This is a genomic window from Amycolatopsis sp. TNS106, from assembly GCF_019330265.1.
GTDB classification, from domain to species: Bacteria; Actinomycetota; Actinomycetes; order Mycobacteriales; family Pseudonocardiaceae; genus Amycolatopsis; species Amycolatopsis lurida.
This window is the reverse complement of the sequence record NZ_CP024972.1, coordinates 8,373,059-8,429,668: the sequence shown is the minus strand read 5'-3', so window position 1 is coordinate 8,429,668 and position 56,610 is coordinate 8,373,059. Positions and strand designations below refer to the sequence as shown.

56 protein-coding genes and 1 riboswitch (1 of these 57 running past the window's edge) are annotated in these 56,610 nt (G+C 68.7%); of the genes, 24 read left to right on the top strand and 32 right to left on the bottom strand.

The window, feature by feature from the left end; translation table 11 throughout:
- Window positions 1–996, bottom strand: partial view of a transglycosylase domain-containing protein gene (locus CVV72_RS39140; protein WP_219149610.1) — the 5' portion only. 945 nt of this gene lie to the left of the window's left edge; only the first 996 of its 1,941 coding nucleotides appear in the window; its start codon is at window positions 994–996; the stop codon falls past the left edge of the window.
- Window positions 997–1,096: 100 nt separating this feature from the next.
- Between CVV72_RS39140 and CVV72_RS39135 the strand changes: the two genes are divergently transcribed.
- Both CVV72_RS39135 and CVV72_RS39130 read left to right on the top strand, forming a co-directional pair.
- Entirely contained in the window at window positions 1,097–1,426 is a 330-nt protein-coding gene (locus tag CVV72_RS39135) for a helix-turn-helix transcriptional regulator (protein ID WP_219149608.1), read from the top strand.
- 4 nt (window positions 1,427–1,430) lie between these two features.
- Window positions 1,431–3,107: a SulP family inorganic anion transporter gene (locus CVV72_RS39130; RefSeq protein ID WP_219149606.1), complete on the top strand. Its 1,677-nt coding sequence runs from the start codon at window positions 1,431–1,433 to the stop codon at window positions 3,105–3,107.
- Here CVV72_RS39130 and CVV72_RS39125 read toward each other — a convergent pair.
- The 12 genes from CVV72_RS39125 to CVV72_RS39070 all read right to left on the bottom strand — a co-directional run bounded on the left by CVV72_RS39125 (window position 3,081) and on the right by CVV72_RS39070 (window position 17,069).
- The gene (locus CVV72_RS39125) at window positions 3,081–3,803 is read right to left on the bottom strand and encodes a FadR/GntR family transcriptional regulator (protein WP_034323422.1); all 723 of its coding nucleotides are present in this window, start codon (window positions 3,801–3,803) and stop codon (window positions 3,081–3,083) included. The two genes, CVV72_RS39130 and CVV72_RS39125, sit on opposite strands and share 27 nt — an antisense overlap.
- A gap of 90 nt (window positions 3,804–3,893) precedes the next feature.
- Window positions 3,894–5,285, bottom strand: a complete 1,392-nt coding sequence (locus CVV72_RS39120) for an L-serine ammonia-lyase (protein ID WP_219149604.1) — start codon at window positions 5,283–5,285, stop codon at window positions 3,894–3,896.
- A gap of 16 nt (window positions 5,286–5,301) precedes the next feature.
- Window positions 5,302–6,303 carry a lipoyl synthase gene (lipA, locus tag CVV72_RS39115; RefSeq protein WP_219149602.1) on the bottom strand — a complete coding sequence of 334 codons (1,002 nt, stop codon included), beginning with the start codon at window positions 6,301–6,303 and terminating at the stop codon, window positions 5,302–5,304.
- On the bottom strand, window positions 6,300–7,568 hold the full coding sequence (glyA, locus tag CVV72_RS39110) for a serine hydroxymethyltransferase (RefSeq protein ID WP_034323427.1): 1,269 nt from the start codon (window positions 7,566–7,568) through the stop codon (window positions 6,300–6,302). Before glyA ends, lipA begins: the two co-directional genes overlap by 4 nt.
- Window position 7,569: 1 nt before the next feature.
- The gene (gene gcvH, locus CVV72_RS39105) at window positions 7,570–7,947 is read right to left on the bottom strand and encodes a glycine cleavage system protein GcvH (protein WP_219149600.1); all 378 of its coding nucleotides are present in this window, start codon (window positions 7,945–7,947) and stop codon (window positions 7,570–7,572) included.
- Between the two features lie 17 nt (window positions 7,948–7,964).
- Complete coding sequence (gcvT, locus tag CVV72_RS39100) at window positions 7,965–9,056, bottom strand: glycine cleavage system aminomethyltransferase GcvT (protein ID WP_034323432.1); 1,092 nt, start codon at window positions 9,054–9,056, stop codon at window positions 7,965–7,967.
- Window positions 9,057–9,064: 8 nt separating this feature from the next.
- Window positions 9,065–11,905, bottom strand: coding sequence for an aminomethyl-transferring glycine dehydrogenase (gcvP, locus tag CVV72_RS39095; protein ID WP_219149597.1), 2,841 nt, complete (start codon window positions 11,903–11,905; stop codon window positions 9,065–9,067).
- Between the two features lie 142 nt (window positions 11,906–12,047).
- Window positions 12,048–12,141, bottom strand: a riboswitch (glycine riboswitch).
- A gap of 123 nt (window positions 12,142–12,264) precedes the next feature.
- A complete protein-coding gene (locus tag CVV72_RS39090; protein WP_219149595.1) occupies window positions 12,265–12,639 on the bottom strand; it encodes a hypothetical protein in 375 nt (124 codons plus the stop codon).
- Between the two features lie 243 nt (window positions 12,640–12,882).
- Window positions 12,883–13,650: a 3-oxoacyl-ACP reductase gene (locus CVV72_RS39085; RefSeq protein ID WP_125786634.1), complete on the bottom strand. Its 768-nt coding sequence runs from the start codon at window positions 13,648–13,650 to the stop codon at window positions 12,883–12,885.
- Window positions 13,650–15,014, bottom strand: a complete 1,365-nt coding sequence (locus CVV72_RS39080) for an aldehyde dehydrogenase (protein WP_219149593.1) — start codon at window positions 15,012–15,014, stop codon at window positions 13,650–13,652. Before CVV72_RS39080 ends, CVV72_RS39085 begins: the two co-directional genes overlap by 1 nt.
- Window positions 15,011–15,724, bottom strand: a complete 714-nt coding sequence (locus tag CVV72_RS39075) for a gamma-glutamyl-gamma-aminobutyrate hydrolase family protein (RefSeq protein ID WP_219149591.1) — start codon at window positions 15,722–15,724, stop codon at window positions 15,011–15,013. The genes CVV72_RS39080 and CVV72_RS39075 overlap by 4 nt, the downstream gene beginning before the upstream one ends.
- Window positions 15,705–17,069 (bottom strand): glutamine synthetase family protein, encoded by a 1,365-nt coding sequence (locus CVV72_RS39070; protein WP_219149589.1) that lies wholly within the window; start codon window positions 17,067–17,069, stop codon window positions 15,705–15,707. The genes CVV72_RS39075 and CVV72_RS39070 overlap by 20 nt, the downstream gene beginning before the upstream one ends.
- A gap of 227 nt (window positions 17,070–17,296) precedes the next feature.
- On the opposite strand from CVV72_RS39070, the gene CVV72_RS39065 reads away from it, so the two are divergent.
- The gene (locus CVV72_RS39065) at window positions 17,297–17,821 is read left to right on the top strand and encodes a general stress protein (protein WP_034323444.1); all 525 of its coding nucleotides are present in this window, start codon (window positions 17,297–17,299) and stop codon (window positions 17,819–17,821) included.
- Window positions 17,822–17,874: 53 nt separating this feature from the next.
- Here the strand turns inward: CVV72_RS39065 and aspS are convergent, their stop codons facing one another.
- The 3 genes from aspS to CVV72_RS39050 form a co-directional block, all read right to left on the bottom strand.
- Window positions 17,875–19,128, bottom strand: coding sequence for an aspartate--tRNA(Asn) ligase (gene aspS, locus CVV72_RS39060; protein ID WP_219149587.1), 1,254 nt, complete (start codon window positions 19,126–19,128; stop codon window positions 17,875–17,877).
- 467 nt (window positions 19,129–19,595) lie between these two features.
- Window positions 19,596–20,822, bottom strand: a complete 1,227-nt coding sequence (locus CVV72_RS39055; RefSeq protein ID WP_219149585.1) for a DUF1700 domain-containing protein — start codon at window positions 20,820–20,822, stop codon at window positions 19,596–19,598.
- The gene (locus tag CVV72_RS39050) at window positions 20,819–21,142 is read right to left on the bottom strand and encodes a PadR family transcriptional regulator (RefSeq protein ID WP_034323457.1); all 324 of its coding nucleotides are present in this window, start codon (window positions 21,140–21,142) and stop codon (window positions 20,819–20,821) included. The genes CVV72_RS39055 and CVV72_RS39050 overlap by 4 nt, the downstream gene beginning before the upstream one ends.
- A 164-nt stretch (window positions 21,143–21,306) precedes the next feature.
- On the opposite strand from CVV72_RS39050, the gene CVV72_RS39045 reads away from it, so the two are divergent.
- The 4 genes from CVV72_RS39045 to CVV72_RS39030 are packed head-to-tail and all read left to right on the top strand — an operon-like array spanning window position 21,307 to window position 23,629.
- Entirely contained in the window at window positions 21,307–21,684 is a 378-nt protein-coding gene (locus CVV72_RS39045) for a GntR family transcriptional regulator (protein ID WP_034323460.1), read from the top strand.
- Window positions 21,681–22,568: an ABC transporter ATP-binding protein gene (locus CVV72_RS39040; protein ID WP_219149581.1), complete on the top strand. Its 888-nt coding sequence runs from the start codon at window positions 21,681–21,683 to the stop codon at window positions 22,566–22,568. Before CVV72_RS39045 ends, CVV72_RS39040 begins: the two co-directional genes overlap by 4 nt.
- The gene (locus CVV72_RS39035) at window positions 22,565–23,254 is read left to right on the top strand and encodes an ABC transporter permease (protein ID WP_219149579.1); all 690 of its coding nucleotides are present in this window, start codon (window positions 22,565–22,567) and stop codon (window positions 23,252–23,254) included. Before CVV72_RS39040 ends, CVV72_RS39035 begins: the two co-directional genes overlap by 4 nt.
- A gap of 27 nt (window positions 23,255–23,281) precedes the next feature.
- On the top strand, window positions 23,282–23,629 hold the full coding sequence (locus tag CVV72_RS39030; protein ID WP_219149577.1) for a DoxX family protein: 348 nt from the start codon (window positions 23,282–23,284) through the stop codon (window positions 23,627–23,629).
- 63 nt (window positions 23,630–23,692) lie between these two features.
- Here the strand turns inward: CVV72_RS39030 and CVV72_RS39025 are convergent, their stop codons facing one another.
- The 13 genes from CVV72_RS39025 to rsmD all read right to left on the bottom strand — a co-directional run bounded on the left by CVV72_RS39025 (window position 23,693) and on the right by rsmD (window position 32,783).
- Window positions 23,693–24,883 (bottom strand): MAB_1171c family putative transporter, encoded by a 1,191-nt coding sequence (locus CVV72_RS39025; protein ID WP_219149575.1) that lies wholly within the window; start codon window positions 24,881–24,883, stop codon window positions 23,693–23,695.
- Entirely contained in the window at window positions 24,880–25,443 is a 564-nt protein-coding gene (locus tag CVV72_RS39020; RefSeq protein WP_219149573.1) for a hypothetical protein, read from the bottom strand. The genes CVV72_RS39025 and CVV72_RS39020 overlap by 4 nt, the downstream gene beginning before the upstream one ends.
- Window positions 25,444–25,884 carry a helix-turn-helix domain-containing protein gene (locus tag CVV72_RS39015; RefSeq protein WP_034323476.1) on the bottom strand — a complete coding sequence of 147 codons (441 nt, stop codon included), beginning with the start codon at window positions 25,882–25,884 and terminating at the stop codon, window positions 25,444–25,446.
- 67 nt (window positions 25,885–25,951) lie between these two features.
- A complete protein-coding gene (gene mutM, locus CVV72_RS39010) occupies window positions 25,952–26,812 on the bottom strand; it encodes a bifunctional DNA-formamidopyrimidine glycosylase/DNA-(apurinic or apyrimidinic site) lyase (protein WP_219149571.1) in 861 nt (286 codons plus the stop codon).
- A gap of 134 nt (window positions 26,813–26,946) precedes the next feature.
- Window positions 26,947–27,693, bottom strand: coding sequence for a ribonuclease III (rnc, locus tag CVV72_RS39005; RefSeq protein ID WP_219149569.1), 747 nt, complete (start codon window positions 27,691–27,693; stop codon window positions 26,947–26,949).
- A gap of 15 nt (window positions 27,694–27,708) precedes the next feature.
- The gene (gene rpmF, locus CVV72_RS39000) at window positions 27,709–27,891 is read right to left on the bottom strand and encodes a 50S ribosomal protein L32 (RefSeq protein WP_005160412.1); all 183 of its coding nucleotides are present in this window, start codon (window positions 27,889–27,891) and stop codon (window positions 27,709–27,711) included.
- A gap of 72 nt (window positions 27,892–27,963) precedes the next feature.
- On the bottom strand, window positions 27,964–28,581 hold the full coding sequence (locus CVV72_RS38995) for a DUF177 domain-containing protein (protein WP_219149567.1): 618 nt from the start codon (window positions 28,579–28,581) through the stop codon (window positions 27,964–27,966).
- A gap of 86 nt (window positions 28,582–28,667) precedes the next feature.
- Window positions 28,668–29,393 (bottom strand): DivIVA domain-containing protein, encoded by a 726-nt coding sequence (locus CVV72_RS38990; RefSeq protein ID WP_034323487.1) that lies wholly within the window; start codon window positions 29,391–29,393, stop codon window positions 28,668–28,670.
- Between the two features lie 124 nt (window positions 29,394–29,517).
- The gene (locus CVV72_RS38985) at window positions 29,518–30,306 is read right to left on the bottom strand and encodes a hypothetical protein (RefSeq protein ID WP_219149565.1); all 789 of its coding nucleotides are present in this window, start codon (window positions 30,304–30,306) and stop codon (window positions 29,518–29,520) included.
- Window positions 30,306–30,821, bottom strand: coding sequence for a SigE family RNA polymerase sigma factor (locus CVV72_RS38980; RefSeq protein ID WP_219149563.1), 516 nt, complete (start codon window positions 30,819–30,821; stop codon window positions 30,306–30,308). The genes CVV72_RS38985 and CVV72_RS38980 overlap by 1 nt, the downstream gene beginning before the upstream one ends.
- Before the next feature lie 67 nt (window positions 30,822–30,888).
- Window positions 30,889–31,593: a ribonuclease domain-containing protein gene (locus tag CVV72_RS38975; protein WP_219149561.1), complete on the bottom strand. Its 705-nt coding sequence runs from the start codon at window positions 31,591–31,593 to the stop codon at window positions 30,889–30,891.
- A 99-nt stretch (window positions 31,594–31,692) separates the two neighbouring features.
- Window positions 31,693–32,175 carry a pantetheine-phosphate adenylyltransferase gene (gene coaD, locus CVV72_RS38970; RefSeq protein WP_126733550.1) on the bottom strand — a complete coding sequence of 161 codons (483 nt, stop codon included), beginning with the start codon at window positions 32,173–32,175 and terminating at the stop codon, window positions 31,693–31,695.
- A gap of 53 nt (window positions 32,176–32,228) precedes the next feature.
- Complete coding sequence (gene rsmD, locus CVV72_RS38965) at window positions 32,229–32,783, bottom strand: 16S rRNA (guanine(966)-N(2))-methyltransferase RsmD (RefSeq protein ID WP_034323500.1); 555 nt, start codon at window positions 32,781–32,783, stop codon at window positions 32,229–32,231.
- A gap of 122 nt (window positions 32,784–32,905) precedes the next feature.
- Here rsmD and CVV72_RS38960 point away from each other — a divergent pair, with 122 nt between their 5' ends.
- Window positions 32,906–35,020: an AAA family ATPase gene (locus tag CVV72_RS38960; protein ID WP_219149559.1), complete on the top strand. Its 2,115-nt coding sequence runs from the start codon at window positions 32,906–32,908 to the stop codon at window positions 35,018–35,020.
- A 376-nt stretch (window positions 35,021–35,396) separates the two neighbouring features.
- Here CVV72_RS38960 and CVV72_RS38955 read toward each other — a convergent pair whose 3' ends face one another.
- Window positions 35,397–39,191 (bottom strand): hypothetical protein, encoded by a 3,795-nt coding sequence (locus CVV72_RS38955; protein WP_219154405.1) that lies wholly within the window; start codon window positions 39,189–39,191, stop codon window positions 35,397–35,399.
- A gap of 185 nt (window positions 39,192–39,376) precedes the next feature.
- Between CVV72_RS38955 and CVV72_RS38950 the strand changes: the two genes are divergently transcribed.
- From CVV72_RS38950 to CVV72_RS38895, 12 genes are all read left to right on the top strand, one after another.
- Window positions 39,377–40,372, top strand: a complete 996-nt coding sequence (locus CVV72_RS38950; protein WP_219154403.1) for an LLM class flavin-dependent oxidoreductase — start codon at window positions 39,377–39,379, stop codon at window positions 40,370–40,372.
- A 386-nt stretch (window positions 40,373–40,758) separates the two neighbouring features.
- Window positions 40,759–41,553: an ABC transporter permease gene (locus CVV72_RS38945; protein ID WP_034320454.1), complete on the top strand. Its 795-nt coding sequence runs from the start codon at window positions 40,759–40,761 to the stop codon at window positions 41,551–41,553.
- Window positions 41,553–42,416, top strand: coding sequence for an ABC transporter permease (locus tag CVV72_RS38940; protein ID WP_034320451.1), 864 nt, complete (start codon window positions 41,553–41,555; stop codon window positions 42,414–42,416). Before CVV72_RS38945 ends, CVV72_RS38940 begins: the two co-directional genes overlap by 1 nt.
- Window positions 42,413–43,678: an MCE family protein gene (locus CVV72_RS38935; protein ID WP_219149557.1), complete on the top strand. Its 1,266-nt coding sequence runs from the start codon at window positions 42,413–42,415 to the stop codon at window positions 43,676–43,678. Before CVV72_RS38940 ends, CVV72_RS38935 begins: the two co-directional genes overlap by 4 nt.
- Window positions 43,675–44,682 (top strand): MCE family protein, encoded by a 1,008-nt coding sequence (locus tag CVV72_RS38930; protein ID WP_219149555.1) that lies wholly within the window; start codon window positions 43,675–43,677, stop codon window positions 44,680–44,682. The genes CVV72_RS38935 and CVV72_RS38930 overlap by 4 nt, the downstream gene beginning before the upstream one ends.
- Window positions 44,679–45,668 carry an MCE family protein gene (locus CVV72_RS38925; RefSeq protein ID WP_219149553.1) on the top strand — a complete coding sequence of 330 codons (990 nt, stop codon included), beginning with the start codon at window positions 44,679–44,681 and terminating at the stop codon, window positions 45,666–45,668. The genes CVV72_RS38930 and CVV72_RS38925 overlap by 4 nt, the downstream gene beginning before the upstream one ends.
- On the top strand, window positions 45,665–46,657 hold the full coding sequence (locus CVV72_RS38920; RefSeq protein WP_219149551.1) for an MCE family protein: 993 nt from the start codon (window positions 45,665–45,667) through the stop codon (window positions 46,655–46,657). Before CVV72_RS38925 ends, CVV72_RS38920 begins: the two co-directional genes overlap by 4 nt.
- Window positions 46,657–47,712 (top strand): MCE family protein, encoded by a 1,056-nt coding sequence (locus tag CVV72_RS38915; RefSeq protein ID WP_219149549.1) that lies wholly within the window; start codon window positions 46,657–46,659, stop codon window positions 47,710–47,712. Before CVV72_RS38920 ends, CVV72_RS38915 begins: the two co-directional genes overlap by 1 nt.
- Window positions 47,712–48,905 carry an MCE family protein gene (locus CVV72_RS38910; protein ID WP_219149547.1) on the top strand — a complete coding sequence of 398 codons (1,194 nt, stop codon included), beginning with the start codon at window positions 47,712–47,714 and terminating at the stop codon, window positions 48,903–48,905. Before CVV72_RS38915 ends, CVV72_RS38910 begins: the two co-directional genes overlap by 1 nt.
- Window positions 48,890–49,393, top strand: coding sequence for a hypothetical protein (locus CVV72_RS38905; RefSeq protein ID WP_126733560.1), 504 nt, complete (start codon window positions 48,890–48,892; stop codon window positions 49,391–49,393). Before CVV72_RS38910 ends, CVV72_RS38905 begins: the two co-directional genes overlap by 16 nt.
- Window positions 49,390–49,956, top strand: coding sequence for a hypothetical protein (locus CVV72_RS38900; protein WP_219149545.1), 567 nt, complete (start codon window positions 49,390–49,392; stop codon window positions 49,954–49,956). Before CVV72_RS38905 ends, CVV72_RS38900 begins: the two co-directional genes overlap by 4 nt.
- 49 nt (window positions 49,957–50,005) lie before the next feature.
- On the top strand, window positions 50,006–50,665 hold the full coding sequence (locus CVV72_RS38895; protein WP_126733562.1) for a hypothetical protein: 660 nt from the start codon (window positions 50,006–50,008) through the stop codon (window positions 50,663–50,665).
- Window positions 50,666–50,718: 53 nt separating this feature from the next.
- Here CVV72_RS38895 and CVV72_RS38890 read toward each other — a convergent pair whose 3' ends face one another.
- Window positions 50,719–51,633, bottom strand: coding sequence for a hypothetical protein (locus CVV72_RS38890; protein WP_219154401.1), 915 nt, complete (start codon window positions 51,631–51,633; stop codon window positions 50,719–50,721).
- 366 nt (window positions 51,634–51,999) lie between these two features.
- Here CVV72_RS38890 and CVV72_RS38885 point away from each other — a divergent pair, with 366 nt between their 5' ends.
- The 4 genes from CVV72_RS38885 to CVV72_RS38870 all read left to right on the top strand — a co-directional run bounded on the left by CVV72_RS38885 (window position 52,000) and on the right by CVV72_RS38870 (window position 55,285).
- On the top strand, window positions 52,000–52,605 hold the full coding sequence (locus tag CVV72_RS38885; RefSeq protein ID WP_255632400.1) for a DUF6801 domain-containing protein: 606 nt from the start codon (window positions 52,000–52,002) through the stop codon (window positions 52,603–52,605).
- A gap of 70 nt (window positions 52,606–52,675) precedes the next feature.
- Window positions 52,676–53,296, top strand: a complete 621-nt coding sequence (locus tag CVV72_RS38880) for a DUF6801 domain-containing protein (protein ID WP_219149543.1) — start codon at window positions 52,676–52,678, stop codon at window positions 53,294–53,296.
- 31 nt (window positions 53,297–53,327) lie between these two features.
- Entirely contained in the window at window positions 53,328–54,704 is a 1,377-nt protein-coding gene (locus CVV72_RS38875; RefSeq protein ID WP_219149541.1) for a DUF6801 domain-containing protein, read from the top strand.
- A 68-nt stretch (window positions 54,705–54,772) separates the two neighbouring features.
- Window positions 54,773–55,285 carry a hypothetical protein gene (locus CVV72_RS38870; protein ID WP_219149540.1) on the top strand — a complete coding sequence of 171 codons (513 nt, stop codon included), beginning with the start codon at window positions 54,773–54,775 and terminating at the stop codon, window positions 55,283–55,285.
- Between the two features lie 23 nt (window positions 55,286–55,308).
- Here CVV72_RS38870 and CVV72_RS38865 read toward each other — a convergent pair whose 3' ends face one another.
- Window positions 55,309–56,580, bottom strand: a complete 1,272-nt coding sequence (locus tag CVV72_RS38865; RefSeq protein WP_219149538.1) for a CdaR family transcriptional regulator — start codon at window positions 56,578–56,580, stop codon at window positions 55,309–55,311.
- Between the last annotated feature and the right edge of the window lie 30 nt (window positions 56,581–56,610).

Here is a 56,610-nt window from a genome sequence, read left to right as displayed (position 1 = left end):
CAACCGCTCCTTGACCGTCTTCTCGGCTTCGGCCTGCGCTCGCGGATCGATGGTCGTCTCGACCTTCATCGCGCCGCCGCGGAGCCGGTCGAGCGGGTAGCCGACCTGTTCCAGTTCCGCGAGGACCTGCTGTTTGACGTGGTACTGCTCGTAGGTCACGCGACCGGCCCGGGTCTCCGACGGCGCCTGGATCGCGTCCTCCGGATAGGTCATGGCGACCGCCTCGGCCTGACTGACGTAGCCGCGCGTGACCAGCTTGTTCACCACGTAGGACCAGCGCTTCATCGCGTGCTCGTGGCTGGAGGCGTACGGGTCGTGCACCGACGGCGACTGGATCATGCCGGCGAGGAACGCCGCCTCGCTCCAGGTCATCGAGTCGTCGAGCTTGCGGCCGAAGTAGGCGTTCATCGCCGACGCCGGGCCGTAGGTGCCGCGGCCGAACGAGATGATGTTGACGTAGCTCGCGAAGATCTCCTTCTTGGTCTGCTGCTGGGTGATCTTCGTGGCGAGCACCAGCTCGGAGAACTTGCGGGTGAGGGTGGCGTCCTCGTTGCCGGTGGATTTCTTGATGTACTGCTGGGTGATCCCCGAACCGCCGCCGACGCCGGTCACCAGCGCGCGGCCGAGTCCGGTGAGGTCGAAACCCTCGTTGTCCCAGAAGGTCGGGTCCTCGGTCGCGACGATCGCGTCGCGCAGTTTCGCGGGGACGGCGTCGTACGGCACGAACAGCCGATCGCCGCCGGGCGGGACCACCTTGAGCAGTTCGGAACCGTCGGCGTTCTGCAGGACGACGGTCTTGTCGAGGTCGGCGAGCACCTCTTGCGGGCTGCGGACGTCGAGCAGGACGTACGCGAGCCCGAACGCGACGACGGGGATGCCGATCAGCAGGCCGAGCGTCCAAGCGGCGATCCTGCGCCACCTGCGCTTCTTCCCTTTCGGTTCGGGAACGGCCGTGGTCTCCGACTCGGGTGCGACTGCCTCATCCGGGTTCTCCACGCCAGGTTAGACGCCCGAACGAGTGAAAAGGTTGTGGGAAAGTCACCGGATCGTGCGCGATTCACAACTTGAAGAATTCTTCATTTGATAATGTAGCCAGGTGCCCGTCCCCCTGTACCAGGCCAAAGCGGAGTTCTTCCGCATGCTGGGTCACCCGGTCCGGATCCGTGTGCTCGAACTACTCGCCGAGGGCCCGAAGGCCGTCCGCGAACTCCTCGCCGAGATCGAGGTCGAACCGTCCAACCTCTCGCAGCAGCTTGCCGTCCTGCGCCGGTCGGGAATCGTCACCTCGGCGCGAGAGGGGTCGACGGTCGTGTACGCCCTTGCCGGCGGGGACGTCGTCGAGCTCCTGCGGGCCGCCAGGCGCATCCTCACCGAGTTACTGACCGACCAGAACACCCTCCTGGCCCAGCTACGCGACGCGGAGTGACGTCATGGCAGGGCTGAGGCTTTCGGAATTGCGCTCGCTCCTGCCCGGGCGCGAAGACCTGCGCACGCTCAAACGCGCTCCACGGCACGATCTCATGGCGGGCCTCACGGTCGCGATCGTCGCGCTCCCGCTGGCGCTCGGTTTCGGCATCTCCTCCGGGCTCGGAGCCGAAGCCGGGCTCGTCACCGCGATCGTCGCCGGTGCGCTGGCCGCGGTCTTCGGCGGCTCCAACCTCCAGGTGTCCGGGCCGACCGGGGCGATGACCGTGGTGCTGGTGCCGATCATGGCCACGCACGGAGCGGGCGGCGTGCTGACGGTGGGCCTGCTCGCCGGTTTGCTGCTGCTCCTGCTCGCGGCCGCCCGCGCCGGCCGGTACATGCGCTATGTGCCGACGCCGGTGGTCGAAGGGTTCACGCTGGGCATAGCAGGCGTGATCGCGTTGCAGCAGGTCCCCGCCGCGCTCGGCGTCGCCACCCCCGAAGGCGAGAAGGTGGCCGTCGTCGCGGCGAAGGCGGTGGCCGATTTCGCCGGGCATCCCGCCTGGCCCTCGATCGCGATCGCCGCCGGGGTCGCCGCCCTGATGCTGCTCGGCGCGAAGTGGCGGCCGTCGATCCCGTTCTCGCTGGTCGCGGTGGCCATCGCAACCCTCGTGAGTCATTTCGCGCAGCTGCCGGTCGCTCGCATCGGCGCCCTGCCCAACGGCCTTCCCGCCCCTTCGCTGGACTTCCTGGATCTGTCGACCTTGGGCGCACTGGCGCCCTCCGCCGTCGCGGTCGCGGCACTTGCCGCGCTGGAAAGCCTCCTTTCGGCCACGGTCGCGGACGCGATGAGCGTCAACGAGAGGCACGACCCGGACCGGGAACTCTTCGGGCAAGGCCTCGCGAACCTCGTCACCCCGCTGTTCGGCGGTGTGCCCGCCACGGCGGCGATCGCGCGCACCGCGGTCAACGTCCGCGCGGGCGCGAAGTCCCGGCTGGCCTCGTTCACCCACGCGATGGTGCTGGCGGTGATCGTCTTCGCGGCCGCACCGCTGGTCGCCACGATCCCGATCGCGGCACTCGCCGGGGTGCTGCTGGCCACGGCCGTCCGCATGGTCGAGGCGGGCTCGGTCCGCGCGCTGCTGCGCTCCACCCGGCGTGACGCGCTGGTGCTCGTGCTCACCGCGGCCGCGACCCTGATCCTGGACCTGGTCACGGCGGTCATCCTCGGCCTCGTCATGGCGGGCGCGCTCGCGCTGCGGGCGATCGCGAAGGCGGCCCGCGTCGAGGAGGTACCGCTCGACCACGCCGATCACGCGGCCGAGGAACGGGCGCTGCTGGACGAGCACATTGTCGCGTTCCGGCTCGACGGCCCGCTGGTCTTCGCCGCGGCCCACCAGTTCCTGCTGGAGCTGTCCGAGGTGGCCGATGTGCGGGTGGTCATCCTTCGGCTGTCGCGGGTGTCGGCCATCGACGCCACCGGCGCCCTCGTCCTGAGGGACGCCATCGAACGTCTCGAACATCGCGGGATCACAGTCCTGGTGTCGGGGATCAGACCCGGCCACGAAAAGGTGCTCGACGAGCTCGGCGTCGCAGACCGGCTTCGCGCCGAGGGACGGGTCTTCCCGGATACGCCCCACGCCATCGACTTCGCGCACGCCCTGCTGACGTCATCCTCAAGCGAGAAACGCGCGAAGCAGTGAAGCCGTCCCTTCGACGTGCTCCGCCATCGCCCTGCGGGCCGCCTCGGCGTCTCCGGCGAGGATCGCGTCGACGATGGCCTCGTGCTGGGCGTTGGAGTGCTCCAGATTCGGTTCGAGCAGCGGGATCATGTCGAGCAGCTGGTTGACCCGCATCCGCGCGTCGGCCATCGCCGTGGTCAGCGAGCCGGACGCGGTGACCTCGGCGATCGCCAGGTGCAGCCGCGAGTCCTTGCGCCGGTAGTCGCCGACGTCGGCCGCGGCCGCCTCGGCGAGCGTGCTGGTCAGATGCTGCCGGTCGGCCGGGCTGAGCGAACGGGACGCCGCCATCTCGGCGGCGCCGGTCTCCAGGACGTGCCGCAGGCCGAGCGCGTCCTCCAGGGCGGCGTTGTCGACCTTCCGCCCCTCGGCGGCGGGCGGATCGGGCAGGACGTCGTTGACGAACGTGCCGCCGTACCGCCCACGCCGAGACTCGACGTAGCCCGCGTCGGACAGCGCGCGGATGGCCTCGCGCAGCGTCACCCGGCTGACCCCGAGCCGCTCGGCGAGCTCACGCTCCGAGGGCAGCCGCTCCCCCGCGCCCACCACGCCCAGCTTGATCGTCTGGAGCAGCCTTTCGACGGTCTCTTCGAAGGCGTTGCCCGCGCGCACCGGGCGGAACAGCGCGTCACCCGCGTTCGCGACCGTGCTCGACTCCACCCTTCGAGTTTAGGTGGCCCGCAATTCGGCACCGGGTTGCGGTGGTTGCGCACGCATCCATCGCAAGGAGGTGACGAATTGCGGGACGGGTCAGCATTCGATGACGTTCACGGCGAGGCCGCCGCGCGCGGTCTCCTTGTACTTCACGCTCATGTCGGCGCCGGTCTCGCGCATCGTCTTGATCGCCTTGTCCAGCGTCACGACGTGCGAACCGTCGCCGCGCATGGCCATCCGCGCGGCGTGGATCGCCTTCGACGCGCCGACGGCGTTGCGCTCGATGCACGGGATCTGGACCAGCCCGCCGACCGGATCGCAGGTCAGCCCCAGGTGGTGCTCGACGCCGATCTCGGCGGCGTTCTCCACCTGCGCGGGCGAGCCGCCGAGGACCTCGGTGAGCCCGGCGGCGGCCATGGCGCTGGCCGAACCGACCTCGCCCTGACAGCCGACCTCGGCGCCCGAAATCGAGCCCGTCTGCTTGAGGATCGAGCCGATCGCGCCCGCGGTGAGCATGAACGTCACGATGCCGTCGTCCGACGAGCCCCGGATGAACCGCTGGTAGTAGTGCAGAACGGCCGGGATGATCCCCGCCGCGCCGTTGGTCGGCGCGGTCACGACACGACCGCCCGCGGCGTTCTCCTCGTTGACCGCCAGCGCGTACAGGCTCACCCAGTCCATCGCGTACAGCGGATCGCCGACGCCGTCCTCGGCGAGCAGCTTCTCGTGCAACGCCTTCGCGCGGCGCGGCACCTTCAGCCCGCCCGGCAGGACGCCCTCGTGCTCGCACCCGTTGCGCACGCACTCCACCATGACCTGCCAGATCTCCAGCAGGCCCTCGCGGACCTCCTCGCGCGTGCGCCACGAAAGCTCGTTGCGCAGCATGATCTCGCTGATCGGCAGCCCGGTGTTCTCGCAGTGGGCCAGCAGATCCGCACCGGTGCGGAACGGGAACTCCAGTTTCGTCGAGTCCTCGACGACGACGGTGTCGGTCACATCGGACTCGTCTCGCACACTGTGCCCATTTACAACGAAGCCGCCGCCAACGGAGTAGTAGGTCCGCTCGCGCAGCACCTTCCCGTCGGCGTCGAACGCGCGGAAGATCATCCCGTTCGGATGCGCCGGCAACGACTTCCGCCGGTGCATGGTCAGGTCAGTGTCCTCGGTGAACACGATCTCGTGCTCACCACGCACCTTCAACCGGCAGGATTCGCGGATCTCCGCGATCTTGCCGGGCACCGTGTCGGTGTCGATCTCCTCCGGACGCTCCCCCGACAGCCCGAGCAGCACGGCCTTGTCGCTGCCGTGCCCGAACCCGGTCGCGCCCAGCGAACCGAAAAGCTCGCTCTGGACACGCGCCGTGGCCGTCAGGTCGCCGTCGGCGGCCAGACCGTCCACAAAGGTCAGTGCGGCGCGCATCGGGCCCACCGTATGGGAGCTGGAGGGGCCGATGCCGATCGAAAACAGGTCGAAGACGCTGATCGCCATTGATCTGCCCTCCTTCCTATCTGGCCAGCAGTGAGCTGGCTTCTTGGGCCGCGGGCCCTTCGGCGGCGAGATGGGCCAAGTTCTCCGACAGCGCTTCGCCGCGGTGAGCCTTCGTCTGCGCGAACAGCCGCCCGGCCCGATACGACGAGCGTACGAGCGGCCCGGCCATCACACCAGCGAAGCCCATCGCCTCGGCGGCCTTCGAGTGCTCGACGAACTCTTCGGGCTTGACCCACCGGTCCACCGGGTGATGACGAGGCGACGGCCGCAGGTACTGGGTGATCGTGAGGATCTCGCAGCCCGCGTCGACCAGGTCCTTCATCGCCGGAGCCACCTCCTCCGGCGTCTCGCCCATGCCCAGGATCAGGTTCGACTTCGTCACCAGACCGGCCTCACGGGCCTTCGTGATGACCTCCAGCGACCGCGCGTACCGGAAACCCGGCCGGATCCGCTTGAAGATCCGCGGCACCGTCTCCACGTTGTGCGCCAGCACCTCCGGCCGCGAACCGAACACCTCGGCCAGCTGCTCCGGAACCGCGTTGAAATCCGGGATCAGCAGCTCGACACCCGTACCCGGGTTCAACGCGTGGATCTGGCGCACGGTCTCGGCGTACAACCACGCGCCGCCGTCCTCCAGATCGTCACGCGCGACACCGGTCACCGTCGAGTAGCGCAGACCCATCGCCTGGACACTCTCGGCGACCTTGCGCGGCTCCGTGCGATCCAACGCCGCCGGCTTGCCCGTGTCGATCTGGCAGAAGTCGCAACGCCGGGTGCACTGGTCCCCACCGATCAGGAACGTCGCCTCACGGTCTTCCCAGCATTCGTAGATGTTGGGACACCCGGCTTCTTCGCAGACGGTGTGGAGGCCTTCGCGCTTGACCAGTCCCTTGAGCTCGGTGAACTCCGGACCCATCCGCGCGCGGGTCTTGATCCACGACGGCTTCTTCTCGATCGGGGTCTGCGCGTTGCGGACCTCGAGCCGGAGAAGTTTGCGCCCCTCGGGGAGCGCGCTCATCGGTTGAGGTCCGCGTACAGCGGGTGCTTCTTGGCCAGGAGTTCGACACGGGCGGACAGCGACTGGCGCAGGGCCTCGTCGAAGTCCGGCCGCAGCGCCTCGGCGATGACGTCGGCCACCTCGGCGAAGTCCTCGGCGCCGAAGCCGCGGGTCGCGAGCGCCGGGGTGCCGATCCGCAGGCCGGAGGTCACCATCGGCGGCCGCGGGTCGAACGGGACGGCGTTGCGGTTGACCGTGATACCGACCGAGTGCAGCCGGTCCTCGGCCTGCTGACCGTCCAAAGTGGAGTTGACCAGATCGACGAGCACCAGGTGCACGTCGGTCCCGCCGGTCAGCACGCGGACACCGGCTTCGGTGCAGTCGGTGCGCGAAAGGCGGTCGGCCAGGATCTTCGCGCCTTCGAGCACGCGCTGCTGACGCTCGCGGAACTCTTCGCTCGCGGCGATCTTGAGCGCGACGGCCTTGGCGGCGATGACGTGCTCCAGCGGACCGCCCTGCTGGCCGGGGAACACCGCCGAGTTGATCTTCTTGGCGAGTTCCTGACGGCACAGGATGATGCCGCCGCGCGGGCCGCCGAGCGTCTTGTGCGTGGTCGTGGTGACGATGTCCGCGTACGGCACCGGGCTCGGGTGCAGGCCCGCGGCGACGAGACCGGCGAAGTGCGCCATGTCGACCATGACCTTCGCGCCGACCTCGTCGGCGATGCGGCGGAACTCGGCGAAGTCGAGCTGACGCGGGTACGCCGACCAGCCCGCGATGATCAGCTTCGGCTTGTGCTCCTTGGCGAGGCGCTCGATCTCCTCGACGTCGACGATCCCCGTCTCCTTGTCGACGTGGTAGGCGACGACGTTGTACAGCTTGCCGGAAAAGTTGATCTTCATCCCGTGGGTCAGGTGCCCGCCGTGGGCGAGGTCGAGACCGAGGATGGTGTCGCCGGGGTTGAGCACCGCGACCATGGCGGCGGCGTTGGCCTGCGCGCCCGAATGCGGCTGGACGTTGGCGTGCTCGGCGCCGAAGAGGGCCTTCGCGCGGTCGATCGCCAACTGCTCGATGACGTCGACGTGCTCGCAACCGCCGTAGTAGCGGCGGCCGGGATAACCCTCGGCGTACTTGTTGGTCAGCACCGAACCCTGGGCCTCGAGCACGCCCACCGGGGCGAAGTTCTCCGAGGCGATCATCTCCAGGGTCGACTGCTGCCGGTCGAGTTCGGCGGCGACGGCCGCGGCGACCTCGGGGTCCACATCGGACAGGGCAGCGTTGAACATCTCAGTTCTCCTGGGTCAGGACGGCGTAAGCCTGGGCGTCGAGCAGGGCGGGCACGTCACCGGACAGACGCACCTTCAGGAGCCATCCTTCGGCGTACGGGTCCGAGTTGATGAGCTCGGGGGTGTCCGTTGTGGCCTCGTTCACCTCGACGACCTCGCCGTCCACGGGTGCGTACAGCTCGCTGACCGATTTGGTCGACTCGACCTCGCCGAACACCTCGCCCGCGACGACGGTGTCGCCGACCGAGGGAAGCTGGACGAACACGATGTCACCGAGCGACTCGGCGGCGAAGGCGGTGATGCCCACGGTGGCGACGCCGTCGGCGACGCTCAGCCACTCGTGTTCCTTCGTGTACTTCAGGTTCTGAGGGATGCTCATGATGGTTCGGGGGCCTTTCAGGCGCGGGAGTAGAAGGGCAGGGCGACGACCTCGACGGGCTCGATACGGCCCCGGATGTCGACGGAAAGCTCGGTGCCGGGCTCGGAGTGCTCCCGGTCCACATAGGCCATGGCGATCGGGTAACCCAGCGTCGGCGAAAGGGCACCGCTGGTGACCTCGCCGATCTCGGTCTCGCCCGCCAGGACGGTGTAGCCGTGGCGCGGGGCGCGGCGGCCGGAGCCCTTGAGCCCGACGCGCACGCGGGGGACGTCCTTCTTGGACAGTTCCTCAAGCGCGGCCTTGCCCACGAAGTCGCCCGGCTTCTCGAACTTGACCACGCGGCCGAGACCGGCCTCGAACGGGCTCAGCTGGAGGCTGAGTTCGTTGCCGTACAACGGCATTCCGGCTTCGAGACGCAGGGTGTCGCGGCAGGCGAGACCGGCCGGGAGCAGGCCGTGCGGCTCGCCCGCGTCGGTCAGGATGCGCCACACGGCGGGAGCCTCACCGGCCGGGACGTACAGCTCGAAGCCGTCCTCGCCGGTGTAGCCGGTGCGGGCGAGCAGGACGTCGTGACCCTTCACGACGGCCGGGACGCTCGCGTAGTACTTGAGCGCGCCCAGATCGGCGTCGGTGACGGCGCCGAGGATCTCGACGGCCTTCGGGCCCTGGACGGCGATCAGCGCGACGTCCTCGGACTTGTTCTCGACGACCGCGTCGAAGCCGGAGACCCGCTCGGCCAGCGCCGCCGCGACCACGTCGGCGTTGCCCGCGTTGGCCACGACCAGGAACTTCTCGTCGGCGAGGCGGTAGACGACCAGGTCGTCCAGCACGCCGCCGTTCTCGTCGCAGATCATCGTGTAGCGCGCCCGGCCCGGCTTGACCCCGGACAGGTTGCCGACCAGCGCGAAGTCGAGGGTGTCGGCGGCCTGCGGGCCGGTCACCTCGATCTCGGCCATGTGGGAGAGGTCGAACAGGCCCGCGGCCTCGCGGACCGCCTTGTGCTCCGCCAGCTCGCTGGAATAGCGGATCGGCATCGACCAGCCCGCGAAATCGGTGAACAGCGCACCCAGTCCTTTGTGGACTCCGTGCAGGGACGTCTCTTTCGACATCAAGTGCCTCAGTTCTCGTAGGCGTTGAGCGGCGGGCAGGAGCAGACGAGGTTACGGTCCCCGCGCGCACCGTCGATGCGGCGCACCGGAGGCCAGTACTTGGCCTTGCGATTCACTCCGGCGGGGTACACCGCCAGTTCGCGGTCGTAGGGCAGGTCCCACTCTCCGACGAGGGTCTCGGCCGTGTGCGGGGCGTTGCGCAGCGGGCTGTTGTCCGCGGCCCACTTGCCCTGCGCGACGGCGTCGATCTCCGCGCGGATGGCGATCATCGCCGCGATGAAGCGGTCGATCTCGCCGAGGTCCTCGGATTCGGTCGGCTCGACCATCAGCGTGCCCGCGACCGGGAACGACATGGTCGGGGCGTGGAAGCCGTAGTCGATCAGGCGCTTCGCGACGTCGTCGACGCTGACGCCGGTCTCCTTGGTGAGCCCGCGCAGGTCGAGGATGCACTCGTGCGCGACCAGACCGTCCTGGCCGGTGTAGAGCACCGGGTAGTGCTGGTTGAGGCGCTTGGCCACGTAGTTCGCCGCGAGGACGGCGACCTGCGTCGCGGCGGTGAGCCCGCCCGCGCCCATCATGCGGACGTACGCCCACGAGATCGGCAGGATCGACGCCGAGCCGTACGGGGCGGCGCTGATCGGGCCGACACCGGTTTCGGGACCGGCCTTCTCCAGCATCGGGTGGTTGGGCAGGTACGGCGCGAGGTGCGCGCGGACCGCGACCGGGCCGACACCGGGGCCGCCGCCACCGTGCGGGATGCAGAAGGTCTTGTGCAGGTTCAGGTGCGAGACGTCGCCGCCGAACTCACCCGGCTTGGCGAGACCCAGCAGCGCGTTGAGGTTCGCGCCGTCGACGTAGACCTGGCCGCCCGCGTCGTGGACGATCTTGGCCAGTTCGTCGATGCCGTGCTCGTACACGCCGTGCGTGGACGGGTACGTGACCATGATCGCGGACAGCGTGTCGCGGTGGGCCTCGACCTTGGCGCGCAGGTCGTCGAGGTCGACGTTGCCCTCGGCGGTGCACTTCACCACGACGACGCGCATCCCGGCCATGACCGCGGAGGCGGCGTTCGTGCCGTGGGCGGACGACGGGATCAGGCAGACCTCGCGTTCGGCCTGGCCGTTGGCGTGGTGGTACGCGCGGATCGCGAGCAGGCCGGCGAGCTCGCCCTGGCTGCCCGCGTTCGGCTGCAGCGACACCTTGTCGTAGCCGGTGACCTCGGCCAGCCAGCCGGACAGCTGCTCGACGAGGACGTGGTAGCCCTCGGCCTGGTCGGCGGGCGCGAACGGGTGGATCCCCGCGAACTCGCGCCAGCTGATCGGCTCCATCTCGGTGGTGGCGTTGAGCTTCATCGTGCAGGAGCCGAGCGGGATCATGCCTCGGTCGAGCGCGTAGTCGAGGTCGGACAGGCTGCGCAGGTAGCGCAGCATCGCGGTCTCGGAGCGGTGGGAGTGGAAGACCTCGTGCGTGAGGTACTCGCTCTCGCGGTCGAGGCCGGTGGGGAGGGCGCGGGCTTCGGCGGCCTGGGTGTCGGCAGCGTCGATACCGAAGGCGTTGAGCACCTTGGCGATGATCGCGGGCGTGGTGACCTCGTCGACGGCGACGCGGACGTGGTCGGCGTCGACCGGGCCGAGGTTGATCCCGTTCTCCCGTGCGACCGCGACGACCGCTTCGGCCTGCCCGGGCATGCGGGCGAGGACGGTGTCGAAGAAGCCCTCGTGGACGACCTCGACGCCCGCCGCGCGGAGGGCGTCGGCCAGGCCCGCGGCGAGTCCGTGGACGCGGGTCGCGATGCGCTTGAGGCCGTCGGGGCCGTGGTAGACCGCGTACATCGCGGCGAGCACGGCGGGCAGCACCTGCGCGGTGCAGATGTTGGAGGTCGCCTTCTCGCGGCGAATGTGCTGCTCGCGGGTCTGCAGGGCGAGGCGGTACGCGGGGTTGCCGTCGGCGTCGACCGAGACCCCGACCAGGCGGCCCGGCAGCGAGCGCTCGAGCCCGGCGCGGACGGCCATGTACCCGGCGTGCGGCCCGCCGTACCCGAGCGGGACACCGAAGCGCTGGGTGGAACCGGCGGCGATGTCGGCGCCGAACTCACCCGGCGCGGTGATCAGCGTGAGGGCGAGCAGGTCGGCGGCGACGGTGTACAGCGCGCCGGCGGCCTTCGCGGTCTCGGAGATGGCGGAGTAGAAGCCCGCGCCACGCAGGACACCGGAAGCGCCCGGGTACTGGACGACGACACCGAAGAACTCCTCCGGCAGGCCCGTGAGCAGGTCACGGACCTCGACCTCGACGCCCATGGCCTCGGCGCGGGTGCGGACGACGGCGATGGTCTGCGGCAGGCACTCGGCGTCGAGCACGACCTTGTTCGACTTCGCCTTGGACGCGCGGCGCATCAGCATGACGGCCTCGGCGACGGCGGTGGACTCGTCGAGCAGGGAAGCGTTCGCGGTGGCGAGGCCGGCCAGCTCGGAGACCATGGTCTGGAAGTTGAGGAGGGCTTCGAGACGGCCCTGCGAGATCTCCGGCTGATACGGCGTGTACGCCGTGTACCAGGCCGGGTTCTCCAGCACGTTGCGGCGAATGACCGCCGGGGTGACCGTGTCGTGGAAGCCGAGGCCGATCATCTGCGTCATCGGCTTGTTGAGCGCGGCGAGCGCGCGAAGCTCGGCGATGGCGTCCTCTTCGGACGCGGCGGGGGGAAGTTCGAGGTCGCGGGTGACCCGGATCGCGGACGGCACGGCGGCCTGCACCAGGGCATCGAGACTGCCGTAGCCGACCTCGGCGAGCATCTTGGCCTGCTCGGACTCCGAGGGGCCGATGTGCCGGTCGTCGAAGGACGTACTGGTCAAGGGAGCTCCTTGGGTCAGGCGCCGGATAGACCGGTGCGCTGGGAACTCCCCCTCTGTCATGGCACCTGAGAGTTTCACCACCGTTGCGGGTGGCTTTCACCTTGGGTGAGACGCACTTGCGCGCCTGCTTTCCAGAGTGGCCTCGCGTGAAGCGGTAGTGGGTACCTGAGAGATTCCGGGGAGTTTGCTCCTTCGGTGCCCCACCACGTTCGTGGGGGCTCTCCCGCTCCAGCTCGACGGCCCTGTCTGAAGTTGTGCGCACACCGTACCTGGCGTGTTCGACGCGCGTCTACTTCCAGCCGAGCACGTCACTTGCGTGCTCGGAGCCGTCACTCGCGTGACGGCTCCGAGCACGCGAGTTACGCGTTCTCCATCATCATCTCGGCGGTGATGGTGCCGCAGAGGTCGGCACAGCGCGTCATCATGGCGGCGGCGTCGGCGAGTTCGGCGTCACCGGTCTTGGCGCACTCGTCGGCGCACATCCGCATCATCTGGGAGGCGAGGCCGCACATCTTCGCGCACATGCGCATCATCTCGAGGTCGGCGACCATGGCGGAGCAGCGCATCATCATGTCGGCGCACATGCGGGACATGTCCGCGCAGGTCACCATCATCATGCCGAGCTTCGCACCGCCCAACTCCATACAGCGCGTCATCATCTCCTCGCACCGGACGTGGCACTCGTTGCACAGGTCGATGCAGTCACGCATGGCGGTGCTCATCTGCCGGGTCATGCTGGGCCTCCTGGGTGGTCCTGGCTGCTGGCTACGCGTTGTCAGGACTACAGCGCAGGTCAGCGGCCCGCCATCCCAGCCACCGGGACGAGTGACGGCACGAATTCAGAGGAAAGCGTCCTTCCGCTCCCTGCCCCCGAGTCCGTGAAGGCCTCCTTGAGGGACTCTGGGTCCCTCAAGGAGGCCTTCACGGACAGAGCAGCCGAGGACCATCGCATTCAGAGGACTAAATGCGTGACGTCGTCAGAGCGGGGTGACGTAGGCGCCCGAGATACCGCCGTCCACCAGGAACTGCGACGCCGTGATGAACGAGGCGTCGTCGCTCGCCAGGAACGCGACGGCAGCCGCGATCTCCTCCGGCTCCGCGAACCGCCCGACCGGCACGTGCACCAGCCGCCGCGCCGCCCGCTCGGGGTCCTTCGCGAACAGCTCCTTGAGCAGCGGCGTGTTCACTGGGCCCGGGCACAGCGCGTTGACCCGGATGTTCTCCCGCGCGAACTGCACGCCCAGCTCCCGGCTCATCGCCAGCACCCCGCCCTTCGACGCGGTGTAGGAGATCTGCGACGTCGCCGCGCCCATCACCGCGACGAACGACGCCGTGTTGATGATCGAACCCTTCCCCTGCCGCTGCATATGCGGCAACACGGCCTTGCAGCACAGGTACACCGACGTCAGGTTGACCTTCTGCACCTTCTCCCACGCGTCGATGCCCGTCGTGAGGATCGAGTCGTCCTCGGGCGGGGAGATGCCCGCGTTGTTGAACGCGACGTCGACCGAGCCGAAGGTGTCCACAGTGGTCTGGAACAGGGCCTCGACCTGCTCGGCGTCGGTGACGTCGGCCTGCACGAACAGCCCGCCGACCTCGTCGGCCGCGGCCTTGCCCGCCTCGGCGGAGATGTCGCCGATGACGACCTTCGCGCCTTCGCTCGCCAGCCGCCGCGCGGTGGCGAGGCCGATGCCGCTGCTACCGCCGGTGATGACCGCGACGCGGCCCTCGAAACGCTGAACCATCATTCCTCCGTGCTGATGAAAACGTTCTTGGTCTCGGTGAAGGCGTCGAGCGCGTCCGGGCCGAGTTCCCGGCCGAGCCCGGACTGCTTGAACCCGCCGAACGGCGTCCAGTACCGGACGGATGAATGCGAGTTGACCGACAGGTTCCCCGCTTCGACACCACGCGCGACGCGGAAGGCGCGGCCGACGTCGCGGGTCCAGATCGAGCCGGACAGCCCGTACTCCGTCTGATTGGCCATGGTGATCGCGTCCGCCTCGCCGTCGAACGGGACCACGGCGACGACGGGGCCGAAGATCTCCTCGGACGCCAGCGGATGCCGCAGGTCCGGCGGGGTGACGACGGTCGGCGCGAACCAGTATCCGGGGCCGATGGGCGCGTTGCCGCGGAAGGCGACCGGCGCCGCGTCGTCCACATAGGACGAGACCTTCGCGTGGTGCCCCGCCGAGATCAGCGGGCCCATCTCGGTCACCTCCAGCCGCGGATCCCCCACGACGACGCCGTTCACCGCGGGCTCCAGCAGCTCCATGAACTTCTCGTACACGCTCGACTGCACCAGGATCAGCGACCGCGCGCAGCAGTCCTGCCCGGCGTTGTCGAAGACGCCGTACGGCGCGGTGGCCGCGGCCTTCTCCAGGTCGGCGTCGGCGAAGACGATGTTCGCGTTCTTGCCGCCGAGTTCCAGCGTCACCCGCTTCACCTGCGCGGCACAACCGGCCATGATCTGCCTGCCGACCTCGGTGGAGCCGGTGAACACCACCTTCCGCACCGCCGGGTGGTCCACGAAGCGCTGTCCCACCACGGATCCTTTGCCGGGAAGCACCTGGAAGACGTCTTCGGGGATCCCCGCCTCACGGGCGAGTTCGCCGAGGCGGATCGCGGTCAGCGGCGTGAGCTCGGCGGGTTTGAGCACGACGGTGTTCCCGGCGGCGAGCGCGGGCGCGAACCCCCAGCCCGCGATGGGCATCGGGAAGTTCCACGGCACGATCACCCCGACCACGCCGAGCGGCTCGTGGAAGGTCATGTTCACGCCGCCGGGCACCGGGATCTGCTTGCCGCTCAACCGTTCGGGGGACGCGGAGTAGTACGTCAGCACGTCGCGGACATTGCCCGCTTCCCAGCGCGCGTTGCCGATCGTGTGGCCGGCGTTGGCGACCTCCAGAGCGGCGAGGTTCTCGATGTCGGCGTCGACGGCGTCGGCGAACCGGCGCAGCAGCCTCGCCCGGTCGCCCGGGGCCACCGCGCGCCAGGCGGGGAACGCCTCGTGCGCGCGCGCGATCGCCGCGTCGGTCTCCTCGGCCGAGGTCGGCTCGACCGACCGCACCACCTCCTCGGTGGCGGGGTTGATCACCTCGAACGTGGTCATGCGCGCTCCTTCGCTGCTTCTACGAGTGCCTCGAAAAGCCTGATGTCGTCGGGATTCTGCTCGGGATGCCACTGGACGCCGAGGACGAACCCGCCGCCGGGCAGTTCGGCCGCCTCGATGGTCCCGTCGGCGGCCCAGCCGACCGGGACCAGCCCGTCGCCGAGCCGGTCGATCGCCTGATGGTGGTAACACGGCACCTTGGTCTCGGCGCCGAGGATCGACGCGACGCGGCTGCCCTCGGCAAGCCTCACCGTAGTGGTGCCGAAGGTCCCGGGCGCGGGCTGATGGTCCGCACTGTCCAAAGTGTCCGGCAGGTGCTGAGTGAGCGTGCCGCCCAGCGCGACGCTGAGCACCTGGAGCCCGCGGCACACGCCCAGCACCGGTTTCCCGGTGTCCAAAGCGGACCGCACCAGGCCGAACTCGAAGGCGTCCCGGTTCGGCCTCGTGTACGTCGTCGCGTGCTGCTCCTGTCCGTAGCGCGCCGGGTCGACGTCGGCGCCGCCGACCAGCACGAGAGCGTCCACGGCGGACATCAGCCGATCGTGCGCCCCGCTCACCGGCGGCAGCAGGACCGGGACGCCGCCCGCCGCGACGATCCCGTCGACGTAGACCCGGTGCAGCAGTGCGGCTTCGGTCTCCCAGACGAGGAACTTCGCGGGTTCCAGATAGGAGGTGAGCCCGATCAGGGGCTCAGAGCCGTTCGAAGCCACGGATCCTCTCCCAGTCGGTGACGGCGGCGTCGTACGCGGTCAGTTCGACCTTCGCCGCGTTCAGGTAATGATCGACGACCTCGTCCCCGAACGCGGACCTGGCGAGCTCGCTCCCGTCCAGCAGCGCCGCGGCTTCCCGCAGGGTCGTCGGCACGGTCGGCTTGCCGGAACCGTAGGCGTTGCCCTGGAACTCCGGCTCCAGCTCCAGTTCGTTCTCGATGCCGTGCAGCCCGGCCGCGATCAGCGCGGCCACCGCCAGGTACGGGTTGACGTCGCCGCCGGGGACCCGGTTCTCGGTGCGCAGCGAGTCTCCGTGCCCGACGACGCGGAGCGCGCAGGTGCGGTTGTCGGTGCCCCACGCGACGGCCGTCGGCGCGAAGCTTCCGGGGACGAACCGCTTGTAGGAGTTGATGTTCGGCGCGAAGAAGTAGGTCAGCTCACGCAGCCCGGCGAGCTGACCGGCGAGGAAGTGCTCCATCAGCGGCGAGAACCCGCCGGGGCCGTCACCCGCCAGGACGGGTTCGCCCTCGGCGGAGCGCAGGCTGATGTGGATGTGGCACGAGTTGCCCTCGCGTTCGTTGTACTTCGCCATGAACGTGAGGCTCTTGCCCTCCTGCGCGGCGATCTCCTTGGAGCCGGTCTTGTAGACGCTGTGGTTGTCGCAGGTGGTCAGCGCGTCGGCGTAGCGGAACGCGATCTCGTGCTGGCCGGGGTTGCACTCGCCCTTGGCCGACTCGACATACAGGCCCGCTCCGCCCATGTCGTTGCGGATACGGCGCAGCAGCGGCTCGATCCGCGCGGTGCCGAGCATCGAGTAGTCGACGTTGTACTGATTGGCCGGGCGGAGGTCCTGGTACCGCTTGTCCCATGCCGACTCGAAGGTGTCGTCGAAGACGATGAACTCCAGTTCGGTCCCGACGTAGGCGGCGAGACCGCGTGCGGCGAGCCGGTCGAGCTGACCGCGCAGGATCTGGCGGGGCGACGGGGCCACGGCGCCGCCTTCCACCCGTTCGAGGTCGGCGAGGACGAGCGCGGTGCCCTCCTGCCACGGGAGCAGGCGCATCGTGCCGAAGTCCGGGCGCATGACGAAGTCGCCGTAGCCGGTTTCCCAGGACGACATCGCGTAGCCGTCGACGGTGTTCATGTCCACGTCGACCGCGAGCAGGTAGTTGCACGCTTCGGTGGCGTGCTCGACGACCTCGTTGAGGAAGTATTCGGCGGCGCAGCGTTTGCCCTGCAGCCTGCCCTGCATGTCGGTGATCGCCACCAGCACCGTGTCGACGGTGCCGTCCTCGACCAGTTCCCGGAGCCGATCCAGCGTGAGCATGCCGCGCCTGTTCGCCATCAGCCTCACCTAAAGGTTCGAAGCGGTACCTTTGCGGCTTCTTCCTACCGGGTCGACCGAATGCGGTCAACTCGACCAATGGTCTGATTGGTTACCCATTGCGGACTGTAGTTGATCCCTGGGCGGATTGTCTGCGATGCCCGGCTGAGAAGATGCTGTGAATCCCGCCGGACGGGAGGAGATCCGCACACCCGGAACGTTGTACGGATCAAGAGAGGTGAGAAGGAATGACACAGGCATTCACGCAGCAGACCACGTTCACCGAGCCCCAGGGGCGGGCTCAGCTCCCGACGATGCCCAGTGGGTGGCCGATCGGCTCGTACGAGTCGTACTCCGAAGCGCAGCGTGCCGTCGACCACCTCGCGGGAACGGACTTCCCGATCACGGACGTCACCATCGTCGGGGTCGAGCCGGTCCTGGTCGAGCGGATCGCCGGACGGATGGGCTGGAGCAAGGTGCTGACCAGCTCGGCGCTGTCGGGCGCGATGTTCGGTATGTTCCTCGGCCTCGTGCTGAGCCTGCTGAACCCGGGCGCCGGCCTGGTGCCGATCCTCGTCGGCCTCGTCGGCGGTATCGGGTTCAACCTGCTGTTCGGCGCGCTGGGGTACGCGGCTTCCAAGAACAAGCGCGGGTTCATCTCGCAGAGCCAGCTGGTCGCCCGGCGTTACGACGTCCTGGCCCAGCCGCGCAACGCCGAGAAGGGCCGCGCCCTGCTGGCCGACCTGGCCGCCAGGAGCGCGTTCAACCACTGAGCTTCACCCCCACGTGAGCCGGCACCTCAGCACGAGGTGCCGGCTCGCGGCATTCACGGGGTCAGGCGGTGCAGGTCGCGCGGGAAGAGCGTCGCCTGACGTACGTTGGGCAGCCCGAGCAACCGGGCCGTCCAGCGTTCGAGACCGAGCGCGAAACCGCCGTGCGGCGGCATCCCGTGCGCGAAGGCCGCCAGGTAGTCCCGGTACGGCTCAGTGGGTTCACCCCGCTCCGCCAGCGCGACGACGTAGTCCGCGTGCCGGTGCAGTCGCTGTCCCCCGGTCACCAGTTCCAGCCCACGGAAGAGCAGGTCGAAACTGTTGGAGTACGCGGGCCGCTCCGGGTCCGGATGCGTGTAGAACGGCCGCTTCGCCATCGGATAGCCGGTGACGAACAGGAACTCCGATCCGTGTTCGCGCAGCGCCCACTCCGAAAGCAGCCGTTCGTGCGCGGGCGCTAGGTCGGGTTCGCCCCGCGGGTCCTCTTCCGACAGCCGAGCGATCAGCCCCTGGGCTTCCGCGAAGTGGATCTCCGGAATCTCCTCGGGAACCACGACTTCCGCGTGCGGAACCGCGGCGGCCATCCCGGCGATGGCCTCCCGCAGCACCGCCATGACGTCGTGGTGGCCCTCGATGAAACCCAGTTCGGCGTCGAGGCTGGTGTACTGCGCCAGATGTCGCGCGGTGTTGTGCGGTTCGGCGCGGAAGACCGGGCCGACCTCGTACACCCGCTCGAAAACCCCGACCAGTGCTTGTTTCGAGAACTGCGGGGACTGCGCGAGGAAGGCCCGCCTGCCGAAGTAGTCGATGCCGAAGACGTTCGCCCCGGATTCCGTGGCCGACGAAACGATCTTGGGCGTATGGATTTCCGTGAACCCCAGCCCGTCCAGGACCGACCGGAACCCGGCGACGCTCGCCGCCGCGACCTCGAAGACCTCCTTCAAGCGCGGATGCCGCAGTGCGACGGCGGCGTTGTCCAGCACCGTCGGCAACGCCGCAGGAACCGACGGCCGGTAGAGGTCGAACGGCGGTGGTTCGGCGGGCTCGGAAAGCAGCCCGACGGACGGCTCCGTGAGTTCGAGCCCGCCCGGCGCCTGCGGATTCGCGGTGACGAGGCCCTCGACCTCGACGACGGTTTCTTCGGGTGGGCCACCAGGTTCGGCGAGGACCACCTGGGCGAGTCCGGAACGGTCCCGGATCACCAGGAAGGTGACGGTTTTCAGGCGGCGCCGGCGATGCACCCAGCCGGCGATGCGGACACGGCCGCCGACGTGCCGGGGCAGGTCGGCGGCGAGGACACGCGAGATCATCACAACTCCTGTACGGATGTGCGCGACCCCTTGGGAGTGCGGGCGAGAAGGGAACTCGCGGTACCACCGCACTTTCGCCGCCGCCAGGGAGCGGCGGCCTCGAAGGCCCGTGACGAGGGCCGGACGGCGGGGCATGGGGCGCGGACGCCGTTCCTCCCCGCACTCGGGAGGGTCTTCACCGAAGGGCGCGAGGCCGCCTTTCCAGCTACCGGCGGCTCTCTGGGGCTCGCGTGGTCCTTGGCTACTCGTCTCCGTCAACGCGTTGCCCCGGAGGTTACGTCCCCTCGGGGCGACCCCGCATCCGCATTTCGTCCTCTGCACGCGGTGGTTCGTGGGCCCGACCGCACTTCGCGACCGCACCCTGCACCCGACGTTGCGGACAGCGAGAGGGTGCCGCCTCACTCGTCCCGAATCACCCACGAAATCGGGTGGAGGCGGCCCCCGACGTCCGCCTCCACCCGGGCCACCTAGCGCGTCGGCTGGGTGGAGTTCGACGGCGGCGCCTGGGCGGTCGTGGAAGGCGGCGCCGGGGTGATCTTCGGGATCGCCGCGCTGAACGGCACGTCCGTCCTTTCCAGACAGTAGCTGCGGTAACCGTTGTAGCCGTTGAGGTTTCCGTCGTGGTCCTGGACTCCCCGTTCGAGACGCGGACGCGGATAGCGGTTGTCGTCGCCGATCCTCCGCTTCTCACCCGTGCTCCGCTCGCAGGCGTACCGGGTCGTGCTGAGCGGGCGGCCGTTCTCGTCGTAGAGGTAGATCTCGGTCAGCGGTTTACCCTCGGCGTCGAACGCGTAGATGTTCTCCACGTCCTGGCTGCCGTACGTCAGCTGCGGGTTCCCGTAGCTGTCGTTGTAGCTCGGCCCATAGGAGCCGTTGTAGGAACCACCGCCGTAGGACCGCTTAGCGATCAGGTCGACCGCCGCACCCGCACCACCGAGCATGCTGCCGATGACGAACGCCGAGATCGGCACGGCCAGCCACAGCAGCCGCCGGTCGGCCTTCAGCTTCGGGCCCGCCCAGACGACGGCCACGGCCGCCAGCAGCATCAGCGGCAGGAGAAGCACGGCTTCGGTGTCGCGGAGCACGAGCAGCAGGCCGAAGACGACCAGCACCGCCGCGCACAGCACCCACCACGCCGGTTTGAGCGTGCGGAAGTAGTTCAGCCCCTTGCTGTTCCGGTCCTTCTGGAACGAGGTCGCGATCTCGCGGAGCTTGACCACCTCGGGCAGTTCCGCGATCGGGGCGACTCCCTTCCGGACCACGTAGGCGACGCTGATCGCGAGCACGGGCGCGACGAAAAGCAGGCCCAGCAACGGATCCACCCGGACCCACACCGCGGCGGCGAAGCCGAACAGCGCGAAGCCCCCGACCGAGAACACCAGGCCCCAGAACGCGAACCGCGCCCCACCGATCCCGGTCTTCACCTTCAGCACGGTGGTCTTGTCACCCGCGTCGGCCGGACGCGGCGGGTACCCACCGGACGCCCGCAGTTCGGCGGCATAGCTTTCGGGGCTGCCCAGCCGCTCGATCAGGGCGTCGACCTTGGGGTTGTCCCCCAGTTCCGCCTCCATCTCGGCGAGGTGGGGCCGGACGTCTTCGAGGATTTCCTCGACTTCGCTCTCGGGCAGGTCGGCGAGCGCGCTCCTGACCCTCGCCAGATACACCCGCACGGCGGTCGGATTCTGCGTGCTCATGCTGCCTCTCCCAACAGGCTGTTCATCGTCGTGGCGAAAGTCCGCCAGGTCTGCCCCGACTCTTCGAGCCGCTGGCGACCCGGCTCGTTGAGGCTGTAGTACTTGCGGTGCGGGCCTTCCTCGCTCGGCACCACATAGGACGTCAGCAGGCCTGCCTTGTACAGGCGCCGAAGCGTCCCGTACACCGAAGCGTCGCCCACTTCCTGCAACCCCGCGATGCGAAGTCTTCGAAGCACGTCGTAGCCGTAGCCGTCCTCTCCGCGAAGCACGGCGAGAACGGCGAGGTCCAGCACGCCCTTAAGTAGCTGACTGATCTCCACAGTCGCGTCCCTCCCAGTCTTACGCAACAGAAGGTACCACGCATTGCACAGTAGTGCGCACGGCAGAGGCGACTTGCGCCGACCGGGTGGTTCATGGGTTACTTAGTCCAGTAATGAACCACTGCACCCGGCACGGGTGCACGAAGACTGGGAACGGAGGTGTCGTGCTCGACGAAGGAACACCCCTGTTCGTGCAGATCGCCGAACAGATCGCCGACGACATCGCCGAGGGAAGCCTGGCCGAGGGGGAACGCGTGCCGTCAACCAACGAACTCGCCGCCTTCTACCGGATCAATCCGGCGACGGCGGCCAAGGGAATCAACGTGCTCGCCGATGACGGCCTGCTCGAGAAACGGCGAGGGATCGGCATGTTCGTCGCCGCCGGCGCGCGGCAGAAGCTGCTCACCGATCGGCGGCAACGGTTCGCCGAGCAGTACCTCGACCCGATGCTCAGCGAAGCGCGGCGCCTCGGCATCGACGACGAGACCCTGATCTCGCTCATCCGCGGGAACGGACACCGGAACGGAGGACCCGCCGCATGACGCCGACCATTTCGACCACCGGCCTGACCCGGCGCTACGGCGACCATCTCGCGCTCGGCGATGTCTCGATCGACATCGAAGAAGGCAAGATCACCGGCCTGCTGGGCCGCAACGGCGCGGGCAAGAGCACTTTCCTGCGCATCGTCACCGCGCAGGAGTTCGCCAGTGCGGGCTCGGTCCGTGTGTTCGGCGAGAGCCCGGTCGAGAACGAGCGGGTGCTGAAGCGCCTGGTGCTGGTCCGCGAAGACCAGCAGTTCCCGGATTTCAAGGTGCGGCACGCGCTTTCGGCCGCGTCGTGGTTCTATCCGAACTGGGACGCGGAACTCGCCGACACCCTGCTCCGCGATTTCGATCTGCCGACGAAGCGCCCGATCAAGAAGCTCTCGCGAGGGATGCGCTCGGCGCTGTCCATCACGATCGGGCTCGCGGCGCGCGCGGAACTCACGCTGCTCGACGAGCCGTACGCGGGCCTCGACGCCGTCGCACGCCAGCTGTTCTACGACCGGTTGCTCGATGATTATTCGACCCATCCGCGCACGATTCTGCTCTCCACGCACCTGATCGACGAAGTGGCCGATCTGCTGGAACACGTGGTGATGATCGACAAGGGCCGCGTCGTCCTCGACGCGCCCGCCGACGAACTGCGCGGCTCGGCCGTCACGGTCTCGGGCCCCGCCCTCGCGGTGGACGACTTCGTCACCGGGCGCCGGGTGCTGCATCGCCGCAAGATCGGTTCGCGGGCTTCGGTCACCGTCGCCGACGCGCTCGACGCCGCTTCGAAGGCGAAGGCGAAGGCCCTGCACTTGAAGCTCGAGCCGCTTTCCTTGCAGCAGCTGATGGTGCACACCTCCAACGGACAGACCGCAGAGGAGGCGTCCGCATGAACACCCTGCTCAACGTCGCGCGCTACCACCTGGTGGACCGGCTCCAATACGTCGTCCTCCCGGTCGGCATCACGTTCTTCGCCTTCGGGGTGAACCTCGCGATCTTCTCGCTGCTCCCCGAAACACCGAACGAGAACTACTCCGGCGGCCTGTTCACGCTGTACGTGTTCATGCTCGTCTGCGGCGCCTTGAGCATGACGAAGTCGCTGCCGTTCGGGCTCGCGCTGGGCGTGTCGAGGCGGTCGTACTACTTGGGCACGATCCTGCTGGTCGCCGGTCTGTCCGCGCTGTACGCGGTGGGGATCGTCGTGTTCCAGGCGATCGAGAACGCGACCGGCGGCTGGGGGCTCGGCCTCAACTACTTCCGGGTGCCCTGGCTGCTCGACGGTCCCTGGTACCTGACCCTGCTCACGTCGTTCGTGTTCCTGACGCTGATGTTCGTCTACGGCATGTGGTACGGCCTGATCTACCGGCGCGCCGCGGTGGTGGGTGTCGTCCTGTTCGGCGCCGCGCAGGTCCTGGTGCTGCTGGGCGGCGTGCTGCTGCTCAGCTGGACCGATTCCTGGCCGAAGCTCGGCACGTTCTTCAGCACGCTGACCGTCGGCGGTGTGTCCGGGGTGCTCGCCCTGCTGGTCTGCGTCGCGGGTGCCGGCGGATTCGCCACGATGCGCCGCGTCACGGTCTGAAACCCTTATACACCAAGGAGTTCCGTCATGGCCGTAACTCATGTGGTGCTGTCGGTGCTGCTGGCCGCGATCTTCGCCGTGCTGGGGGTGGCGAAGATCCTGCGTCAGCAGGCGTTGGTCTCCCGGACCGAGAGGCTCGGCTTCTCGGTCCGGGCGATCCAGGGGATCGGCGCGCTCGAACTCGCGGGAGCGGCGGGCCTGGTGGCCGGGTTCTTCTGGCGGCCGCTCGGGGTCGCGGCGGCGATCGGCCTGGTGGCCCTGCTCATCGGGGCGGCGGTCTCCCACGTGCGGGCGGGCGACGGGATCAAGGACGTCGTCCCGCCGGTCTGGCTCGCGCTGGTCTCGGCGGCGGCCGCCGTCACCGCGATCGTCTAGGCGGAACTCGCGTGCTTGAAGGCGTCATACACGAGTTACGCCTTCAAGCACGCGAGTTACGGCTCAAAGCACGCGAGTTGCGGATTCGCGGGCGTGGTCCCGGATGCGTCCGACCACGAGGGATCGCCGCCAGGCTCGCGTGACCTCTGCCAGCCACGCCGCTTCGGTGGCGATGTCCGGCTCGTCGAGGTAGGTCGCCGGAACGTCGTCGGGGGCGTACCGGCGGCCCGCCTCGGCGGCGACGAGCGCGGCGGCCAAGGCCGCGGCCTCGATCGTCGCGGCGATCCGGGCTTCGGGGATCTTCGCCTTGCGTGCTTCGGCTTCCGCGACCGGCGGGACCTCCGGATCGAAGTAGGGCCGTAGCGCGAGATGGCCGTCCCGGATCTCGATGACCCTGCGGTACAAGGCGAATTCGACGCCGCCCGGCATACCGGGGCCCGGATCCAGCGCGATTCCCGGGACAGCTTCGCGCAGCGCGGCCCACAACGGTTCGATCCGGCGGTACGTCCGGTACGCGCCGATCAGCCGGAACGGCGTGGCCAGCGCGGGTCCCCACACACTGAGCGTCGCACCCGCCCCGGCGAGCCCGACGCTCAACGCCGCCAGGATCGCCGAGAAGGTGTCCTCCCCCGCGTCGACCGCACCGGTGGTAGCGAGGATGTAGATGTCGTCGACGTCCCAGAAAGTCCAGCCCAGCGCGGAAACCCCGCCACCGACGAGCAGCCACAACCCGATGCGAAGCGGACCGGGATCGGCATGACGCGCGAAGCGGGCGAAGATGATCGAGAAGGTCAGCAGGCTGATCAGACCGTAGACGAGGAAAAGGACGTTGTACGCGACGAACCAGCCGAGCCCACCCGGCCCGGCGGCCGTGTGCTCGCCGACGCGGTGGCTGCCGGAGAGGAGGAAGAGCACGATTTCGGCGGCCACGACGGCCCAGGACAACCACGCGTGCCACCCGATCCGCTTGCCCTCCCCCAGTTTCAGCGAACGCGCGAACGCGACCGCGAAGGCCATCGCGCCGATCTTGAGGAGGTCGGCCGCCAGGTTCAGGAGGCTCCCGACGGGTTCTTCGACACCGACGGCGTTCTCCATGGCCGGGGTGAGCAGCATGATGCCGCCCGCGATGCACATTCCGAAACCACTGAGGAACCACATCCGCCGCGACGGCTGGGTATGGCGGGCCTGGATCAGCTTGTAGCCGAAGCCCGCGAAGGCCACCACGCAGCAGAAGTACGCGATGGTTTCGGTCACGGCAGACGCCGTTTCCGGCTGCCGAAGAGGTCGTCGACCCTGGCCATCCCTCCGGCGAGATCGCTCCCGCTCTCGTCGGGACGCGGGGCGCCGCGGCCCGACGTCCGCGCGACGCGGCGCGCGAGAAGGCTGGCGAGCAATTCGGCCTCCTGCTCCTCGACGGCGCTGTATCCCGTGCGGCCGAGGACACGGCGGACGAGTTCGGGCGAAAGGTTCGGCATGAGGGTCTTTCCGGCGGCGGCATCGAGCACGATCCCGTCGGCCCCGGCGTCCGAACCGACGTGGCCGCACAGCAGATGACCGACCTCGTGCAGCAGGATATGCCGCCGGTGCAGGGCGGTGGTGTTGGTCGGATAGAGGATGTAGTCCGCGCGCTCCGTGCTCATCAGCAGTCCGCACGGGCCGCTGGAAGGGACGCTGACCTGCATCAATTCGATGGGACGGCCGCGTTCGGCCGCCAGTTCCGCGACGAAGGACTCGGCGTCGAAGGGTTCGGGAAGGCTGACGCCGTCGGCGAGACTCCGGCAGCGGCGCCACAACTCCTTACGACGACGGTCCACTCACGACTCCTTCTTCGGGCCGCCCCGTCCGGATTCCCTGCGGGCGATCGCGTCGATCATGTCGCTGATGGTGTCGAGTCCGTCGGGGGAAAGTGTTACGGCCCGCAGAGCGACGTCGCGGACGCCAGCGTCGCGAAGGGCGCCGAGGAGCGCGAGTTCCTCGGCGATCTTGGCGCTCTGCTCGTCGTCGAAGAAGTACGCGGGCGAGACGCCGAAGAACTGCGCGAGCGCCTCGAGGTGGCGTTTCGTCGGATTGTCCCGGCGCCCCGTGCGCAACTGCCACAGGTACGTCGTCGAGAAGCTTTCGCCGGTCGCCTCGCGGCAGGCCTTGGCGACCTCCTCGTGGCTGTACGGCTCGCGATCGGGTCTCAGCACGATCTGGAACAGCTTGTCGATCTTCTCGGCGAGCGTCGTCTTACCGGGCTCGGTCGCGGCCACCATCCCACTCCCTACATGTCGTGCGCGTTCATGCTAGTTGACGCGGCGCCCACGGCGTACACGACAGTTTTCACCTCACGCGCGGCTTCGGCTGGCACCGCGGGCAGGAGAACGACGAACGGTTCATGAAGGGGTCGCGCCGGATGGCCGTCCCGCACCGGCCGCAGGGCAGCCCTTCCTGGCCGTAGGCGTCGAGCGACCTGTCGAAGTAGCCGGACTCGCCGTTGATGTTGACGTAGAGCGCGTCGAACGACGTCCCGCCGGCGACCAGCGCCTCGGCCATCACGTCACTGGCGGCGGTGAGCACGGCGCGGCCGTGGGCCGTCGTGAGCCGGTCGGTCGGGCGGGCCCAGTGGAGCTTGGACCGCCAAAGCGCTTCATCGGCGTAGATGTTGCCGATCCCGGAGACGAGGGTCTGATCGAGCAGGGCGCGTTTGAGCTCGGTCCGCCTCGACCGCAGCGCGCGGACGGCCTGGTCGAGGTCGAACCGCGGATCCATCGGGTCTCGGGCGATATGCGCGATCGTGCCCGGCAACGCCGTCCCGTCGACCTCGGTGAGTTCCGCGAGCGCCAGCCCTCCGAAGGTCCGCTGGTCGACGAAGCGCAACTCCGGTCCGTTGTCGGCGAAGCGGAAGCGCACCCGAAGGTGCTTCTCGTCGGGTGCGTCATCGGGCTGGACGAGCATCTGGCCGCTCATGCCGAGATGCGCGAGCATGGCCTGGCCGTCGGAGAGCTCCAGCCACAGATACTTGCCGCGGCGGCGGGCGGCGGTGATCTTCACCCCGGAAAGCCGTCCGCTGAAGTCCTCGGCACCGAGTTCGTGGCGGCGGATCGCGCGGGCGTGGAGAACTTCGACCTCGGTGATCGTCCGGCCAGAGACATGCGCCTCGAGCCCGGCACGGACCACCTCGACCTCGGGGAGTTCGGGCATACCGTCGATTCTCCCACCGGCCCTCGCGAGTGGTGAGGACGGCCAGGAACCGATACCGGCAAGCCGAAAGCACGCATCCGCCGACGGGCGGCGGATGCGTGCTGGCGTTACTGAACCGTCCCTACGGTGAGGACTCAGGTCGTCTTCGGCGGCTGGTCCACGCCGAGCTCGGCCGAAAGCTGTCGCCAGGCCGTCTCGGCGGCCTTCTGCTCGGCTTCCTTCTTGGTCGTTCCCGAGCCGTAGCCGAGTTCACGCCCGCCGACGAGGACGGTGGCGGAGAACTCCTTGCGGTGATCCGGCCCGGTGTCCTCGACCTTGTACTCGGGCACGCCGAGCCCGGCCGACGCCGTCAGCTCCTGGAGGCTGGTCTTCCAGTCCAGGCCGGCACCACGCAGCGGTGCCTCGGCGAGCAGGCCGTCGAACAGGTGGTGCACGAGCTTGCGCGCGACGTCGATGCCGTGCTGCTGGTACGCGGCGCCGATGACGGCTTCGAGCCCGTCGGCGAGGATGCTCGCCTTGTCCCGGCCGCCGGTGAGCTCTTCGCCCTTGCCCAGCAACAGATGCTTGCCCAGCCCGCCCTCACCGAGACCGCGCGCGACCCTGGCCAGTGCGTGCATGTTGACCACGCTGGCCCGGAGCTTCGCGAGCTGTCCCTCGGCAAGTTCGGGATGGGTGTTGTAGAGGTGGTCGGTGACGACCAGGCCCAGCACCGCGTCGCCCAGGAACTCCAAACGCTCGTTCGGCGGCAACCCACCGTTCTCATAGGCATAAGAACGGTGGGTCAGCGACAGCGTCAGCAGCTCGGGTTCGATCGTGATCCCGAGAGCTTCGAGCAGTGGTGCGGGGTCCGCGGGTGGTCCACCGGCAGCTTTGCCCCCCATGTCGTCGGCTGCCGATCAGGCGGGCTCGACGACCTGGCGACCGTTGTGCTGGCCGCAGGCCGGGCACGCGATGTGCTGGAGCTTCGGCTGCTTGCAGGCGCGGTTGGAGCAGGGCACCAGCTGAACCGGAGCCGCCTTCCACTGGCTGCGGCGCGCGCGGGTGTTGGATCGCGACATCTTCCGCTTCGGGACGGCCACGAGTAGATCTCCTTCAGACGGTCTGCCCGCGGTCGCGAGCGAACTTGCTTCTCCGGAACGAGCTGGTGCTCGTCAGGCTTGCTTTCCGGGGCCATCGGCCTGGTCATCGCCCGTTTCGTCATCGAAACGATCGACCAGCGCGGCCCACCGAGGGTCTATCTTCTCATGCCCGTGACCGGGCTCGAGATCGGCCCACTTGACACCGCATTCGATGCACAGTCCCCGGCAGTCCTCGGCGCACAGCGGGGCCAGCGGCAGCGCCAGCACCACCGCGTCACGGACCGTCGGCTCGAGGTCGATCCGGTCGTCCACCAGGCGCGGGATCTCGTCCTCGTCGGTGGTCTCCTCGGTCGCGGAACCGGGGTAGGCGAAGAGCTCGGTCAGGTCGACCTCGACGTCCTCGGTGATCGGGTCGAGGCACCGCGAGCAGTGCCCCGTCGCGACGGCGGACGCCGTGCCGCTGACGAGCACGCCCTCGACGACGGACTCGAGGATCAGGTCGAGTTCGAGGGTGGAGCCGGCGTCGATGGTGATGACGTCGGGCACACCGAGCGCGGTCTCGACGGGGATCGAGCGTTGGACGGCCTTGCTCAGGCCGGCATGACGGCCGAGTTCGCGGGTGTCGAGCACCCACGGGCTCCGGTCGTCCAGTTGCGCAGGCCTGGCCTGCGGCGACTTGTTCTCAGACATCGGTCACCAGGGTACGCAGGCCCCGCCACTCACTTTCGGGCGCGGTCGGTGAAGTCCGTGAAGGGGGCCTTCACGGACTTGAGCGATCAGGACTGGTAGTCGTACAGCGACGTCCGGCTGTTGCCCGGCAGATTGACCGGGGACCGCAGGTGGTTGCGCCCGGAGTCGACCGTCCGCAGCGTGGTCGCCAGCAGTTCGGAGAACTCGGCCAGCTTCCCGTCGACGTAGGCGTCGCAGTCGCCGCGCTGCTTGTCGGCCTCGACGTGCGCCTCGTCGACGATGCGGGCCGCCTCGCCGTGCGCGGCCTGGACGACCTCGGTCTGGGCCACGAGCCGGGCCTGTTCGGCGCGGCCGTCCTCGATGGCGCGCTCGTAGGCGTCCCGGCCTGCCTGGATCATCCGCTCCGACTCGGCGCGGGAGCGGTCGGTGAGGTTCTGGAACTCGGCCTGCCCGGCGGCGACCATGCGCTCGGCCTCGGCGTGCGCGTCGCTCATCATCTGCTCGGCGCGGGCGCGGGCGTCGGCGAGGATGCGCTCGGCCTCGGCCTGCGCGTCGGCGACCGTGCGGTCGGCCTCGGTGTTCGCCGTGGTGATCGTCTCCGCCGCTTCGGTGCGGGCGGTCTGGATCAGCTGATCACGTTTGTCCAGGACGTCCTGGGCGTCGTCCACCTCGCCCGGCAGCGCGTCGCGGATGTCGTCGAGCAGTTCCAGGGTGTCGCCCCGCGGGACGACACAACTGGAGGTCATCGGCACGCCGCGGGCTTCCTCCACGATGGTGACGAGCTCGTCCAGCGCCTCGAAAACCCGGTACACGGCCCACTCCCTACCTACTGCTACAGCGATCCCCACATTCCCTGAGATCAGTTTGCCCTCATCACCGCCGTAAGGGGTGAAAGCGCGCGGTACCGGGCGTGTCCCCGCCGGTACCGCGCGCCACCTACCGCAGGGTGAGGCCGGGATCCGTGACCAGTCTGATCAGCTGGTCGTCGGACGACGGCGAGCCACCGTCGACCGCGCTGTCCGTCACGGTCACGGACGTGCCGTCGGCCCGGTACACGACCGCCCCGCGGGTGGCCTCGACTTCACCGGGAGGCAGTGACGGGACGATCCCGGAGAGGACGACGGTGCTTCCGTCGGCTTGGGGCAGCTTCACGCAGTCCACTGGTTCCCCGCTCGTCACGCCGGAGATGTCCGCGTCGAGCCCGGCGAGGGCCTTTCGTCCCGGCTTACAGCTGTCTTCGAGGGAGAAGCCCAGCTTGGCGGCCTCGGTACCGCTGATCGTGATGACGAGGGCGCGGGTGAAGCCGCCGGCGTCCCGATACCCGGCCGTGGCGACGAGGACGTCCCAGTCGTTCGCGGTCCGCAACTGGTGGATGGAGCGGACCTGAATGTCTCTGGCCCCGGTGAGCACGGTGGGCAGCGTGGCCGTCAGATGCCCGGTGATCCGCGCTTTCTGAGCCGTCAGATTCACCTTCGGCGATACCGGTGGCTTCGCTGGAACGGCCACCGAAGAGGTCGGCACGGCCGGTGGCACCGAAGGATCGTCTCCCGGCGCCACGAACACCACCGCCGCCGCGATCACCGCCAGCGTGGCTCCCCCCGTCAGCGCCACCGCCCGCCGGTTCCGCGACTTCTTCGCCGCCGTCACGGCGACCTCGTCCGGGTCGAAGCCGAGCGGGGGCTCGGCGAGTGTGATCCCGCGCAGCCTGTTCTCGAGTTCGTCCATCACGCGCTCCTCCCGGAGACAGCCTCGTCGTGCTGTCTCTGCAGGGCCGCGCGGAGGACGTCGAGCCCCCGCGCGGCCTGGCTCCTGACCGTCCCTTCCGAACAGCGCAGCGCGACGGCGACCTCCGCGGCCGGCAGATCGGCGCAGTAGCGCAGCACGACGGCGGCGCGCTGTTTCGGGGGAACTTCGGCGAGGGCGCGAAGCAGCGAATCCGAGATCCCGGCGGTCGCCGGGGCCGCGGGCTCTTCGGGGACGACGCCGTCGCGGTTCTCTCTGCTCCGCCATGGTCGTCGCCGCTCGTCGAGCCAGCAGCGCATCAGGATCTGCCTCGTGTAGTTGTCGACGGGCCCTTTCCGGCGGACCTTCGGCCAGACCCGGTAGAGCTTGATGAGCGCGGTTTGGACCAGATCCTCCGCGAGATGCCAGTCGCCGCAGAGCAGGTACGCCGTCCGCCTGAGCGGTAGCGCCTTGTCCCTGGCGAACTCCCTGAAGCTCGCATCGTCCCCAGACCGCATCGTGCCTCCTCGTCCGTGTTCCGGTGTATCTCACGGATGAGGAGGCACGAAATGTTGCACGGACGGATCAGCCGGCGAGATTCACCAGCTTGAAGGTCGTGTAGCGGTCAGGCGTGTAGACGATCTCGCCGCCCTTCCCGGAGATCACGCGGTCGCTCGTGCCCACCGGGAACAGCTGGTAGTAGCCTGCGGCACACGACGGCAGCACACCTTCGCGGTTCTCGTAGACCGTTCCGGTCGCGCCGCCGCGGGCCTTGTCCACCACGGACTTCGCGGCGGAGGACAACGTCGAGTAGCCGACCTTCGCGAGTTTCGAGGTGTCGCCGCATGACGGCGCCGGAGTGCCGCCGGCGTCGATCACGGAGAAGGTCTTGTAGTGGTCCGCGGTGTAGAAGTGCTCACCGGCGTTACCGGTGACGATGCGGCGCGCACCGCGATCGGGCGAGCCCGGGGTGGGGACCGTGTACTCGCGGTAGTAGCCCGACGCGCACTTCGGGAGGATGTTCTCCCGGTTGGAGAAGACCGTGCCGTCCTTGTCCGGATACGGGAACGGGCCACCCTTCTGGATGAGGTTGTAGGTCGTCGTGGCCTCGGCGGGCAGGGACGACAACGACACGTGCTTGAACCCGGTGAGATCCCCGCACGGGTTCTGCTGGATCGAGACGGGGGCGGCCGTGGCCTGCGCGGCACTCAGCCCACCGCTGAGCCCGCTGAAAAGAGTGACAAGCAGAACGAGCACTGCGGATGTGACCCGCGATCGTTTGTTGGTCATTTTCGGACCGTAACCCGATCGTGTATTCACCAGAAGGCGCCGAGATGAACTCTTCATCGCCGCCCACCAGCGCCCGACCAACGGCTTCGGCCGTTCGGGTCAACCTCGGTCGGAGTACTTCTCCGAGAGGCGTTTGAACACTATCGGCGGCACCAGGTGCTCGATGTCGCCGCCGAGCGCGGTGACCTCTTTGACCAGCGAGCTCGACACGAACCCGTACGCCGGGTTGTTGGCCATCAGGAGCGTTTCGAGCCCGGTCAGTTCGCGGTTCATCTGCGCCATCTGGAGCTCGTAGTCGAAGTCGCTGACCGACCGCAGCCCCTTCGCGACCGCGATGATGTCGTTCTCGCGGCAGTAATCGACCAGGAGTCCCTGCCACGAGTCCACGCGCACGTTCGGCAGCTTCGCGGTGATCTCGCGAAGCATGTCCATCCGCTCCTCGGTGGTGAACAGGCCCTTCTTGCTCTTGTTCACCCCCACCGCGACGACGACCTCGTCGAACAGCTTGGCCGCCCGCTCGATGATGTCGAGATGTCCATTCGTGGCCGGGTCGTAGGACCCGGGACAGACCGCACGCCGCATGGCGCGGACGCTACCAAGGCGAGGAACCTCCTGCGTGTTCTGCGCGTTCTGCGTCACACCTGATATTCGGCCCAGTAGAGCGCGGTGTCGCCGTAGCGTTTCGTCCGCATCGGCTCGAAGCCCGGCGGCCAGTCCGGCTCGCCGTCCCGCGCGGCCCGCTCGATCACCACGAGCGCGCCGTCCGTGACCCATCGGCCTGCCGCGAGCGCGGCCATGACCTCCCCCAGACGGGTGGAATCCACAGCGTAGGGCGGATCGGCGAGGACGATGTCGAACGTTTCCGGCGCCGGAGCGGCCACGACGGACTCGACGGCCCCGGCCCGGACCGCGCCGCCGAGCCCCAGCGCGGCGACGTTCCCTTTGAGCACTTCGACCGCGCGCCGGTCCGACTCGACGAACAGCGCGCCGGACGCGCCACGGGACAACGCCTCCAGCCCGAGCGCGCCCGAACCGGCGTAAAGGTCGAGGACCTGGGCCCCCTGCAGCTCGCCGGCGACCTCCAGCGCGTTGAACAGCGCCTCGCGCACGCGTTCCGACGTGGGCCTCGTGCCCTTCGGCGGGACCTTCAGCCGCCTGCCGCCCGCGGTCCCCGCCACGATCCTGGTCATGGGTGCATCGTGCCTCAACGCCTCCCATCGTGACGTTGGCCGGGACTTGGTGAAGCCGCCGCCCAGCTCGCGTAGAGTCGTCCTTCGCCCTCGGAGGCGATAGAAGCGTTTAGGAGCGTTGCGTGTCCGAACCTCGGGTCAGACGGGCCGAGATCGCCATCGAGCAAGCCCATGTGGACACCGTCTACACCCGGCTCGCCGAATTGCGAGCCCAGGCTGAGGCCATGCGTACCAAGGGCTATGAGATCGGCCATGGCGCCGGGCGGGAAGCTATCTTCGAGCAGGCGTCCATGCTGTTCGAACGGGACATGATGGTGTACCACGCCAATCAGACCCTGCAGACCCTCGACGCGGAGTACGAGGGGCTGGTGTTCGGCAGGCTCGACCACCTCGACAACGACCACATCTACGTGGGCCGTCTCGGCATCCGCGACGCCGAGTTCGACAACCTCGTCACCGACTGGCGCGCGCCCGCGGCCGCGGCGTTCTACCAGGCGACGGCCGAGGAGCCGATGGACGTCGTCCGGCGCCGGGTGATCCGGTGCTCGGGCCAGACCGTGCTCGACGTCGACGACGACGTCCTGATCGCCGACGCCGTCCCCGACGGCATGCAGATCGTCGGCGAAGGCGCGCTGATGGCCGCCCTCGGGCGTTCGCGTGGCGAGAAGATGCGGGACATCGTCGCCACCATCCAGAAGGAACAGGACGAGGTCATCCGGGCGCCGTGGCGCGGGGTCACGGAGATCACCGGCGGTCCCGGCACCGGCAAGACCGCGGTCGCGCTGCACCGCGCGGCGTACCTGCTCTACCGCCACCGCCGCCAGCTCGGCGGCGCGGGCGTGCTGGTGATCGGCCCGTCCGGGGTGTTCACCAGCTACATCTCGCGGGTGCTGCCGTCGATGGGTGAGACGAACGTCGAACTCCGCGCGCTCGGCGAGGTCCTCGACGGTCTCGAAGCGACCCGTCAGGACGCGGCTCCGCTGGCGGCGATCAAGGGGTCGCTGCGGATGCGCAAGATCCTGCTGCGCGCGCTGCGGGACACGCCGGAAGACGCGCCCGAGGACATGAAGATCGTCTACCGCGGCGAGGTGCTGCGGCTCAACGCGCGCGAGCTCGACAAGGTGCGCCGCAAGGTGCACACCGCGGGCGGGCCGCCGAACCGGTCGCGGATCCGCGCCGCCGAACTGCTGCTCGACGCGCTCGCCGCGAAGGCCGAGCAGCACGCGAAGGACGACGGCCGTCAGATCGACAAGGCCGAGCTGATCACCGAACTCGGGGAGCGCATCGAGTTCCACCGGTTCCTGGTGGTCTGGTGGCCGATCCTGTACCCGGCGCAGATCCTGCGGTGGCTCGGCACCGAGAAGCGCCTCGCGTCCGCGGCGAAGGGCCTGCTCAACCGCGGCGAGATCAGCATGCTCGCGGCCGATTTCGCCGACCGCTCGCGCGGCTGGACCATCGCGGACATCGCGCTCCTCGACGAGCTGCGCGTCCTGATCGGACCGCCGCCGAAGAGCCGCCGGACCCGCCAGAGCGTCGAGGTCAACCCGGAGCGGGGTGGCGCTCCGACCCGGCCCGAGCACTACGACGAGTACTCGCACGTGGTCGTCGACGAGTCGCAGGACCTCTCGCCGATGCAGTGGCGGATGGTCGGGCGGCGCGGCAAGTACGCGAGCTGGACCGTGGTCGGCGACCCGGTGCAGAGTTCGTGGCCGGATCCGGCCGAGGCCGCGATGGCGCGGGACCAGGCCTTCGGGCTCAAGACGACCCGGCGCCGGTTCACCCTGCGCACCAACTACCGGAACTCGGCCGAGATCTTCGACTTGGCCGCGAAGGTCGTCGCCGGGCACGCGGAAGCCGACGAGCTTCCGCGCGCGGTGCGGCAGACCGGCGTCACGCCGGAGGTCCGGCCCGTCGAGGCCGCCGGGCTGGAGGCGGCGACGCAGGCCGCGGTGAAGGAAATGCTGGGTGTCGTCGAAGGCACCGTGGGCGTGATCACCGCCATGGACCGGGTGCCCGAGGTCGAAGGCTGGCTCGACGGGCTCTCGGACGAGCGGCTCAAGGTCGTCGGCAGCCTCGACTCCAAGGGCCTCGAGTACGACGCGGTCGTCCTGGTGGAGCCGAACGACCTCATCACGGAGTCGACCACCGGACGCCGGGTGCTGTACGTCGCGCTGACCCGCGCGACCCAGCAGCTGACCGTCTTGGCGTCCAACCCGGACTGGATCCCGGCCGCCTGATCACGCGTGTCGTCCATCTGATCACGCGAGTTACGCGCCTGATCACGCGAGTTACGCCCCTGATCACGTGACTTACGTGTGCCTCGACGGACGACTCACGTGTCTGGACGGACGACACGCGTGACCAGATGGACGACTCACGTGCTTGGGCGCGCGACTCACGTGCTTGGGCACGTAACTCGCGTGATTGGGCGCGAAAAAGCTGAAGGGCTCCTTCAGGACACTGGTGAATGCCCTGAAGGAGCCCTTCAGACCCCCGGTGAGTGAACGATGTGGGGACGCATCGCACGTCCAGGGGTATTTCTAGCGCCTCTTCGTTGTTCGGTGTCACGGCGATCCCACCGAACAACAACGCCGAACAACGAATCGGCCGTGGTCACGGGCACGGAGGCCGGTAATCGAGCCCCGGCAGGTGTTGTTCCCACTCGCCTGCCGTGATCCGCGGGTACACCGTCGCGCAGATGCGTTCGGCCGCCCGTTCGGGACTGGTCTCCCACAACCGCACGCTGCCGTCCGCGACCGAGCCCGCGAGGGTGTGGCCGTCCGGGGCGAACGCCACGGCGTTGACCCGGTCGACGTCGTCGGTCAGGTTCGCCGATTCGCGGACCGATCCCGGATCGGAGACGTCCCATAGTCGCACGGACCGGTCGTAGCTGCCGGTCGCGAGAGTCTTCCCGTCCCCGCTGAAGGCGACCGAGATGACGTTGTCGGTGTGCCCGGCCAGCAGCGCCGCCTCCCGCGGGGCCGCCGGATTCGTCACGTCCCACAGCCGGCCGGTGCGATCGGCGCTGCCGGTCGCGGCGAGTTTGCCGTCCGGGCTGTAGGCGACCGAGAACACCGTGTCGGAGTGTCCCTTCAGCACCGACAGCGGTTTCGGCGCCTTCGCCATCGAAACGTCCCACAGCCGGGCGGTGTGGTCCCATCCGCCGCTGAGCAGGGTGCGGCCGTCGGGGCCGAACGCGAGCGAATGGACGTCGTCCTCGTGCCCGGTGAGGGTCGCGAGTTCGACCGGCCGCCGGATGTCGGCGACGTCCCACAGCTTCACGGTGTGCCCGCTGCCCGCGGTCGCGAGCGTCCGGCCGTCCGGGCTGAACGCGACCGGGTCGATTTCGTTCTCCGGGCGGTAGAAGACGCCCGCGTCGACCGGCTTGCGCGGATCGGTGACGTCGATCAGCCGCATGGTGTGGTCCCAGGAGCCGGCGGCGAGCGTCCGCCCGTCCGGACTGAACGCGAGACCGCAGACGCCCTGGCCGAAGCCCGCGACCTTGCCCACCTCACGCGGGTTCCGGGTGTCGGAGACGTCGACCAGGCGCACCACGCCGTCCTGGCTGCCGGTGGCCAGCAGCTTCCCGTCGGAGCTGAAGACCGCGCGGCAGGCCGACCTCGCCGGACCGCTGATCGCGGGACCCGGCAGATCCCACATCCGCACCGTCTGGTCGTCGCTCGCGGTCACGAGGGTGCGGCCGTCCGGGGAGAAGACCGCCCAGACCACGGCCGCGGTATGCCCGACGAGCGCGGGTTTCTCGCGCGGTTTCGCCGGATCGGTCACGTCCCACAGCCGGGCGGCGCGGTCGAAACCGGTCGTGGCCAGCGTCGTCCCGTCCGGACTGAACGCCACGGACCGCACGATGGTCTTGTGCGCGGCCGTCGTCCCCAGCGGCGACGGCGCCATCGGGTCGGCGACGTTCCACAGGCGCGCGGTCTGGTCGATGCTCGCGGTGGCGAGCGTCCGGCCGTCCGGGCTGAACGTCGCGGAGTGGACCCCGGCGGTGTGCCCGCTCACCACGCCGAGGGGCTTGGCCTTGAGCGGGTCGGCGACGTCCCACAACCGTGCGGTCTTGTCGGCGCCGGTCGAGACGAGCGTCCGCCCGTCGGGGGCGTAGGCGAGACCGTTGACGTTGCCGGTGTGCCCGGGGAGAGTGGCCGCCAGCACCGGTTTCGCGGGATCGCGGACGTCGAACAGGCGCACCGTGCCGTCGCCGTCCGAGGTCGCGAGCACCGCCGCCTTCGGGCTGAACGCCACCGCGTTGACCCGGCTGGGATGCTCCCCGACCAGGACGCCCGGCCCGGGTTTCGCCGGATCGGCGACGTTCCAGAGCCGCGCGGTCTTGTCCCAGCCCGCCGTCGCGACCGTGGTGCCGTCGGCGCTGAAGGACACCGAGTTGACGTTCTCGGTGTGCCCGGAGAGCGTGGCCAGCTCGTTCGGGCGATGAGGATCCCTGATGTCCCACAGCTTGGCCGTGTGGTCCCAGCTGCCGGTGACCATCACCTGTCCGTCGCCGCGCAGGGCGGTCGCGTTGACGCGGTGGCCGTGCCCGCGGACCCGGGTCGAGTACGGCGACTCGAACATCCCGAGCACGCTGCCGCGGGTGTCCACACTCGGATCGACGCGGTACGCCGCCAGCGCGAGTTGCGCGGCCAGTGCCGGATTCGTCGTCCGCATCTCGATGGCCTGCCCGGCGACCTTCTGCGCGAGCGCGCTGTTGCGCTGGCTGGTGGCGGTCTGCTCGGCACGGACGGCGTACGCCATCGCGGCCGTCGCCAGCACCAGCAGGACGGCCAGGAGCGCGACCAGCTGACGCAGCCTCCGGGTGCGGCGCCGGGCGACGGCCTGCTCGTGGTTCTCGATCGCGGCACTCGCGTCGAGGAACCGGCGTTCACGCTGGGAAAGCGCGCTGTCGTGCTCCGCCGCCCACTCCCTGGCGATGGCCAGCCGCGCGCCGCGGTAGAGCCAGCCGTCGTCGCGGCCGACGGATTCCCAGGCGTCGGTCGCCTCGGTGAGCTGGCGGTGCACGCGCAGGCCTTCACGGTCCTCGGCCAGCCATTCGCGCAGGCGCGGCCAGCCCCGGATCAGCGCCTCGTGCGCGATCTCGATGCCGTTGTCGTCGAGCGTGACCAGCCGCGAAGACGCCAGCCTGTCCAGCACGACGGCGACGTCCGGGTCGTCGGCGTCCACCTCGTCGCGGGTGATGCGGCGTTTGGTGTCCTCGGTGCCTTCACCGAGCGCGGTCATCCGCAGGAAGATCTGGTTCGCGAGCCGCTGCTGGTGTTCGGTCAGCGCGGTGAAGGTGTGCTCGGAGGTCTGCGCGACCGAGCGTTCGATCCCGCCGGTGGACTCGTAGCCGGTGAGGGTGAGGGTGTTGCCGTGGCGGCGGCGCCAGGTCTCCAGCAGCGCGTGCGAGAGCAGCGGCAGCACGCCGGGCTGCCCGGTCGCGTCGGCGACGAGCCGCGAGACCAGCGCGTTCTCGACGCGGTATCCGGCGTCGATCGCCGGCCGCGAGATGGCCTGCCTCAGCTCCTCGGTGCTCATCGGGCCGACGAGGATCTGCGCGTCCTGCATGGCCTCGACCAGCTCGGGATGCCGTGCGCAATGGGTGTAGAAGTCGGTGCGGATACCGAGGACGACCCTGGTCCGGCTCTCCGGCCCGGTGGTCGCGGTGACCAGCGCGGACAGGAAGGCCGCCCGTTCGTCGGCGTCCTGGCAGAGGGTGAAGACCTCCTCGAACTGGTCGACGACCAGCACGACGTCGCCATCGCGGTCGGCGACCAGCTGACGGGCGGCGAGGCCGAGGTTGCGCGGATGCTCGGTGAACTCGGCGAGCAGCCCTCCGGGCGGGAGCCCGAGGGCGGCGCCGAACTGGACGGCGCACTCCTGGAGCGGCCGCGATCCGGGGGTCATCAGCAGCGTGACGGAGGTCTCGGCCAGCGCCGGGAGGAGACCTGCCCGGAGCAAGGACGACTTACCCGAACCCGAAGCCCCGAGAACGGCCAAGAATCGTTGGCCCGAAAGTCTCGTGACGAGTTTTCCGACAAGTCGTTCGCGACCGAAGAATCGGCTCGCGTCATCCGGCCCGAATGCGGTCAGACCGATATAAGGGGCGGATTCCCCATTCGACGGGGCAACCGGTGAATCATTGACTCCGGCGCGCGTCCGCTCGGTCACGTCGTGCCATCGCGCCTCCCACTCGTCCTCGGGGCCGTCGCACGCCCGGACATAGGCCAACGTGACCGCCAAGCTGGGCATCTTCTTCCCGCCGGCGGCTTCGGAGAGGGTGCCCGCGGAGTAGTGGGCGCGCCTGCCCAGCTCCCGGTACGTCGGATTTCCGGCCTTCTCCCGCAGCCGCCGGAGATCGGCGGCGAACCCCAGCAACGGATCGTCCCCGGGGTCCAGCGGTCGTTCCGGACGCGGCACCTTTAATCCTTTCTTTTCAGTGGTTTTCCCAAGCTCGCATTAGGGGGCAACCGTACCGTGGAAACGGGGGAACTCCGGCGAGTACCGGGTACATCGAGCCGGTTAATTTCGATCGATCGACAGGCACGGGAAGGGATCGGGGCCCGGTGGCGTTGTACCGACGCGTGACCTCTTTGCCTGACATCCCGCTGTCCGTGCTCGACCTCGCGCCCGTCGTGGCGGGAGGCGGCGTCGCGGATTCACTGCGGAACACCCTCGACCTCGCGCGCCGGACCGAAGCCCTCGGCTACCACCGGTACTGGCTCGCCGAGCACCACAACATGCCCGGTATCGCGAGCTCCGCGACCGCCGTGATGATCGGCCAGGTCGCGGCCGCCACCGAACGCATCCGGGTCGGCTCCGGCGGGGTCATGCTGCCGAACCACGCGCCGCTGGTGGTGGCCGAGCAGTTCGGCACCCTGGAGGCGTTCCACCCCGGCCGGATCGACCTCGGCATCGGGCGCGCCCCGGGCACCGACCAGCGGACCTCGCTCGCGCTGCGCGGCCCCGGCGGGCTCACCGCGGAGAACTTCCCGCAGCAGTTCGCGGAACTGCTGGCCTACTTCGAGCACTCCGACCAGCGCGCCGTCAACGCCGTGACCGCCGAAGGCAACAAGCCGCCGGTGTGGCTGCTCGGGTCGAGCGGCTTCAGCGCGCGGATGGCGGGCGAACTGGGCCTGCCGTTCTCGTTCGCGCACCACTTCAGCGCCGAGAACACGCTTCCCGCCGTGGCGCTCTACCGCGATTCGTTCAAACCGTCGGACGTCCTCGACGAGCCGTACGTGATGCTCGGCGTCTCCGTGGTGGCCGCCGAGACCGACGAACGGGCCCAGTACCTCGCCGCCCCCAGCGGCCTGACGTTCCTCAGCCTGCGCAAGGGCCGCCCGATCCCGCTGCCGACGCCGGAGGAGGCCGCGGCCTACCCGTACACCGACATCGAGCGCGTGTTCATCGAGGACCGCGCCGCGAGCAGCATCATCGGTTCGCCCGAGACGGTCCACAAGGGACTCGAGACCCTGCTGGCCGACACGGGCGCGAACGAGCTGATGATCACGACCATGGTGCACGACCAGGCGGACCGGGTGCGGTCGTACGAACTGGTGTCCGAACTGGCGCACTGAGGCTCGCCCTGACGCCAGGTCCGTTCCGTGAAGGCCTCCTTGAGGGACTCTGGGTCCCTCAAGGAGGCCTTCACGGACAAACGGCACGCGGGCGGCGGCCCCGCGCCACGAATGGACCAACGCGGCACCGGACACGAAAGAACCGACAAGACCCCCGCCCGCCTTTGTCACAAAAGAACAAGAATTCTCCGGTTACCAGGACGTGACGTCTTGATCACACCGAAGTTCTTGTCACCAGGCGGGCGCGTGATTAGCGTACCGACCAGTAGCAAACAGCACGGTAACACCCCGTTGACACTGTTCAACGATTCCGTTCCGCCATTCGGAGCAAAGGAATTGCGCAAGCTGGGGTGTATTCGCCGTGCCCGGAAAACGGGAGGGTCGGCGTGGGCGTCCGGACTAACGCACCCTCATTCCCCGGCGCGGGGGCGATCCGGGAGACCGGCAGGCTCTACTCACTCGGCCTCGACGTCGTCCGCCTGACCTTCCGGCGGCCCTTCCAAGCGCGCGAGCTGATCCAGCAGTTCTGGTTCATCGCGAGTGTGTCGATCCTGCCGACGGCGCTGGTCGCGATCCCGTTCGGTGCGGTGATCGCGCTGCACATCGGTTCGCTGACCGCGCAGATCGGCGCGCAGTCCTTCACCGGCGCGGCCAGTGTGCTGGCGATCATCCAGCAGGCCAGCCCGATCGTGACCGCGTTGCTGATCGCGGGCGCCGGCGGCTCGGCGATGTGCGCGGACCTCGGCTCCCGCACGATCCGCGAGGAGATCGACGCGATGGAGGTGCTCGGGGTCTCCCCGATCCAGCGCCTGATCGTGCCGAGGGTGCTCGCCGCGATGGGTGTCGCCGCATTCCTCAATGGAATGGTCAGCGTGGTCGGCGTCCTCGGCGGCTATTTCTTCAACGTCATCATGCAGAATGGGACACCGGGTGCGTATCTGGCCAGTTTCTCCGCGCTCGCGCAGCTTCCGGACCTCTGGATCAGTGAGCTCAAGGCGGTCATCTTCGGTTTCGTCGCGGCGATCGTCGCCTCTTATCGCGGGCTCAATCCGAAAGGCGGCCCGAAAGGCGTCGGTGACGCGGTGAACCAATCCGTGGTGATCACGTTCCTGCTCCTGTTCCTGTTGAACCTCGTGCTGACGACGCTTTACCTGCAGCTCGTCCCGGCGAAGGGCAGCTGATGGTCACGACGACACCGCCCCCTACAAGCACCCGGGCGACGCGGGTCCGCGAAGCCGTCGATCGCCGGTTCGGGTTCCTGGACACCCTCGGCGACCAGATCCTCTTCTTCCTCAAGGCACTCGCCTGGGTGCCGCGCGCGGTGCGGCGCTACCTGCGCGAGATCACCCGCCTGCTGGCCGAAGTCAGCTTCGGCAGCGGCGCGCTCGCGGTCATCGGCGGCACGATCGGCGTGATGATCGGGATGACCGTGTTCACCGGCACGGTCGTCGGGCTCCAGGGGTATTCAGCGCTCAACCAGGTCGGCACGTCGGCGTTCGCCGGGTTCGTCTCCGCGTACTTCAACACCCGCGAGATCGCGCCGCTCGTGGCCGGGCTGGCGTTGTCGGCCACCGTCGGCTGCGGTTTCACCGCGCAGCTGGGCGCCATGCGGATCTCCGAGGAGATCGACGCGCTGGAAGTGATGGGCATCCCCAGCGTCCCGTACCTGGTGACCACGCGCATCATCGCGGGGTTCCTCGCGGTCATCCCGCTGTACGCGATCGGCCTGCTGACCTCGTACCTCGCGTCACGCCAGATCACCGTCTGGTTCTACGGCCAGTCCGCGGGCACCTACGACCACTACTTCCTGCTCTTCCTGCCACCGGGTGACGTGCTCTGGTCGTTCGGCAAGGTGCTGGTGTTCAGCGTCGTGATCGTGCTCGCCCACTGCTACTACGGCTTCCGCGCGAGCGGCGGCCCGGCGGGCGTCGGCGTCGCCGTCGGCCGCGGGGTGCGGACCGCGATCGTGGCGGTCAGCGTGCTGGATTTCTTCCTCAGCCTCGCGATCTGGGGCGCGACCACGACGGTGCAGGTGGCCGGATGAGCCGGCGCGGGCTGCGCAAAGCCGGGGTCAGGACGGCCGGGGTGCTGTTCCTGGTGGTGATGTCCGCCCTCGTGCTGCTGTCGATCAAGATCTACCGGAAGGATTTCGTCGAATCCGTGCCGGTGACCCTGCAGGCGGACCGCGTCGGCAACCAGCTGCGCACGGGCGGGCAGGTCAAGGCCCGTGGCGTGGTGGTCGGCGAGATCCGTGACGTCCGCGCGACACCGGGAGGCGCGGAGATCGACCTGGCCATGGAGCCCGGCAAGGTCTCGAAACTGCCCAAGAACGTGTCCGCGCTGCTCGTGCCGAAGACGCTGTTCGGCGAGCGGTACGTGCAGCTGTCCATTCCGGACGGTTCGACCGCGGGACCGCTGGCCTCCGGTGACGTGATCAGCCAGGATCGTTCGGCGAACGCGATCGAGCTGGAGCGGGTCTTCGACAATCTGCTGCCGCTGCTCAAGGCCGTGCAACCGCAGAAGCTCGCGACCACGCTGACCACCGTCGCCACCGCGCTGGAAGGCCGCGGCGACCAGATCGGCGACACGCTCGCCACCGCGGCCGCCTATCTGAAGGACTTCAACCCGAACCTGCCGAAGCTGAACGACAACATCCGTGACCTCGCCACGGTTTCGAAGCTGTACGGCGACATCGCGCCGGATCTGCTCGACGCGCTGAGCGCCTCGGCAGTCACGCTCGACACGGTCAAGGAGAAGCGGGCCGAACTGGCGTCGGTGTACCAGCAGGTGACCTCGTCCTCCCAGCAGGTCACGACGTTCCTCGCCAACAACCGCGCCAACATCATCGCGCTCGCCGCCGACAGCCGCGCGCCGCTGGAGATCGGCGCGAAGTACTCGCCCAGTTTCGCCTGCACGCTGGACGCGCTCGCCAAGCTGAAGCCGCAGATGGATCAGGTGCTGGGTGCCGGCACGGACGAACCCGGCCTGCACGCGGAGATCACCATCTCGCAGCCCAGGGGCAAATACGTGCCCGGCAGGGACGATCCGGTCCACGACGCCACCGGCGAACCGCGCTGCTACCCGACGAACGGCCTGATGAGCCAAGGGATCGTGGCGACCGGCGAGCAGACCGCGGCGCTCCCTGGCGCGCAGGGCGACCTCGGCCTGGCGAACTCGCCGCAGGAACGGGAGCTGATCTCCACGCTGGTCGCGCCGTCCATCGGCGTCCCGGCGGCGCAGGTCCCCGCCTGGGGCAGCGTGCTCGTCGGGCCGCTCTACCGGGGCACGGAGGTGACCCTGCGATGAGGAACTTCGTGAGCCCGCTGATCAAAGGGCTGATCTTCGTCGTCGTCACGACACTGGCGACGGTGCTGCTGGCGGTGTCCATCACCAACACCGGCCTCGGTGACACGAAGACCTACAGCGCCAAATTCCTCGACGCCACGTCGCTCAACGTCGGCGACGACGTCCGGATCTCCGGGGTGCGGGTCGGCCAGATCGAGCAACTCGAGATCGCCGACCACAGCCTGGCCCGCGTCCGGTTCTCCCTCGACTCCCAGCGCAGGCTGCCCGCCGACGTGACCGCGGTGATCAAGTACCGCAACATGGTCGGCCAGCGCTACATCGCGCTCGAACGAGGCAAGGGCACCCCCGAACTCCTGGAGCCCGGCGCGGAGATCCCGCTGGAGCGCACGACGCCCGCGCTGGATCTCACGGAACTGTTCAACGGCTTCAAACCGCTGTTCCAGGCGTTGTCCCCCAAGGACGTCAACCAGCTCTCCGGCGAGATCGTCCAGGTGCTGCAGGGCGAGGGCGGCACGGTGGAAAGCCTGCTGGCGCACACCGGTTCGCTGACCACCACGCTCGCCGGCCGCGACAAGGTGATCGGCGACGTGATCACGAATCTGGACACGGTGCTCAAGAGCATCAACGGCAAGGGCGACGCACTGTCCACTCTGGTCTCCACGCTGAAGGAACTGGTGGCAGGGCTCGCGGGTGACCGCACCGAGATCGGGGAAGCCGTCTCGGGGCTCGCGGACCTCACCACCGCCACGGCCGGCCTGCTCGAACAGGGCAGGAAACCGCTCAAGGACAGTATCGAGGGACTCGGCCTGCTGGCCGGTCAGCTGACGACCGACGAGGGCAAGGCCGAAGTCGACCGCGTCCTGACGGTGCTCCCTGGGAAGCTGAACGACCTCGGCCGGATCGGCTCCTATGGATCGTGGATGAACTTCTACCTGTGCTCGTCCGTCCTGCAGACCAAACCTCCGCGCGGGGTCCCGGCGACGGCGGAGAGGTGCACGTCGTGAAACCCTTCAAGGAACGGAACCCGATCGTCGTCGGGATCGTCGGCAGCGCCGTCGCGGCCGCGCTGCTGACCGCGACGCTCAACTACGAGAACCTGCCGATCATCGGCTCCGGGACCACCTACCAGGCCGAATTCTCCGAAGCGGCCGGGTTGCAGGAGGACGACGAAGTCCGTATCGCCGGCATCAAGGTCGGCGTGGTGAGCGACGTCCGGCTCGCCGAAGACCACGTGGTGGTGAGCTTCCGGGTCAAGGACGCCTGGATCGGCGACCGGACCGCCGCCGAGATCAAGATCAAGACCCTGCTGGGCCGGAAATTCCTCGCCCTGCGCCCGACCGGCGAGACGGTGCAGAACCCGAAGCAGCTCATCCCGCGCACCAGGACCGTGACACCGTACGACGTCACGGAGGCGTTCAACGGGCTGGCCGACACCGCGGGCGCCATCGACACCGATCAGCTCGCGGAGAGCTTCACCACGCTCAGCGACACGTTCAAGAACTCGCCCGCGCACATCAAGAAGGCGCTCGAAGGGCTGACATCACTGTCGAAGACCGTGTCGTCCAGGGACAACGAGCTCGCCAGCCTGCTGTCCAACGCGCACGGCCTCACCACGACCCTCGCTAACTCGAACGACGACTTCGCCAAACTCCTCTCGGACGGCAACCTGCTGCTGACCGAACTGGACCACCGGCGGCAGGCGATCCACGATCTGCTGACCGGCTCGCAGGAACTCGCCACCCAGCTTTCGGGACTGGTGAAGGACAACAAGGACCAGCTCGGCAACGCGCTCGGACAGCTCGGCGAGGTGACCGACATCCTGCAGCGGCAGAACGACAACCTCGCCAAAAGCCTCGAGCTGGCCGCGCCGTACTTCCGGGTGGTGAACAACTCGGTCGGCAACGGCCGCTGGGTGGACGGCTACCTGTGCGGGCTCATCCCGGAGAACCGGGATCCCTGCACCGCGCCGATTCCGGGAGGTGGCCGGTGATCAGCAGATTCGTCACCCTCGCGCTCGTGCTCGCGCTGGCCGTCGTGGGCGGGCTCTGGTGGATCTTCTCCGGCAGCGGGCTCGACCGCGTCACCGTGTACTTCTCGCGCGCCGTCGGCGTCTACAGCGGATCGGACGTGCGGGTGCTCGGCGTCCGCGTCGGCCAGGTCGAATCGGTGGCCCCGGAAGGGGAACGCGTCAAGGTCGTGCTGACCGTCGACGGGTCGACGCCGATCGCCGCCGACACGAACGTCCTGGTCGTGGCGCCGAGCGTGGTGGCCGACCGCTACGTCCAGTTCACCAAGCTCACCCGCGCCGGGAACCGGCTCGACGACGGCGCGGTGATCCCGGTCGAGCGCACCGGGACGCCGGTGGAACTCGACCAGCTCTACTCCAGCCTCGACACCCTCGCCAAGGCGCTCGGCCCCAACGGCGCGAACGCCGACGGCGCGCTTTCCGAGTTGCTGCGCACCGGCGCGAAGAACCTCCAGGGCAACGGCAAGCCGTTCAACGAGTCGGTGCGCAACTTCGCCGACCTCGCCAGGACCCTGTCCGGGAACTCGCAGAACCTGTTCGCCACCGTCGACGAGCTGCAGCGGTTCACCTCGATGCTGGCGACCAACGATCGGAACGTCAGCGAGGTCAACAAGCAGCTCGCGTCGGTGACCGGCACGCTCGCGCAGAACAAGGACGAGCTCGCCCGCGCGCTCAACGGCCTCGGCGGCGCGCTGGCGGAGATCCAGCAGTTCATCAAGGACAACCGTGCGCTGATCAAGTCCAATGTGGACAAGCTCGCGGTGACCACCGGGACGCTGGTCGACAAACGCGCGGCACTCGCCGAAACCCTCGATACGATCCCGCTGGCGGTGACGAACGTGCTCGAAGCCGTCGACCCGAAGACCGGCAAGCTGCAAACCCGCGGCAACCTGCTCGAATACGCCCCGCTCCCGCTGCCCGTCGCCGGCGCCACCTACACCGGGGGGCGCTGATGGCCACGAACCGGGCGATCGCCGTACTCGCCGCGTGCTGTGTCGCGCTCACCGCCTGTTCCTCGGATTTCAAGGGCGTCTACGACCTGCCGCTGCCCGGCGGCGCGGACATCGGCGACCATCCGTACCGGGTGACCGTGCAGTTCGCCGACGTCCTCGACCTGGTCCCGCAGGCCGCGGTGAAGGTCGGCGACGTCCCGGTCGGCCGGGTCGAGACGATCAAGCTCGGCGAAGACGGCTGGACGGCCGAGACCGTCCTGGCGGTCAACGGCGACGTCCACCTGCCCGCCAACGCCATCGCGCGGTTGCGGCAGTCCAGCCTGCTCGGCGAGAAGTTCATCGAACTCGCCCCGAGCGCGGCGAAGTCCGAGGGCAGGCTCGGCGAGGGCGCGGTGATCCCGGTCGCGAGCACGAACCGCAACCCCGAGTTCGAAGAGGTTTTCGGCGCGCTGTCCCTGCTGCTCAACGGCGGCGGGATCGGCCAGTTGCAGACCATCAACCGGGAGCTGTCGAAGGTGATGGACGGCAACGAGGAGGAGATCCGCTCCTTCCTGTCCACTGTGGAACAGCTGGTGTCCAACCTGGACACGCACCGCTCCGACATCACCTCCGCACTCGACGGGCTCAACCAGCTCTCGACCACACTGGCGAACCGGAAGAAGCAGGTCGAGGGCGCACTCACCGACCTCACCCCCGGCCTCCAGAGCCTTGCCGACCAGCGCACCCAGCTCGTCTCGATGTTGCAGGCGCTGGACCGGCTCTCCGGGGTCGGCGTCGACGTGATCGAGAAGAGCCGTGCCGACCTCGTCGCGGACCTCACCGCGCTCGCGCCGATCCTCAAGCGGCTGGCCGACGCCGGCGAGGCCTTGCCCAAGTCCCTGGAGATCCTGCCGACGTTCCCGTTCACCGACGCCGTCCGCGGCGGCATCAAGGGTGACTACCTGAACGTCTACGCCTCGGTCATCCCCGCGCCGGGCGTCGAACTCCCGCCGCCCGGCGAAGGTGTCCCGCCGGGGCTCCCGACCTTGCCGCTGCCGTCCTCCGGAGGTAGCTGATGCTCACCACCCGTGTCCGGATCCAGGTGATCGCGTTCGTCATCCTCGCGCTGGCGACGACGGCGTTCGTCGGAGCCAGCTACGCGGGGCTCGACCGGCTCTTCGGGGCGGGCGGGTACACCGTGAAGCTCGCGCTGACCGACGGCGGGGGCCTGTTCACCAACGGCGAGGTGACCTATCGCGGCGTCGCCGTCGGCCGGGTCGGCGAACTGCGGCTCACCGACGGCGGGATGGAAGCGGATCTGCTGATCGACGACGACGCGCCCCCGATCCCCGCGAACTCGCGTGCCGTCGTGGCGAACCGGTCCGCGGTGGGCGAGCAGTTCGTCGACCTCCAGCCGCGGACCGGCGACGGACCGTACCTCGCCGAGGGTTCGGTCATCCCGCGCGAGGCGACGGCCGTTCCGCTGCCGGTGCAGCATCTGCTGACCGACCTGGACTCGCTGACCGCGTCCGTGCCGACCGAGGACCTGCGGACCGTGGTCGACGAACTCGACAACGCCCTGCGCGGTTCCGGCGCAAACCTCCAGGTGCTGCTGGACTCCACCACCGACTTCACGAAACAGGCCGCGGACCACCTGCCGCAGACGGAGAAGCTGATCACCGACGGCTCGACCGTGCTGAAGACCCAGGTCGACTCGTCGCAGGCGTGGCGGCAGTTCAGCGGCAACGCCAAGCAGTTCGCCGAGCAGCTGTCCCGTTCGGACGGTGACCTGCGGCGGCTGATCGCGACCGCACCCGACGCGGCGACCCAGCTCTCCGGGCTGTTGCGGGACAACGAGCCGGGCCTGCCGATCCTGCTGGCGAACCTGCTCACCACGTCGCAGGTGTTCTCCGCCCGCACCGACGGCCTCCGGCAGCTGCTGATCAACACCCCGAAGGCGGTGTCCGCGGTCGACGCCGCCGTCGACGGGGGTTCCGTGAGGACCGAGCTGGTCCTGACCTTCTTCGATCCCATGCCCTGTACCAAGGGCTACGGGGGTACGACGGTCCGCAGCAGCGCGGAAGTCTCGGCGCTGCCGTTCAACACCGGTGCCGCGTGCACGCTCGACAAGGGCAACGCGAGTTCGGTCCGAGGCTCGCAGAACGCGCCGAAGGGCGGGGTCCCGCCCGCCGCGATCCCCGGCGGCTTCGGCGCCGACGGCCAGCCGACGTCCACCAGCCTCGAGGAGATGTTGTGGCTGCGCAACTGAAGATCGCGATCGCCGTGTTCGCCGCGGCCTGCGCGTTCGCGGGCTGGGCCGGGTACACCTGGTTCACCGCGACGGGTTCCGAGGCCGTCGCCTACGGGAACTCGCGCGACGAAGCGCTGAAGTCCGGGCGCGAACTCGTCGCCCGGCTCACCAGCCTCGACCACCACCGCGTCGACCAGGGCATCGCCGACTGGCTCGCCGCGTCCACCGGCCCGCTGCGCGATCAGCTGGGCAAGGCCGACGACGCGACGAAACGGACGCTCACCAAGGACGCGACCGTCTCGACGGGCAAGGTGCTCGACGCGGCGATCAGCGAACTGGACGACCACGCGGGAACGGCCAAGATGCTGGCGTCGGTGGAGATCACGATGGCGAAGGAGGGCGCGGCGCCGACGACGAAGCGCAACCGGTTCGCCGCCGGGCTGACCAGGACGGACGAGGGCTGGAAGCTCAGCGCGCTCGACCAGCTGCCGGTGGGTGCGCGATGACCGCCACGGCCGACACCGAACCCGAAGCCGAAGTCGAAGCCGTTGTCGAGAAGGCGCCGCGCCAGCCGAAGCCGCCGCTGATCCTGCTGGTCGCGGCGGCCGTGCTGGTGGCGGCAGGGGTCTGGTTCACGGTGGAGGCGAGGTCGATCGCGGCGGCGCCGTCGGCGGCCAACACCGCGCTCACCGACGTCGGCGCGACCGCCGAGGTGAACTCCGCGGTGACCGTGGCGCTCGACAAGATCTTCTCCTATTCCTACGACCGGACCGACGCCACCGAAAAGGCGGCCGCGTCGGTGCTCAGAGGCAAGGCACTGGAGTCGTACAACCAGTTGTTCGCCCAAGTCCGGGAAAAGGCCCCTGCGCAGAAACTGGTACTCACCACCCGCGTCTCCTCCTCCGCCGTCCAGGAACTCGGCGACGGTAAAGCGAGGCTGCTGGTATTCCTCGATCAAGCGGCCACCCGGGCCGACAACAATTCTTCGACAACGGCCGCGGCCCAGCTTTCGATCACCGCGGAACGCGAAGGCGACAACTGGGTCATCACCGATCTCGTCCCCCGATGATCCCTCATTCGTCCGCTTTGTAAACCAGGAGAGAAAACGAGGAGAAACCATGTTCGGTCGAACGCGCCCGAAAACAGCCCGCCGCCGTCTAGGCACGGTCGTCGCACTCACCTCCGCGCTCGCCATGGCCGGCAGCCTCGCCGCGACCCCGGCGCTGGCGGACGACCCGGTGGAGATCCCGGTGTCCTACACCGTCACCGGGACGACCACGGTGAAGAAGACCGGCGGCAGCCTCGCTCTCGGCCCCGGCCAGCTCAACGGCGCCCTCGTCATCGACGGTGACAACGTCGGCATCCGCGGCGATCTGGCCCTGCCGCCCTCGACGGCGAACATCTCGCTGGTTTCGGGCGTCTTCAAGATCAAGGCCCGCGTGCGGATCGAGCCGACCGGCCCGGTCACCGGCACGCTCGCCAACGGCGATCTGACCACCCACTCGCAGGCGAACATGCTGATCGACAACATCGTCGTCGGCCTGTTCTGGCCGGTCATCCCGCTCCCGACGGTGCCGAACGCCTGCAAGACCGTCAAACCGCTCGACCTGACCCTGGTGTCGAAGAACGTCGACCTGTTCGCGCCGACCATCCCGTCTTCGGGAACGTTCACCATCCCGGAGTTCAAGGACTGCTTCATCAACGACCTCGCGCTGGGGGCGTTGATCTCGGGACCGGACAACACCATCAACCTGAGCATGAAGTCGAACCTGTCCTGAAAACTCGTGAGTGGTAAGGACGGTTCTAACCGTCCTTACCACTCACGAGGCCATCAGCAAAAATACGGTGCCGTCGGGTCCACCAGGGCGACGCCGGTGCTGTCACCTGCGGAAACAGCGTAGACCGGAGCACACACGCCGGAGAACTTCCAGAAGTCCGTGGGCGGTTCCGTGCTGGTGTCACGGCTTTCGGACTTCACGTTGCTGCCCCAGGCGAAGACGCTCCCGTCGTCTTTCAGCGCGACGTTGTGGTTGAAACCCGCGTCGATGGCGACCACGCCGGATTGCGCCTCCGGCGGAACCGTGGCCTGGCCGTAACCGTTGTCGCCCCAGGCGATCACGCCGCCGTTCTTCAGCGCAATGCTGTGCCGGAGCCCCGCCGAGACCGCGCTGACCCCGGAGGTCGCCGCCGCGGGCACCGTGATCTGGCCCTTCCCGTTGCTGCCCCACCCGATCACGCCGCCGTTCTTCAGCGCGAGCCCGTGGTCCCCACCGGCCGAGATCGCCGCGACCCCGGAGGAGACGGTCGCGGGGACAGTGGTCCGCGAGCCCCAGCTCACCACGCTGCCGTTCGTTTTGAGCGCCAGATTGAAGTACGCGCTGGTGGAGATCGCCGTGACCCCCGATGTCGCGGACGGCGGCACGACGTTCTGGCCGTAGAAACCGTTGCCCCAGGCGATCACCCCGCCGTTCTTCAGCGCGAGTTCGTGCGCCCAGCCGGCGGCGATCGCCGAAACCCCTGAAGTGGCCGCCGCCGGAACCGCCAGCTGGCCGTAACTGTCGTTCCCCCAGGCGATCACCCCGCCGTCCTTGAGCGCGAGATGGGTGATCGCGCCCGCGGAGACCGCACTGGCGCCGAGCGCCGCGGCCGGTATCGTCCCCTGCCCGTAGTCGTTGCTCCCCCATGGCCGTGCTTCGCCGGTCTGCGCGGCGCTCGCCGTACCGGAAAGGGAAACCGTTGCGATTATTACGGTAATCGCGACGCCCGCTACCCGTCGTGATGCCGATCGTCGATTCTCGGAAGACATGCGCCGAATGTTAACCCGGCTGCACCGATCGGCCGCCTCTTTGTCATCCGCGGACAAACTTCATAATCGCATTCAGCGCGGGCTGACAAGAAAGAACGGGCGCCTCACCCGCTTCGAAACATGTCGACATGAATCCTTGTTACGTACATAACTCGCGGGTAACCTCGGTTTACCCCACCACCGAGAAAGCCGCTCGAGTCGAGCATATTTGATCAGAAAAATCCGCCGAAAGGCGCATGGGGAAAGCCGCCCGAGACGTAAACTGGATCAAAGGAGATGACAGGTATGTCCCGTAGACTTGGCAAGTTGTCAGCAGGCGTCGCCACCACCGGCATCGTGCTCGGTGCCGTCGCCGTGCTCACCGCCGGCACGGCCGCCGCCGCGACCACCTACGCCACCGGCACCGTCGCCTACATGTGCAACTTCCCCGGCATCGGCCAGCAGCAGCTGGACGTGAAGGCGAACTTCACCGGACCGGATTCGGTCGCCGCCGGCGGCACCTTCACCCCGGCGTCCGTCGGGGGCAGCGCCACCATCAACGCCACCATCAACGCGCTGCTCAACGCCGCCAACTACGACGGCGTGCGCGGCAAGGCGAACATGCCGGTCACGGTCACCAACGCCTCCCCGGCTTCGGCCACGGTGACCAACCTGGACGTTCCGACGCAGATCAACCCGTACGTGCCGGGACCCCGGACGTTCAACATCGTCCAGGACGCGGGCACCGGCGTCCCGACCTTCACGGCGGGCACCGCGGGTTCGGCGACCGCCTCGCTCGGCACCACGATCAACGCGCCGCTGGACTTCCACAAGAAGGACGGCACCTGGACGGCGTGGAACTTCAACTGCACCGTGAAGAACACCAACCCGGCGCAGAACCGGGCGTTCAGCCCGGCGATCCCGGTCACCTGATGAACCATCCGTGCGGGGCGGGGACGCCCGCCCCGCACGGTCTCCACCTCACGACACGAAGGGAATCCCCATGGCACGGCAGGTTCGCCGGGCGGGCGCGGTCTCGGCCGTCGTGTTCGTCGTGGTCTCGCTGCTCACCGCCGCACCGGCCATGGCCTTCACGTCCTTCGCCACGGGGACGATCACCTACATGTGCAGCTTCCCGTCGATCGGCCAGCAGCCGCTCGACGTCAGGATGACCTTCACCGGCCCCGACGCGGTGCCCGCCGGTGGCGCGATCACCCCGGCTGGACTCGCCGGCAGCCTCGTCTTCAACGCCACCCTCAACGCCGTGACGTTCTACGCCAGCAACCGGGACGGTATCCGCGGCACGATCACCACCTCGCTGACCGGGACGAACACCACTCCGGCTTCGGCGGAGGTGACGCGGCTGAGGATTCCCGAACAGATCGCCCCGTACGTCCAAGGGCCGCGCACGGTCCTTTTCGAACAGGACACGAGCACCGTCGTACCCACCTTCGGGGCGGGGACACCCGGCCAAGCGGCCATCGGACTCGGGACCACGTTCCGCATCGACGGCGCCCTTCGCCAGAAGGACGGGACGTGGAGTCCCTGGATCTTCAACTGCACGGTGAAGAACACCAACCCGGCGCAGAACCGCGCGTTCAGCCCGGCGATCCCGATCACGTGACACACCAGCGCGAGGCAGGAGAGGAACACCCATGACACAGCAGGTTCGCCGGGCACTCGGGAGGTTTCCCGTTCTGGCGGGCGTCATCCTGCTCGTGGGGGTGAGCGGCGCACTGTCCTCTTCGGCCGCGACCGATCCAGCCACCCCGCCGCTGGCACCGCTGCAAGGCGCCACATCCGCGCACCAGAGTCTCGCGCACACCTGCGTCTTCCCGGATCCGGCCGGGGAGCGACCGGTCACGATGGACGTCCAGGCGACACTGCCGAAGGTCGTCCAGACCGGAAAGCCTGTACAGGTCAAGGACTTCTCGCTGACCTTCACGATCGGCGAAGGCGCACTCGGCGCCGTCGCCGAGGTCGCGGGTGGCGCGACGGTCGAACTCACGGCCGCGAACGAGGACAAGAAGACCCCGGTCCCGGTATCACTGACGATCCCGGTGACGAAGGTGCCGGCCACCGGCGAACTGAAGCTGGTCGCGACGGGCACCGTCCCCGACATCGTGCTGAACGTGCCGTCCGAGCTGCGGCTGAGCACGGGCGCGCCGTCGCTCGCGCTGACCACCGCCGAGACGCCGCTCAAGCCGATCACCTGCGGCCAGGCACCGGACCAGAAAACGCTGCTCGGCAGTGTCACGCTCCTGCCTCTCGGGAAGCCCGAACCGGGTCCAGGCAAGCCCGGTGAACCGAAGAAGCCAGGAGCCGGCGCGCGATCCGCGGACGATGTCCACGCCAGCGCTCTCTACCCCATCGCGTTGCAGCCGTTCGAACTGCAGGGCACGTCGACGATCACGAAACTCGGCGCCTTCGCCCGGTTGAAGCCCGCGTTCATGGTCAACGCGGTGTGGCACGTCGACCTGGAGAACACCGAAGGGCCCGGCAAGATCACCGGCTCCGTCATGATGCCGCCGAGCACGGTCACCTTCCTCGGCTTCGGCTTCGTCCCGATCACCGCGACCATGGAACTGCTGCCGGAGGACTACGCGACCGGCAATCACATCATCGACGTCGACGGCGTGTCGATCCCGGAACCGGAGGGCAGCTCGACCGTCCTCACCCCGCTCAAGGTCTACGGGAAACTGAGCGGGGTCACCATCAACGGGGTCGGCCTCGACGTCGGCGACAACTGCCTCACCGCCGAGCCGATCAAGATCAATCTCCGCGGGGAGAAGTACGGGATGTTCACCGGTGGCGTCGTGCGCACCGATCCGAAGTGGACGGATCCCGCCTACCGGGACTTCACCCTGCCCCCGTTCTCGGGCTGTGGGGTGAAGGAAGATCTCGACTCGCTGTTGACCGGGATGGCGTCGGGGCCGGGGAACCAGGCTTGCGTCGGGGTCAACCAGGTCGGGTTGCCCTGGGACCTGGAGCGCAAGTGCCCCAACGTGGATCCGCCGGTGGCGCGCCGATGAGGATCGGCGAGGACTCTCTCATGGGTGTAAACCAGACGGTTATGCCCACGTTCTCGGAGGTCAGGTGGATGACCTTCGAGGACCTGACCGACAGGTTGGCGGCCGTCGATCCCACGCGGCTGGCGAAGGCGAATCCGATCGATCTTCTGGAGGCGCCCTGGGCGTTGATCGACGAGGACTTCCGGGGCGGGTTCATCAAGCACTGCCGGGAACTCACCGACGATCGGTTGAGGCACTGCGCCGAGATCGCCGAGACGTTCTTTTCCTGGCTGATGCCCTACGGCGGTTACAGCCGGCTGTCCGCGACAGCGAACAGGTTCCATCTGTCCACGACACTGATCCTCGCCATCGGCCCCAGGACGGACATCGCTCTCCTCGACCCGATGCGACTACTCCACGAGCTCCTGCACGACTCGCCGCCGGTCGAAACAGCACGCGAATTCCTGGTGGGCCCAACGCCGGGACCTGAAGCCCGCGCGATCGTCGGACGGCTGAGCCTGCTCTGGCACCTCCGGCGGATCGACCATCTCCTTCCCCCGTCCGCGGAAAAGGAGTGCTACGAGCAATGGAAAACGCTGTGAGACTTCGGATCTGAAGGCCGTCGCTAAGACCCGCTCGGTGTCCACTGTGGACTCTGGCGCGGCGCCGGCAGCACCTCCGGCAAAGCGTAACCGGCGGGCGCGACCCCGGCCCGCAGGGCGAGTTCCATCTCGAACCGCGCCCCCGGGTCGCGCAGGTGCTCGCCGAACGTCGCCTGCAGCTGCCGCATGCGGTACCGCACGGTCTGCGGGTGGACCTGGAGACGCTCGGCGATGTCGACGACGTTGCCCTGGCTGTCCAGCCAGGCGCGCAGGGTTTCGAGCAGCCGCTCCCGCTGCTTCCCGGTCATCTCCGCGAGCGGGGCGAACAGGCGGTCGCGCAGCTGGCAGGTCAGCGCGGCGTCGGCGTTCACGAGCAGGGTGGCGAGGTGCTCTTCGGCGCGGATCACCCGGCGCGCCTGGATGATGCCACGTTCGGACAGGTGCAGGGCCTCGCGCGCCCAGCGGAGGGAATCGGCGACGGAGTCCAGCGGACGGCACGGGCCGATCGAGAGCCGGTAGTCCGGCAGCGCGGCCTGCAAGGTGGCGAGGCGGGCGACGGAGAGCTCGCCGGGGACGAGCACACGCGGCTCGGCGCAGTCGAGTTCGGCGAGCACGTCCGAATCCACGGCGTTGTGCCGCCGGGGTCTGACGGTTTCGCCGATCGGGTGCAGCACCACCGGCGTCGCGCGCTCGGGCACCGTCCAGCCGGTGAGCTGCGCGAGTTCCGCGATCGCCTTCGACGGCGCGGGCGGGGTTTCCAGCACGAGGTGCAGCAGTTTGCGGCGCCAGGTGTCCAGCGCCCCCGCCGTGCGAGCCTTCGCTTCGAGGTACCCGTCGAGCGCGACGGACGCGAGTTCGTCCATGAACGCGAGCATCGCGTCGGCCAGTTGCGACATCACCGCGGACGAGAGACCGCTGCGACGGCCGACCCGCATGATGCGCCGCCACGAGACTCTGGCGCCGACCCGGTACGCCGACTGAAGGGTGTCGAGGCTGCGGCCTTCCCGCATCTCGTTCTGCCCGAGCCGGTGGTGGACCTCGTGCGACTGTTCCTTGGAGACGCTCGGATCCGCGATCTGGGCGACGAACAGCGTGATCGCGTACTCGACGCCCGCGCGGATCGACTTGCCGTACGGCCCGTCGAGCGGGCGCGCGTACGCGGGGATGGTCGCCCGGATCTCGTCGACGATCTCGTTGGCGAGACTGCCCAGTTCCGGTCGCAAAATGTCGGCGAGCTTGCGGGGAAGTGCCGCAGGAGGCTGCGCAGCGTGTTCGATTCCGCGCTCCACCGACATCGCAGCTCCTTTGCTCCGCCCAGCGTCCTG

Coding starts and splice junctions, on each gene's coding strand:
- CVV72_RS39130 (WP_219149606.1), top strand. CDS start 1,431: ATGGCAGGGCTGAGGCTTTCGGAATTGCGCTCGCTCCTGCCCGGGCGC.
- CVV72_RS39120 (WP_219149604.1), bottom strand. CDS start 5,285: ATGGCGATCAGCGTCTTCGACCTGTTTTCGATCGGCATCGGCCCCTCC.
- lipA (WP_219149602.1), bottom strand. CDS start 6,303: ATGAGCGCGCTCCCCGAGGGGCGCAAACTTCTCCGGCTCGAGGTCCGC.
- glyA (WP_034323427.1), bottom strand. CDS start 7,568: ATGTTCAACGCTGCCCTGTCCGATGTGGACCCCGAGGTCGCCGCGGCC.
- gcvH (WP_219149600.1), bottom strand. CDS start 7,947: ATGAGCATCCCTCAGAACCTGAAGTACACGAAGGAACACGAGTGGCTG.
- gcvT (WP_034323432.1), bottom strand. CDS start 9,056: ATGTCGAAAGAGACGTCCCTGCACGGAGTCCACAAAGGACTGGGTGCG.
- CVV72_RS39090 (WP_219149595.1), bottom strand. CDS start 12,639: ATGACCCGGCAGATGAGCACCGCCATGCGTGACTGCATCGACCTGTGC.
- CVV72_RS39085 (WP_125786634.1), bottom strand. CDS start 13,650: ATGGTTCAGCGTTTCGAGGGCCGCGTCGCGGTCATCACCGGCGGTAGC.
- CVV72_RS39080 (WP_219149593.1), bottom strand. CDS start 15,014: ATGACCACGTTCGAGGTGATCAACCCCGCCACCGAGGAGGTGGTGCGG.
- CVV72_RS39070 (WP_219149589.1), bottom strand. CDS start 17,069: ATGGCGAACAGGCGCGGCATGCTCACGCTGGATCGGCTCCGGGAACTG.
- CVV72_RS39065 (WP_034323444.1), top strand. CDS start 17,297: ATGACACAGGCATTCACGCAGCAGACCACGTTCACCGAGCCCCAGGGG.
- aspS (WP_219149587.1), bottom strand. CDS start 19,128: ATGATCTCGCGTGTCCTCGCCGCCGACCTGCCCCGGCACGTCGGCGGC.
- CVV72_RS39055 (WP_219149585.1), bottom strand. CDS start 20,822: ATGAGCACGCAGAATCCGACCGCCGTGCGGGTGTATCTGGCGAGGGTC.
- CVV72_RS39040 (WP_219149581.1), top strand. CDS start 21,681: ATGACGCCGACCATTTCGACCACCGGCCTGACCCGGCGCTACGGCGAC.
- CVV72_RS39035 (WP_219149579.1), top strand. CDS start 22,565: ATGAACACCCTGCTCAACGTCGCGCGCTACCACCTGGTGGACCGGCTC.
- CVV72_RS39030 (WP_219149577.1), top strand. CDS start 23,282: ATGGCCGTAACTCATGTGGTGCTGTCGGTGCTGCTGGCCGCGATCTTC.
- CVV72_RS39015 (WP_034323476.1), bottom strand. CDS start 25,884: ATGGTGGCCGCGACCGAGCCCGGTAAGACGACGCTCGCCGAGAAGATC.
- mutM (WP_219149571.1), bottom strand. CDS start 26,812: ATGCCCGAACTCCCCGAGGTCGAGGTGGTCCGTGCCGGGCTCGAGGCG.
- rnc (WP_219149569.1), bottom strand. CDS start 27,693: ATGGGGGGCAAAGCTGCCGGTGGACCACCCGCGGACCCCGCACCACTG.
- CVV72_RS38995 (WP_219149567.1), bottom strand. CDS start 28,581: ATGTCTGAGAACAAGTCGCCGCAGGCCAGGCCTGCGCAACTGGACGAC.
- CVV72_RS38985 (WP_219149565.1), bottom strand. CDS start 30,306: ATGGACGAACTCGAGAACAGGCTGCGCGGGATCACACTCGCCGAGCCC.
- CVV72_RS38980 (WP_219149563.1), bottom strand. CDS start 30,821: ATGCGGTCTGGGGACGATGCGAGCTTCAGGGAGTTCGCCAGGGACAAG.
- CVV72_RS38975 (WP_219149561.1), bottom strand. CDS start 31,593: ATGACCAACAAACGATCGCGGGTCACATCCGCAGTGCTCGTTCTGCTT.
- coaD (WP_126733550.1), bottom strand. CDS start 32,175: ATGCGGCGTGCGGTCTGTCCCGGGTCCTACGACCCGGCCACGAATGGA.
- rsmD (WP_034323500.1), bottom strand. CDS start 32,783: ATGACCAGGATCGTGGCGGGGACCGCGGGCGGCAGGCGGCTGAAGGTC.
- CVV72_RS38940 (WP_034320451.1), top strand. CDS start 41,553: ATGGTCACGACGACACCGCCCCCTACAAGCACCCGGGCGACGCGGGTC.
- CVV72_RS38935 (WP_219149557.1), top strand. CDS start 42,413: ATGAGCCGGCGCGGGCTGCGCAAAGCCGGGGTCAGGACGGCCGGGGTG.
- CVV72_RS38930 (WP_219149555.1), top strand. CDS start 43,675: ATGAGGAACTTCGTGAGCCCGCTGATCAAAGGGCTGATCTTCGTCGTC.
- CVV72_RS38915 (WP_219149549.1), top strand. CDS start 46,657: ATGGCCACGAACCGGGCGATCGCCGTACTCGCCGCGTGCTGTGTCGCG.
- CVV72_RS38910 (WP_219149547.1), top strand. CDS start 47,712: ATGCTCACCACCCGTGTCCGGATCCAGGTGATCGCGTTCGTCATCCTC.
- CVV72_RS38900 (WP_219149545.1), top strand. CDS start 49,390: ATGACCGCCACGGCCGACACCGAACCCGAAGCCGAAGTCGAAGCCGTT.
- CVV72_RS38895 (WP_126733562.1), top strand. CDS start 50,006: ATGTTCGGTCGAACGCGCCCGAAAACAGCCCGCCGCCGTCTAGGCACG.
- CVV72_RS38880 (WP_219149543.1), top strand. CDS start 52,676: ATGGCACGGCAGGTTCGCCGGGCGGGCGCGGTCTCGGCCGTCGTGTTC.
- CVV72_RS38875 (WP_219149541.1), top strand. CDS start 53,328: ATGACACAGCAGGTTCGCCGGGCACTCGGGAGGTTTCCCGTTCTGGCG.
- CVV72_RS38870 (WP_219149540.1), top strand. CDS start 54,773: ATGACCTTCGAGGACCTGACCGACAGGTTGGCGGCCGTCGATCCCACG.
- CVV72_RS38865 (WP_219149538.1), bottom strand. CDS start 56,580: ATGTCGGTGGAGCGCGGAATCGAACACGCTGCGCAGCCTCCTGCGGCA.